Genomic DNA, 57,671 nt, shown 5'->3' on the forward strand with positions numbered 1-57,671 from the left:
GAACATCCAATTTAGATCTTCAACAGTGCGTTTAGCCGCTCGCCCTTTAACCAATTCTGACGATTCTGAACTTATAATTTTGGCCTTTGACCTTGAGTGACTTTTAGAGTCACTTCATAAGCACGTTGTTTTTCCTCACGTTCCGCTCATCCTGAGCGGAAAGGAATTCCGGCAACGTCCGAGAGTGCATAAGCACCACAGCTAATCAGCCAATCGTCACACTTCCACCGCCGATCATGACACCGCCACAGCTAACGGCGTCCCCCGTACGTGCAGCGGGTTTGCCGTCAATAAAGACGCTGGATGAACCACCGCTGATGATTCGGCTATGCCCGTGCGGGGCCAGAGGATCGCCTTGACGGGCCAGTGGAAGACCATCAACCTTAACGGTTGATGAACCCGCCACGACGGAGGTTGGCGGATGACTTCCGTGCCCGGTATCAATATTGCCTACTTTAACTGCGTTGCCCATGCGACAATCCTCATTGTAAACAGTGATCAAATAACAGGAATGAACTTTCCATCAACAAGGGAGAATATAGGAGAAAAATACCCTACGCTATTATCTCCATCATCATCTTTGAATGTATAAGAAAGAGGAGATATAGTCGGATCTGACTTATTAACAAATCGCACCATTCTTCCTTTATTCATTACTTCAATTTTATAATCATTCCAATTGATAGAGCGAATTTTAAATGAACTACTTTTGAAATCATTTTTGAAACTACGATCGTTATATATTTCGTCAGTAGAATTTCCGGTTGTAATTCCCCATGCTTGTAAAGATTCATTAAGGCATTTTTTTATTTCCGCATCATTTTTTTCAGCAAAAAGGTGCCAGAGATCGAGATAGGCAATTTTTAACGCTTGAATTTGCTCGGTTTTGCCAGTAAAAGGAGCGGCTTTTGTCCATTTCCACTCTGGGAGATTTTTAAGATGGACTTTTTTAGTAAATTGATAGAGCTCCATCTCTGCTGGGAAATAGTTATCGATCAAATAATTGGAAGGAAAATGTCCCATTTCAACCTGCTGTGCAGGAATTTTCCTTACTGATACTTCTTTAGTTTCAGCTTCGTTCGTTTTTTCGCTTGGTTGCGCATAGGGAACCCCGTCTTGACCGATAGCGATAGTAAGCTGACTCAATACCTTCGACTGCTCTCCTTTAAACGCGGTTAAAGCGACTTTACAACCCGCATCCGGTTTAAATGTCCTGCGGGCTTCATCACTGATATTCTCTTTTGAGAACCAGCCCAGTGCCCCGATTTCGGCAGTAATCTCATTCTCTCCATTTTCCAAAAATAACAACGCGTTAGTGCTGGAGGTGCCGAACCCTCTCCCGACAACTGCTGAATCCCGGTTATCCATCCCAAGCACGCCGTTGGTCTTGATAGCGCAAAACGCCGAGTTAATATCAAATACGCTGCGGATCCTTAACGGCTCATTAGCAGCATTCGCGGTAGACATCATCATCACTCCTGACAGTATTAGGCATTTCCATTGAAAAAACTTCCTCATCATGCGCTTTCCTTGTTTCTCTAACGTTTCGGATTGGATCCCATCGCCCAGGGCTCCTGACTCGGTTTTTTCACTGCATTATATCTGGGATTCGATCCCATGGCCCACGGCTGGGCGGGTATCACTTTGGGTTTTTCGATAACTCTCTCTTTACCAAAAAGATTCACTCTCATTGCCGATTTATCCGCGTCTAATGGCCCGGCCAGTTCCGTTGTTGATTTGTATGAATAACTTCTATTCGAGCTATTTTTATCTTTACGAGAACCATCTTCTTTAACATCCGCCAGTAATGCCACCTCAGCTTTAATCCCATCATGGTATCCCACCAAATCAATACCCTTATCATGCGGATCCAGCTTCATTCCCGCTTCTGTTTTGAGACGTCCTTCGGCCTTTAGGGCAATTTCAACAAACAACACTTTTGTTTCAAATGCCGTACTGACAACCCCTTCCAGCAAAAAGGCTAGCTTATTGTTGTCATCCTCGGGTGTGAAGGTCCATTGCGCCTGTTTATAGGCCGCTCCGACAGAAAAGTGCAGTTCCGCCGTCAATTTTATATAGCACTCAAGGAAACTGCCGCCCTTCGCGATATATTCCCGGCACTTCGCAGCAATACGCTCCACTTTGCAATAGGCGGCCAGAAGCTGTATCAGGTCTATTTTCATACTCATGCTAAGGAATGGCGCCGCGTACAGCCCCATAAAATGCGTGGCATCATCAACACGGTCTTTGCACTGATACGCGTAGGACACCCCCAGATTAATCGGTTCAACGGAGTAATCAAAGAGGCGATAGCCGTTAACCCCTCAATGTATTTCACTTCCGCACAGTGATTCAGTAAATCAAGCTGTGGCTGGCTAATTTTCAAAAACTTTATTCGACTCTTAGCCGTCGGCGGAAACTGGGCACGAACGGGCTGAAAATGCTCCTCCCGAATTGTTCCATTATGGACCGTCATCATTTTTTCAATCGGTCCCATAAAACAGTGCAATTCCCATTCACTCAGAACATGGCATAAATCCCAGATATTCCGCGGATCATAAAAGCGGAAAAACACGGGTTTATCTTCTGAGGGAAGAAGAACCTGTAAATATTTACGCAGATGGTGGCGTAAATCCTTCATGCTCATCGGCAGTGATATTGCCCTGGGTTTTCCCTTCGATGCTGATATAGCATGGAGTTGGCATGGTCTTGCTCCTTGTTGATTGAACATGTGTTTGACTTCACCGTTCGTATAACAAAGACCATGCCATTTTTATGTTATTGTTTTTAAAGAAAAATTACTTAACTCAAATTTTCCCTAAGTCAAATTTGAGCAAGAAATTGCGCAGACTTCCCGAATCGTTTGCAAACATTGCGCAAAAAGTGATTTATGCTGGAAAGTGAGCAAGAAGTTGCGCAGAATTGGTACTTACTCTGGAAGTTTGACTTAATGATGTGAGGCGACAGTCTTTTTGAAAGGTGCTACCGATGAATAACCATAATAAGCCATTCTGCATCAGCGCTTTCTGATACCACTCGATAACGCTCATGCATCTCTCGTTGCTTCGGGCAACCGCGCACGTGTCCATGCGCAGGTACTCCACCGGGGGCTAATAACTGGCTTCTTTTGATATTGCGGGTTTCAAGTTGTGTCTGAAATGAGCTAACCGGTTATCCAGTGCCTCGGTATACAACATTGTGTCGACGCCCACAGCGACAAAATTCGCGCCCCAGAGAATCGCTTTTTCCGCCATGGCCGTATCCACTGCCAGAAAACCGGCGGATTTACCGGCGCGACGAATGCACTTGATACTTTTTTCAATGACATGTTGTACCTCAGGATGCGCCGCATCGTCAGGATATCCTAACGACGCCGAGAGGTCTGCCGGACCGATAAAGATTCCATCAATGCCATCAACCTCCAGCAAGGCATCCAGATTATCTATTGCCGTTTTACTTTCGGCCTGAATCAGCAGGCAAAGCTCTTCATTTGCCCGAGCCATGTAGCTATCCACTCGTCCCCATCGGGCGGCGCGAGCCACGCCGGCACCTACGCCACGTGCGCCCTGCGGAGGATAGCGAGTCGCGGCCACCAGTTCACGAGCCTGATCAGCAGTATCAATCATCGGTACAAGCAGAGTACGCGCGCCAATATCCAGCACCTGTTTTATCAGTGCCCGCTGGCATTCCACCGGACGGATAACGGGATGGCTATCATAAGGGGCAATGGCCTGCAACTGGTGGTATAGATCCTGAATAGTATTCGGCGCGTGCTCGCCATCTATCAGCAGCCAGTCATAGCCACTCGTGGACGCAATCTCCGCCAGATAGGATGAAGTACTACTCAGCCATAAACCTATTTGAGTTTCGCCGCGCGCCAGACCAGCTTTGAATGGATTGTGTAACGGATCGTGCATAATGCTTTCCTATTAATTTTGGCCCAATAAAAACAGAGATGTCAGTCTGCTTCCCTTCAGGCTGAAGGGGCTCTGCGCAGCGATGACGGAATTAGCGCCTAACTGCCAATATATTCACCGGATCGTGCAGAAAACACGCTTCCATCTCCATACAAACCAGAAGAGTGGGAAAAACCAGCGATGCTTAGTGGGTATATGGTCGCGTCAATACACAGTCGGGATTGAGTTCTACGCCAAAACCCGGTTTGTCGAGTGCCGATTTGTGTAGACGACCATTCTGCGGTACAGGCTCGTTGAGCAGCAATGGATCAAACTGTGGCCGCAGTTCACTGCAATCCGGGCTGGTCATCAGAAATTCGCTAAACGGGCTGTTGGTAAAAGTGATCACCGCATGGTGGGAATAAACTGAGGAGCCGTGTGGCACAACCAGCTGACCGCGGGATTTTGCAATGGCGGCAATTTCCAGCAGCGTGGTCAATCCGCCGCACCAGCCGACGTCAGGTTGCATAATATCAATGCCGGTTTCGGAAAGTGTACGGAAGGATTGCAGCGTTCCGTGATGTTCGCCACTGGTCACCATCATGCCTGGAGGCGCATTCCGTTTTAGCTCACGATAACCTTCAAATTGCTGTGGCGGCAGACACTCTTCAATCCATTTAAGGTTATAGGGCGCGCAGGCATATGCAAGTTTGGTCGCGTAGTTGACGTCCTGGCTCATCCAGCAATCCAGCATCAGCCAGAAATCCGGACCGCATTTCTCACGGAAAGAGGCAACCATGGCGGCATCTTTACCAATACCCTCATCGCCATCGTGCGGACCCCAGTGCGCAGGCATTTTACCTCCGATAAAACCCATTTCTTTTGCCAGATCGGGGCGAGAACCTGTGGCATAAAAACAAACCTCATCGCGAACAGCCCCACCAAGCAGTTGGTATACGGGTAAATTTATTACCTTGCCAAAGAGATCCCATAGCGCCAGATCGATACAGGAAATAGTATTCATCACCAGGCCACCGGAACCGGCATAGTACATGGACGCGTTCAGCATCTGATCGTGAATGAGTTTAATATCGCTGACGCTTTTTCCTTCAACAAATCGATTCAGGTGCTTTTCAACAATAAAACAGCCCATTTCGCCACCGGTCGAGATGGCAAAACCGGTCTGCCCATTGTCAGCTTCCACTTCCACAATCAGCGTGCCAAGCACATTGATGCCAAACGACTGGCGGGACTGCTCATAGGCTTTGTACTTACTCATCGGCGTGGCAATGTGATCGTCAATCCAGTGATTGGCGCCCTGATCGTGATAGTCACCGCCGCCGCCGGCTTTATCTGCGGTCGCCCCACCGGTGAAATAGGCACGAATTTCTTTAATTTTCGGTAGTGTCATCGAATACTCCTTTCTTGTAATGCATGTTGGTCTACCGGGCTGCGCCAGCCAAGCAGACGGGAAATATCTCTGGCGCAGGCAATAGCCTGACTGGCAAGGTATTCACGATTTTCATCATTGATTTGAAAACTCGTCCCCACCAATGAGATCGCGGCGGTCAGTTCGTTGCTTGCGTTAAAAATAGGCGCGGCAACACAGCGTACATCGGGATAGTCTTCGCCATTATCAAAGCTCCATCCCTGACGACGTATACGTAGCAGTTCTACTTTAAGCGCATCAGCATCCTTAATCGTATTGGGGGTCACCGCGACAAATCGCAGGCCAGCAATAATTCGCGCCTGCTCTTCCTCCGGTTGCCAGGCAAGCAAACATTTACCAATGCCTGAACGGTGGAGGGATAGGCTTTTTCCTTCATGAGAGCGCACGCTGATAGTCGACGTTGATTCGACTTTGAGGATGTAATACGCATTACCGCTGTCAATAATACCCAGATGGCATAACAGGTTAGTTTCCTGCATCAGCGCGGTCAGACGCTTGCGGGCAATCTCACGAATATCCATTCGTTCCAATGCGTGTCCAGCCAGTTCCACCAGGCGTGTCCACAGACAATAATTGTCATATATATCAACCGCAACGAAACGCTGTTTCTTCAATTCGGCCAGTAGCAGATAAGTGCTGCTTTTCGGTAAGGCGAGCCCTTCAATAATCTCAGCCGCAGGACAAGGGCCATGCTGCGAAATGAAATGGAGAATGGCGATAGCGCGGGTAAGCGCTGGAACGGGCGTTGATTCCAACATGCTGTACTCCAGTCTGATAATATGGAGACAGTTTCAACATGATGCAGATCACAAAATGTGACTCACTTCAAAAGTGGGTCGCTTATTCCCAATTATCCCGGAGAAATAACTCAGAATGTGAGACTGTTCGTATTACGAGTACAGCATATTATACTCGTACTCTTGCCGAATATTGCTGCGTCGGTAATTTTTAGTGCAATATTTACAGACATACCGTTCATTAAGGCTATATCAACAGTAGTGAATATAAAAAACCAAACGAAAAACCAGTCTGATAATTTCAGAGTAAACCCACAAAAATAATAACCCTATAAATATGCAGCTTTTTTAGCCCGGCGATTATTTAGTCCAGCCCATTGTACTTTCCGTCTAAAAATCCGTGAGTATTATCACGTTTAATATACATAACTATCTTTTTTTTGTGTCTGATTTGGTTACTTTGATGAATATCACATAAATACTTCCTTAATTAATAGAATTTGTTTCCATGGATTAAGACTGTTGTCCAGTATTTTGGACAGAAAGCTGAATATTTAGGATTTCTCATGCCTGACACGATGAGGAAAATAACACAATGATGGCTATAGTTTTTGTTATGCGCGTGTTTTACTGATAACTTCACGCTCTATTAATTAATACCAATCGAGATCGTTTTAAGTTGGTGACGTTTGATTATGAACAAATAAAGAGGAATTGGCATGACCGTTTTCCCTGTAAAACACAATAAATTGTTATGTAAAAAAGAATTTCTGCTTCCCAAAGCCGAATTAAACCAAAAGATATTAAATGTTATTCATAACTTAATTAACATTCGTGATGAAACAGGGGAGTTTCTCATTCGTCTTGATGATGGTCGGGTTGTTGATTCCAAAAGCTGGAATAGCTGGGAATGGACGCAAGGCGTAGGTCTATACGGTCTTTATCAGTATTATAATCAAACGAATGATCCTGATATCAAAGAAATTATGGAAAAATGGTTCGCTGAACAGTTAGCGGAAGGAACGCCGATCAAAAATGTCAATACGGTTTGCCCATTGCTGACGCTCGCCTATCTGTATCAGCAAAACCCTTGTTCCAGCTGGCTCAGTTATCTGGAAAACTGGACGGAATGGGTACTCTATGAAATGCCACGTACGGATTACCAGGGGTTACAACACATTAATTCTAACCGGGAGAATCATCAACAATTATGGGATGACACGTTAATGATGTGCGCGTTACCCTTAATGAAGATAGGGAAATTACTTAATCGCCCTGAACTTGTTGAGGAGGCTGCCTACCAGTTTTTATTCCATACCCAACAATTGATGGATAAAAAAACCGGGCTATGGTTCCATGGCTGGACATTTGATGGAAATCATAACTTCGCTAATGCACTTTGGGCCAGAGGGAATTGCTGGATTACCGTTGCTATTCCCGATTTTATTGAGCTTCTTGATGTTCCCCCTGAAAATGCGACCCGCCGCTATTTGCTCCAGGTTCTTGAGCGCCAGATTAAAACATTAGCCGAATGTCAGGATGAAAGTGGTCTATGGCATACATTGCTTGACGATCCGTCATCTTATCTGGAAAGTTCAGCGACGGCAGGTTTCGCCTATGGGATCCTGAAAGCAGTACGCAAACGTTATATTAGTAAAGATTATGCAGTAATAGGTGAAAAGGCCATTAAAGGGCTATTGGATAATATTGATGAAAGTGGTCAGTTAAACCAGGTTTCCTTTGGTACCGCACTTGGAAAAGATTTGGATTTTTATAGAAATATCCCTTTAACCTCAATGCCATACGGTCAATCCATGGCAATACTGGCACTAACCGAATATCTTCGGACTTATATTTAATCCTGGAGATATCATTAACATGTTCTTGTGTTGAGGTTTTATCGGAATATCGACAAAGATTAAGATAATTTTATAAATTTCGCTTTTATCACCTTATTTTTGGAACAGAAATCCTGAGCCAACGATAAGGTGATGAGGTTCCCATTGCGACAAACAGGATAAATCCTGATGTTATAAATCGTAATAAGGATGGGTAATATGAATTCAATAACGCGCTCCACGGTATTTATTATGGCAACGCTATTCCTTCCCTTGACTTGCTTGTCGGAAACGATTGAACTTCGCATGTCCTGGTGGGGCGGGAATCAAAGGCACCAGGCCACACGCCAGGCGCTTGATGCCTTTGAGCAGGCGTACCCGAATATCAAGGTAAAATCTGAACCGGGAGGTTTTGACGGACAATTACAACGTTTAGCAACACAGGTTGCCGGTAATTCAGAGCCTGATGTAATGCAAATCAACTGGAACTGGTTACCGGTTTTTTCCAAAAATGGTGATGGATTTTATGATCTGAATAAGCTGGATAAGGAGATTGATTTATCCCAGTTCAATGAACAAGGGAAAAACATGGTGATGCTCAAGGATAAACTGAATGGTATCCCGGTTTCACTTACCGCCCGCCTTTTTTACTATAATGCCGAACCGTGGCGAAAGGCCGGACTCAATTATCCCACAACATGGGATGAACTCTTTTCGGCTGGAAAGGTTTTCAAAGAAAAACTGGGACAGGATTATTATCCGTTATCCATTTATCCTAATACAGAGATAGTTGCACTTCTGAATACTTATATGGTCCAAAAGTACAATATCCCGATGATAGATGAAGAGAATAAAAAGTTCAATTACACTAAAGATCAATGGATCGATTTCTTCGGTTTTTATAAAAAACTGCTAGATAATCATGTCATTCCTCCAGCGGTTTCTTACTATGCTTCTTTCGGAAAATCTAATCCCTGGGAAATCAAACCCTGGATGAATGGACAACTCGGCGGAAAATATCTTTGGACAACCGATAATATCTATGCGCCCAATCTGAAAGATCCGGAAGATTATGTCCTTGGTCCATTCATCAAGCAGCCCGAGGCCAAAGAAGCAGGATTATTCTTTAAACCTGGGTTGATTTTCTCTATCGGAAAAAACACACGCTACCCTAAAGAGTCAGCGCAATTAGTGAATTTTCTGCTAAACGATCCGCGTGGCATCACCATCATGGGTCTGCAACGAGGCGTGCCGTTGAGTGAAAAGGCGGTAAAAATTCTTCAAGAGCAAAAAATGATCGATGATAATAACTTACAGCTTAAATCACTTCGCCAGATGGAAGAGTTTATTGGTCATGTTAATGTATCAACGTTCCTGGAAGATGCCCAATTCCAGACGCTCATGGTAAAGTATATTGAACGGATAGAGCAAGGTAGAGGTTCTCTTGATGAAATCGCTACCGCGTTCCCGAAAGAGGCCGAGCGAGTTTTGAAAAGATTCTTTTAACTTTCCATATAATTAAGCAATATTATTTGTAAGCGGTAGCGCAGTGCCGACAGTGGTCTGAACCGCTAAAATCGATGAAATTCGGGACCTTGATTAGCAGCCAGTGTTTTCCAGCTATAACAAGCATCCCGAATTTTTCCGTTTGCCGCATTATTGGTGTTCTTCAGGCGATTCCCCTCCCCATATTTGTCGCGTTAGGTTAACGCGCGCTATATAAGGTTCTACGCATACCGCTTCCTCGCTGCAAAATCGCGCTATTGCCGAATGTGTATCGGCGATCCGGCAAGATCGATGACTCAAGCGTCTTTGATAAAAACCTTATCTGTTTTATTCTTTTCTATTGTTCTCATCCTAAGTATTTTTTATATGCTGATATTTATCATTTATCACAAAATTTTCTTTATATAGTAACATCATGATCTCGTTTTATTACAAATTGTCTTGTATGCTATTTATGCCTTTTCACTATCAGGACGAAAACAAATGACTGAAGCCCTCAAAATATTAAACAATATTCGCACATTGCGCGCTCAGGCTCGTGAAACCGATCTGGCAACATTGGAAGAGATGCTGGAGAAGCTTGCCGCCATCGTTGAAGATCGCCGCGAAGAAGAAGCCAAAGTCCAAAAAGAACAAGCTGAACGTCAAGCCAAACTTGAAGCCTTTCGTGCCAAACTGTTGGAGGATGGTATTGACCCAGCAGAACTTCTCGAAGGAATATCACCAAAATCTGCAAAATCTAAACGTGAACCCCGCCCTGCCAAATATAAATATATCGATGAGAACGGCGATGAGAAAACCTGGACAGGTCAGGGTCGTACCCCCAAGGCCATAACCGCCGCGCTTGATAACGGTAAAACACTGGAAGATTTTGAGATCTAATCCATCTGTTAGCTTCCAACCGCCATTGGAAGCTAACAAAGCTAAATTAGACTGAATTGATTTTTGTTCTGTTCCTTGTCTGAGTCTGTTTTTTCCCACCGTTCTTGACATCGCCTAGCTGGATAAAAGGTAATTACATCTAAAATTACCCTCACTATCATACCTTATGACAATTTATATCAATCGATGTACCCTGTTTATCAATGTCAATTTTAACGATATTGTTCATCCCAATTAATCGGGGCAGAAAATAAACGCTTCCGTTACCTTTTTCTGCACAATATTCATAAAAAATACACCTGCAATAGGATGCCTCCGTTTAGCCGGGAGGAACGATCAAATTAGTCAGACGAGGAAAAGTCCGTCATGAAAGCTCTAGTTCTGCAACAGGAAGACCATAAAACATTGGCAGAGGTAAAAGAGATTACACTGCCTGAGTTGGCCGAAGGCGATGTACTGGTGGATATCGACTGGTCCAGCCTCAATTACAAAGATGCGCTGGCTATTACGGGGAAAGGTAAAATTATCCGTCAATTCCCGATGGTGCCCGGCATCGATTTTTCCGGACGAGTCCACCAGAGTAACGATCCCCGCTTTTCGCCAGGCCAGTCCGTGATACTGACAGGATGGGGGGTTGGCGAAACCCATTGGGGGGGACTTGCCGAGCAAGCTTGCGTTAAAGGCGATTGGCTGGTGCCGATGCCCGAAAACATCAGCGCACGCCATGCGATGATCATCGGCACGGCAGGTTTTACCGCCATGTTATGCGTAATGGCCCTGGAAGAGGCAGGCGTCACGCCGCAGAGCGGGGAAATCGTGGTAACCGGCGCCAGCGGCGGCGTCGGAAGCACGGCGGTCGCGTTACTGAATACGCTGGGATATACCGTTGTCGCGGTAACCGGGCGTGAAACGACTCATGACTATCTAAAACAGATCGGCGCTGCCGAAATCCTGTCGCGTGACGATTTTTCGGATTCCCGTCCGCTAGAAAAACAACGGTGGGCTGGCGCCGTGGATACCGTGGGCAGCAACGTGCTGGCTAAAGTACTTGCGCAAATGAATTATGGCGGTTGCGTAACGGCCTGTGGTTTAGCGGGCGGTTTTGATCTACCCACGACGGTAATGCCTTTCATTCTGCGCAACGTGCGTCTACAGGGCGTTGACTCGGTATCGGTCCCGGCCTCCCGCCGGGCCGACATATGGCGCCGTTTAGCGAAAACCCTGCCAGAAAGTTTTTATCAGCAGGCGGCGGTGGAAATCGCACTGGAAGATGCAGCAAGTACCGCCGCTGATTTTTTGAATAATAAAATACGTGGCCGAACGTTGGTGAAAATCAGTCATTAACGACCCCGACCCGGTACCAATTCTTGTACCGGGTTGAGCGGCAATAAAGCTGAGAGAGAATTAAGACAAGGCGTAAAAGACAAGGATCAATAAGTCACGCAGGTAAACAGATAGGATACCGGGCCGCCAATTAAATAGGCCTGTTTGCCAAGTTGTATCACATCTAACTGTAAGGTCGTGCTATCCGCCGTGAACTCGGACAAAAGCTGATTAAATAGCGGTTCTGGGGTATTGTCCGTTGTCGATACCGAGATAGCTTTTATATGGTAACGGAACGTATCCTGAGCACGACGCTTCCTCCAACAAGCGTATAGGTTTTGACTCGCTTCAATTGATTCTCCAGTCATAATAATAAAAGTTGTCGCATGCGATGATTTCCCGATGATTACCTAATTGACAGAAAGATAACATCGTGCGGCCATAATTCTGTGCGGTATTGGAGGTATAGTTGTCAAAGATGACGCGCCGGTTAGCATCGCAGCGCAGCTTGTTTTCAGAAAGAATTTCATGAACCTGCTTATTGATGGCAAGACGATCGTCCTGGCCGATATCTTTGAGATACGTGATCTCGCGACCATTCTCTAATACGCCTTTAACCGGCGTAATTTCACGCTGCTCCGGATAGGATTTCAGGTAAGCCAGCGCGCCGAGCAGGATTGACGCGCTGACCACACCCGCCAGGGTGGTAAACCAGAAAAAACGCGAAGGCCTTTTTTTACCTTGCTGCGGCTGCGGGCCGGTTTCCGCTATCGGCGGCGCTGCCGGCAACGCTTCTGTCGTATCGGTATTCGATACGGTTTCTTGCCGGGCAATACCCGGTTCACACCGTATCTCGATATCCGTATTCAGCCGGAACCCCATCTTGGGAATAGTGATGATCAGGTTGTCATATCCGTATCCGGCCAAAGCACGGCGTAACAGGCTAATATATTGATTAAGATTGCTATTTGACCCCCGTAATCCATATTTATCCCACACCTCGGTTAACAGGTATTCCCGGGAAAGCACGTCTCCCGTTGGATGCCAATATTTGTTCAAACAAACGACCGGCAGGAATACTGGCCATCGCCAGTGCGGAAAAACCCACATCAGAGTAACGATGGGTTTATATCAGGCAACGTTGCCTGATACCGCGCCACGTTTCCCCTGCCCCGGCGGGTTGGCAAAAACAGCGAATAAGAACCAATGCGGTCGATCTCCCGTCAACAGCATTGAGATTCATTCTCACTATCAATTCATAACGATTAGATAGTTAATGGCTATCACAATATTCATCTAATTCTATTTTATCTATACCCATATGATGACTAATATTAACAGCGGATTTCAACCGAAGGGACTCACTATCATGGGTCGATCATTCGATAACTATCCAATAAATAAAAGTCCATGTATCACGCTAACCATTAGCACGCCCCCAAGACATATATTACGAGCGATTTCATGTCAACGGCCCAGCACTCGGACGTCAGACAGGCCGAGTAGATGGGACACACAAGCAGAGGTAGAGAACGCATGACAACTGAAAGCAAGTGCCCATTTTCGGGCGGTGGTAACAAAATAACCACCAACAGCGGCACCTCGAACCAGGACTGGTGGCCGAATCAACTGAATCTGAAAATCCTGCACCAGCACTCTTCCTTATCCGATCCGATGGACAAAGACTTCGACTACTCCGAAGCCTTCAAAAGCCTTGATTTAGCCGCCGTCAAAGAAGATCTCCATGCCCTGATGACCGATTCGCAAGACTGGTGGCCAGCGGATTTCGGCCACTACGGACCATTGTTAATCCGTATGGCCTGGCATAGCGCCGGCACCTATCGTACCGGCGATGGCCGTGGCGGCGCCGGCGCGGGTCAGCAACGTTTTGCTCCGCTCAATAGCTGGCCCGATAACGTCAACCTTGATAAGGCACGCCGGTTGCTGTGGCCGATCAAACAGAAATACGGCCGTAAAATCTCATGGGCCGATCTGATGATCCTCGCCGGTAATGTCGCACTGGAATCGATGGGATTCAAAACGTTCGGTTTTGCCGGCGGACGGGCGGACGTGTGGGAACCCGAAGAAGATGTCTATTGGGGTTCTGAAACCACCTGGTTAGGCGGCGACAAACGTTACTCCGGCGAACGGGATCTCGAAAACCCGCTGGCCGCCGTTCAGATGGGGCTGATCTACGTGAACCCGGAAGGCCCGAATGGAAACCCTGATCCGCTGGCCGCCGCTAAAGACATTCGCGAAACCTTCAGCCGCATGGCGATGAACGACGAAGAAACCGTCGCGCTGATTGCCGGTGGTCACACCTTCGGGAAGACCCACGGCGCGGGTGATGCGGCGCTGGTCGGCGCTGAACCGGAAGCGGCCGGTATTGAAGAGCAAGGGCTGGGTTGGAAGAGCAGTTTCGGCAGCGGCAAAGGTGGCGATACCATCACCAGCGGTCTGGAAGTCACCTGGTCCCAAACGCCGACCCGCTGGAGTAACTACTTTTTCGAGAACCTGTTCAGTTTCGAATGGGAACTGACCAAGAGCCCGGCCGGCGCCCATCAATGGCAGCCGAAAAATGGTGCGGGGGCGAGAGAAGTGCCGGATGCGCACGACCCGTCAAAACGCCATGCGCCAAACATGTTTACCACGGATCTTTCTTTGCGCGTTGACCCGATTTACGAGAAAATTTCCCGCCGCTTCTACGAGAATCCGAATGAATTCGCCGACGCCTTCGCCCGCGCATGGTTCAAGCTGACTCACCGCGACATGGGACCCCGCGCCCGTTATCTCGGCCCGGAAGTCCCGGCCGAAGAGCTGATTTGGCAGGATCCGATCCCGGCGGTGAATCATGAATTGATTAATGAACAGGATATCATCGACCTCAAAGGGAAAATTCTGGCTTCAGGTCTGTCCGTCTCGCAACTGGTCTCGACCGCCTGGGCGTCAGCATCGACCTTCCGTGGCTCAGACAAACGCGGCGGTGCAAACGGCGCCCGTATCCGGCTGGCTCCGCAGAAAGATTGGGAGGCAAATCAGCCCGAACAACTGGCGCACGCGCTGAAGGTACTGGAAGGTATTCAGAATACGTTCAACAGCACCCAGCCCGGCAACAAGAAAGTGTCGTTGGCCGACCTGATCGTGCTGGCCGGCTGTGCCGGTGTTGAACAGGCGGCGAAAAACGCCGGTCACCCGGTCACGGTTCCTTTCACACCGGGCCGGATGGATGCTTCGCAAGAACAAACCGATATCGAGTCGTTCGCGGTGATGGAGCCGGTTGCAGATGGTTTCCGCAACTATCTCAAGGGGCGCTACAGCGTTCCCGCTGAAGCGTTGCTGGTGGATAAGGCGCAGTTGCTCACGTTGAGCGCGCCAGAAATGACGGTGCTGTTAGGCGGCCTGCGCGTGCTGGACACCAATGTCGGTCAAACGCCGCATGGCGTGTTTACCCATCGTCCGCAGACGCTGACCAACGATTTCTTCGTCAACCTGCTTGATATGGGAACCACGTGGAAACCTACTGGCGACGACGGCGTATTTGAAGGGCGCGATCGCGTGACCGGGGAACTCAAGTGGACGGGCACCCGTGCCGATCTGATCTTCGGTTCGCACTCTCAGCTGCGCGCGCTGGCTGAAGTCTACGGCAGCGCGGATGCGCAGGCGAGCTTTGTACAGGATTTTGTCGCCGTCTGGAACAAAGTCATGAACCTCGATCGTTTTGATCTCGCGTAATCGCGGCTGAGTTGTTTTAAACACGTTGTCGCTAATGTATACCCCGTCTGGTGATTCGGCGGGGTATTATCTTTCCAAACGCCATGATTTTACCTGTTGCTGCGCCTCCCATAATGACCGATAACGCCCGCCTTCGCTCAGCAACGATTGATGTGTCCCCTGCTGAGCAACCCGTCCTTCTTCAATCACCAGAATACGGTCGGCCCCCACAATGGTCGACAAGCGATGGGCAATGACAATCACCGTTTTGTCCTGAATCAATCTGTCAATGGCACGCTGTACCGCCAGCTCGCTTTCCGTATCCAGCGCCGCCGTTGGTTCATCCAGAATCACGATAGGCGCATCCTTCAACAACGCCCGGGCAATCGAAATCCGCTGGCGTTCTCCCCCTGATAATCGGCCACCGAGCTCCCCCATACGTGTCTGCCAGCCTTGCGGCAGACGCTGAATAAAATCCAGACACTGAGCGGCCCGGGCGGCTTCCTCAACCTCGGCGTCGCTGGCTTCAGGGCGTGCCAGACGGATATTGGCCAGTATGGTGTCATCAAACAGATAAACGTCCTGAAACACCACGGAAATTAAGCGGTTCAATGTTGCCGGCGCGATCCGACGAAGATCCACTCCCCCTATACGGATATCCCCCTGCTGTGGATCGGCATGCCGCATCAATAAACGCGTGACGGTGGTTTTTCCTGAACCAGACGGCCCGACCAACGCGGTCATGCCTCTTGCTGGTAATGCCATGCTCACGTCGCACAGTGCGGCGTTGGCATCAGCGCGATAACGGTAGCTGACCCGCTCAAAGGTAATCTGAAAGGTCGCCGGCGTGGCCTCCGGCTGCTGTACAGGCAACGGTTCAATGGCTAACAGCGCATCAATACGTTTCAGCGCGGTTTCGATCATGTCCAGTACGGCGGTGTAGCTGACAAACGTGGCCAGCGGCTCCGAAAAACGCACAATAATCACCATCAGCGCAGCAACCACAGCCAGATCCCAGATCCCTGTCACCGCCCCGCTGACGCCAACTATCACCACACATTGCAGCCCAAGCTCAACGATGCTGGCGATCGCCGCGCTCGGCCGGGCGCCTTTACGATGCGCCCCGGTCTGTATCCGCTGCAAATTTAAAAAACGCTGCCGTAACGTGCCCGCACGCTCGGTTTCGCTACAGGTGGTGCGCAGCACTGATAGCCCTTGTACGTACTCCACCAGATCGGCGCTGGTTTGCTGATGGGCGTCGGCCAGCATCTGTACGGTGTGACTAAACACCGGCCGCCGCCAGCGATATAGCAGTGCAATCACCGGAAAAATCAGCAGCAAACTCAATCCAAGCCGCCAGTCCACCACCAGCATGCATAACGTCACAACGACGGGTGTGACGATCGCCAGCAGAATCTGATTCACAATGGCCAACGTATAATTCAGATTTTCATCCACGCTGCCCAATAGCAGTGAATTGATCTCGCCTGCACGGGTGGCCTGAAGTTTTACCAGCGGAATACGGCGCAGCTGTTCTCCCAATCGCATGCGCAGTTCATGCGTTGCCGCCGCCATCTGGCCCTGGTATTCAAACCCTTGACCATACCAGCGCAGCACCAGCGTCAACAGGCTTAACACCGCCATCACGCTCAGCCAGCGCACTCCGCCGGCCTCCGCCGGATGAAATACGGCAGACAGAAACGGAAATAAACAGGCAAGCGACAGCCCCTGTGTCACCGATGCGGCAAACAGGCCAAGACAACTCCAGCGAAATGCGCGGGCCTGCGATCCGGTTGCCCGCACCAGTTGGCGATAGGTGGCATACCACGACGTGAGTTCGCCGCGGCGCGGTGGCGGCGCCGTACTCATGACCGTGTCTCCGCGGATGTCGTCTGATTCGGGGCCGGACGACGCAACGCCCAATGCTGAGCCCGTTCGTAGCTGTCCCACAGGCGGTGATATACCCCCTGTTCAACCATTAATGCCTCGTGGCAGCCGCGCTCTTTCAGCACGCCCCGATCAAAAACCAGAATTTGATCGGCATCGCGAACGGTGGATAAACGGTGAGCGACCATGATGACGGTTTTATCGCGCATCAGGGCAGAAAGCGCGGCGACCAGCGCCGCTTCATTTTCTGGATCGGCGAACGCCGTGGCTTCATCCAATACCAGAATCGGCCGGTTGTGCAACAGCGCACGTGCGATAGCGATACGCTGACGTTGCCCGCCGGACAGAAACACTCCCCGCTCACCCGCCAACGTGTCGTATCCCTGAGGTAGCGTCATAATAAAATCGTGGGCTTGCGCAGCGGTTGCGGCAGTAATCACATCATCCATACTTTTGTCTGGCAAACCAATACGGATGTTGTTGGCGATCGTATCGGCAAAAAGAAACGGCTCCTGGAAAACAAAGGAAACCTGCTGCATCAGCGTGGCGGTTTTCATCCGGCGAATGTCCACGCCACCGATCAAAATCCGCCCACGGGTCACATCCCAAAACCGTGGAATCAGGCGAGCGACCGTAGTTTTACCCGCCCCGGATGGCCCTACCAACGCAGCGACCGACCCTGACGCCACCTGAAAACTGACATCATGCAAAACGTCGCCCCCTGCCGGCCCATCGTAGCTGAAGCTCACCCGCTCGAAGACCACGCTGGCATCCGCAGGCAATGTATCCTGTTCAGTTTCGGGCAACGCCGGCATCGCCATCACTTCCTGAATCCGGCTGATGCTTAACCGGGCTTTCGCCACCATATGGTTCAACGCCATCATCGGCATGACCGCTTCCGCCATGCCATTTCCCACGAGCAACGCCGCAATCCAGAGGCCGAAATCCAGACTGTCAGAGTGATATAAGCCATAGCCCACGCCGCACAGCAGCAGCAACGTCGGCAGTGGATTAAGAATCGCAAAGGAGAAACGCGCCGAAAAACCGGCCTGCTGATACCAGCGAGTCAGCACGTCCAGATAGTTTTCCAACGCCTGCTGATAGCGACCAAAGGTCGACGAGCCGGTATCAAACGTGCGAACCACCGGCATGGCCTGCACAAACTCAATGACAGCCGTACTGACCTGCTCGCGCGCCTGGTTATAACGCTGGTTCATATCTCCGGAATGGCGCATCGCCAGCCTCAGGACTATGCCCCCCGCCGCCAACACCAGCATCGCGGATAGCGCCAGACGCCAGTCCAGCCACAGCAGCAATAGCGCGGTACAGACCGGCGCAACAAACGCGCGCGCATAAAGCGGCGTACTGTCCGCCACAAACAGATGTAACGCATTAACATCATCCTGCACAATTTTGGTGAGCGCCCCGGCGCCATAACGCTGAACAACCCCCAAAGGAAGTACAGCCAGATGATCCGCTAACCCACTGCGAACGATGTTCTCCAACCGAAAAGCCGCATAGTGCGACTGATTAAACGACATCAGTCGCAGCAGATAGCTGCCGATTAAACAGCCCGCCGCACTGGCGATAGGCCAGCGCGGCCACACAAGCGGTTGCCGGGTGAGATGGCTTACACACCATGCGAGCGAGAGCAGAAAAGCGATGCCTAGCATGACCGATAGCGCCGAAAGGAACATGGCAAAACCGATTTGTCCCCTGACGGGGTACATGATGCGCCAGGCGCTTGCGGGCTTAGCGGGGCGGGATGCGGTATCAGATGAAGGCCCATCAACAAAAGATTGCGGCATGAAATCTCTCTTTTCCCTTCCCGCACAATCGTTTGCGGGAGGAGGTTTAAATCGGCTCGACGACGCCGGTAAAGTCAGGAATAATAACCATTCTCAACTGCATATCTACCCGATTCGAGCCGACTTCTACCCGATTCGGTATATACCCAATAGATTTCAAGATGACGTGTACACCATTCAGGAGACTGTCCATTGAAAGCATCCCCACTGACGTCCGCCACCGTACCTGAAGTCGCTATCTCGAATTTATTGGTGGATTTGCAGGTTGCGCATCCCGATCTGAACGTGGAGGGTAATCTTTTAAGGGTTACGCTTCAGGAGGGCCTGGATATTCTGGTGTGGAAAGGGGAATTTCAGCAGCCGACCACGATGCACCTGCGCGACGACTGGGGAAGAGTCCAGTTCTCCTGCTCATTACAGGGTAAATCGCAATTCTCCCTGAAAGGGACCCAACGCGGACATGAACATGTGTTGCAACAGGGAGCGGGCTGTATCAGCTATACCCCAGACTGTCAGGGCACCTCGTCGTATGCGGGGAAATTTGAAAGCGTCACCGTATCTCTTCGTCCGGACCTGCTGACCGATTGGGTGCCGGATCTTAATGGCAACCTGCAACAACAGTTGAATAGCGGCCAGTTGTGCACCCACTGTGACTGTAACGCTGAAATGCGGGCAACCGCGCAAATGTTGAGCCATACCCTTTCCACTATCGCGCTGCAAAATCAACATGATGGCTCACGTCATGCGCCGCTATGGCTGTTGGGACAAAGCATGATCATGGTCAGCCTCGCCATTGCCGGGTATGACGATTCGTTGATTCGACATGAAGCGATCGGCCTGGCCGATCGCCAGAAGCTGCTGCGAGCCAGGGATTTATTGCTGGCCGACCTTTCTCAGGCTCCCACCATCGCCATGCTGGCCAGAGAAACCGGGCTGAGCGCGCTGAAACTTAAGCGAGGATTCCGCCAGCTATTCAATAACAGCATCTACGGCCTGTTTCAGGCGGAGCGCATGCATGAAGCCCGGCGCCGTTTGTTCGTCGCCGGCACGCCCGTCATGGTTGTGGCGACCGATCTGGGTTATGCCAATGCCAGCCATTTCAGCGCAGCTTTCCAGAAACAGTTCGGCGTCAATCCATCGGAATTCAAGCGGCTTATCCTCTAATTTTAATCTTCCGGCTTTCATATACCGCTGACAGCGCGCGTTCTGGCGTGTCGCATTCCGCGGTTCATCATGACAATAACGCCACAACCGAACCGATTCGGGTGGAAATAGAATGGATGCGGGTAGCGCCACATTTGCAAATGATTATCATTTCTTTCATTGAGAACGGGAGGAACGGATATGGGCAATGTGCCGAGTACGCCACACGAGTTTATTGATACACAACACTGGCCGTTAGTATTTTTGCACATGCCCGAACAGGTTCCTGACGAACAGGCCGACGACTACCTTACTCAGATTGAAGCGCTCTATGCTCGTCATCAACCCTTCGTCCTGTGTATGACCGGAGCCGACCTGCCCCATCACTCTCCTGTTTTTATGGCCGACTACCTTCAATGGACCGCCGGTAACGTCAGCCAGCAACAGCAATATTGCGCAGCAGCCATCCGTATTGAAAGCGATGACGCCAAGCGGGAGCAATACCGGCAATGGGCCCGGAACTGGGCGAAAACGGGCAATGCGCCCTACCTTTACCTGGTCGTTGCCACCTTGTCCGAAGCGCGGGCGCTAGCGCCAGCCTTATTGGATCGCCAATAACCATGGCGCGCTACCTCCCATACTGGTGCTTTTATCTGCATCAGGGGATGATTACCGCCCTGATTTTACAAGGCGTCATGGGCTATTTTCGTCACGCCGGGCTGGATTTGTCTCAGCTGAGTTGGCTATCGCTCACGCTATTGCCCTGGGTTGCCAAATTTCTGTGGGCGCCCTGGAGCGAACGCCATGCGGTGGCGCTGCGCGGTAATCCTTATCTCGGTAGTCTGATACTGCTACAAGCGGCAATGGCAATCACGCTGGCGGTCATCGGTTTTCTGTCTCCGGCGCAATCCGTGGGGGTAATCCTGATCGCGCTGATGCTGCTGGCCTTTCTGTCAGCCAGTCACGATATCTACGCCGACGGCATCACTATCTGCACCACCTCGGCATACAGCCGACCGCCGGCTAACGCCGCTCAGGTCGGGGGCAGCTATCTCGGCATTCTATTTGGCTCCTATGCCTTTCTAACTATTGCCGAATCAGCCGGCTGGCGCAGCGGTTTCCTGGCGCTGGCTGCATTTTCTCTGCTGTTGCTCATTTTGCCCCTGCGCTATACCCGTAAGGCGACGCGGGTTCCCGGCCAGACGCGACCGACGCTGGATCGGCGTAATATTATCGCCCTGTGGCCGATACTCGCTTTCACCGCCATTTTTTATCTCGCCATGCGGGGCATGATGGCGTTGCAGACGGTCATTCTTATCGACCAGCAGTTAAGCCTGAGTCGTCTTGGCATCATCATCACCGTCTACAGCACCGCCGTCAGCGGCATCGGTATTGTGCTCGCCAATCTGTTGGTGCGGCGACTGGGCGCCATACGCTGCCTGTTGCCGGTGATGATCCTTCACGCACTGCTGGCCACCATACTGACCCTGGGTTACCCGCACTATCGCCTGACCAGTTGGATTGTGCTGTTTGGCGTCGTCAATCTGGCTGCCGCGATAGGTTTTGTCACGCTCTACAATGTGCTGATGGGGTTGGTCAGGCCGCATCAGCCTGCGTCTGACTATGCGCTGTTTCAATCTACCGATGCGGCCGTTGCCATGATCGTTTCCCTCTCAGCGCTACAGTTGGCTCATCACACGGGTTACTTATTCACCCTGGCTGCTCTGGCGCTTTTCGCCGTCGTCAGCCTGTGGCCGGCCTGGCGGCTATGCCAACGGTTGTCTCATACCTTTTCACCCGAATGCCCCTCGGCGGCCGGCGCCGAGCCGCTAAAACCGGGTGCACGACATTGATAAGGCGATCGCCCGTTGTCAGCCGGGGTAAGCCAAACGCTTTGGGGTTGAAATAAACCCGATGCGGGTAGTTCATTTTATGCAAATAATTATCATTTGCCTTTGAAGCATCACATTTGCTACCGCCAGACCGGCGTTCTCTGGCCTCTTTTTTTCGTCATTTCAGGGATTCCACAATGAAAATAATGCGTCTGTATCCATTGGCCTTCACCGGCCTGCTGCTGTCCTCCTGCGCCTATGCCGTAGCGGAAGACACCCTGACGGTCTCCGCCAGCAAACAATCGCCCTACTCCGCATCATCGAATAACGTCTCCTCTACCATCGTAACCGCGCCAGAGCTGAAAGATGCCGGCGTCACCAGCACCGATCGGCTGACACGGGTGTTACCCGGCTTGAACCTGGAGAACAACGGCAGCCTGTTGTTCCCGTCAATCTCACTGCGCGGCGTCTCTTCGGCGCAGGACTTCTACAGTCCGGCGGTAACCCTCTATGTTGATGGCGTACCGCAGCTGTCAACCTATACGGTACAGGCACTGACAGACATTGAGAGCATCGAAATGCTGCGAGGACCGCAGGGCACGTTGTACGGTAAGAGCGCTCAGGGAGGGATTATCAACATTGTGACTCAACAACCCGATAGCACGCCGCGGGGATATATCGAAGGGGGCGTTGCCAGCCGGGATGGCTATCATGGCAAAATCAACGTCAGCGGGCCGATACAGGATGGTCTGTTGTATGGCAGCGTCACGCTGCTGCGTCAGGTGGATTCCGGCGCCATGACTAACCCATCAACGGGCAACAACAACCTCGGCGGCACCAAGGCAAACGTGGGAAATGTGCGACTGAGACTGGCGCCGGACGGGCAACCATGGGAAACCAGCCTCGCTATTACGGAAGACTGCACGCGCGCCACGCAGGACACCTATCTGCCTTTCGGCGATGTGAAAAACCGTACGCTGGATATCGCGCCAGGCGCTCCCGATCCTTATCTGCGTCGTTGTACACACAGCCAGACGCTGACAGGCAAATACACCACCGCCAACTGGATATTCAGTTTGGTTAGCGCATGGCAGCAGCAAAATTATGAGCGTACATTTCCGAATAGCACGTTAATCGCCGATATGCCGGAACGCTGGAATCAAGACGTACAGGAACTGCGCGCCGCCACGCATGGGGGTGGACGTACGGTGGATATGGTCGTTGGTCTGTACCGCCAGCAAACGCGTGAAAAACTCGACCTGACTTACAACATGTCAGGTATGCCCTATATGCAGACCAACGCGAATACCGCTGCGGAAACGCTGGCCGCATACAGTGATTTAACCTGGCATCTGACCGACCGTATCGACCTCGGCGGCGGGCTGCGCGTGTCACATGATAAAGCCGATACCCGTTATCACGGTCAGATGGCGGGCGCGGGTTTTGGCGACCAAAACAGTACCAATGACGATCAGGTATTAGGGCAACTCTCCGCCAGCTATCTGCTGGATAGCAACTGGCGTATTTATACCCGCGTCGCGCAGGGATACAAACCGACAGGCTTCAACCTATCGCCAACCGCAGGCATGCCGGCGCGCCCTTATACCGCGGAAAAATCCATGAACTATGAAATTGGGTCGCGCTATCAGACTGGCGATCTGCAACTTCAGGGGGCGGTATTCCATACCCATACCCGCGATATGCAGTTGTATTCAGGGCCGGTCGGGATGCAGACCTTGAGTAATGCAGGCAGTGCCGATGCAACGGGTATGGAACTGATCGCGAAGTGGCAGTTTGTTCCCGGTTGGTCATGGGATATTAACGGCAACTACGTTCGTTCCGAATTCACCAGCGACAGCGAGCGCTATCAGGATAAACGCGTTCCCTTTGTTCCGCGCTACGGCGCCGGCACCAGCCTTAACGGCATGATTAATACACAATATGGCGCCGTCATGCCGCGTATTGCGTTAAATCTTGTGGGCCCCCATTACTTTGACGGCGACAACGATTTACGTCAGGGCGCGTATGCCACCACCGATCTGCGTTTGGGATGGCAAGCCACCGATCGGGTCAATATTGCGGGTTACGTCAATAACGTCTTTGATCGACGCTATCGTACCTTTGGTTTTCTGAGCGGAACCTCAGCCTATGCACAAATCAACGAAGGGAGAACCGTCGGGATTGATGTGCGGGTCGATTTGTTCTGAGGCTGATTATCCCTGTTCGAACCGCGTCGCCCGGTAAACTTCATCGGGGTGATGTCACCACTGACATCACCCCGACAGACGGTAAAGGCCTGGTTTCAGATACCAGAACAAAACGCCAGACCGCAGTCAGCGAACCTGCGCCAGTTCCGTCGTTCTTCTTACCGCCGCCAACACGCTACGTTGCAACCCTGCGGCAAAATCGCTGTTGTTCAACTCGTAGAGCCCATGCATTCCCACCCCTGCCGGCGAATTATTGATATCCAGCAGTTGGCGCGGGTGTTTCTTACTGAGTTTCAGCATCTCAACCGCCCCGACCAGATTCTCCAGCACCACCTGCGTGGCTTGCGCACGCGGCAATCCCGCCAGCACACCGGCATCCGTCAAGGACTCAATAAAATAGTAAATGTAGTTTGGCCCAGCCACGCCAAAGCCGGTAAAGACATCGATCAGGCGCTCTTCCAGATACAGAAACTTACCGAAGCCGGACAGAAATGTTTCAATATTCTCCGCACGGGCATGGTCGTTAAGCGTCACGCCGCTGTAGCCGTAGCCGGTGTCGGTCAGGGTATTCGGTATCACCCGTACAATAGCCCGTTCCGAACCCAGTAACGACGCCAGCTGTTCCAGCGTGACTCCGGCCACAATCGACACCACCGTGCTGTGGGGCGCCGCCGCCTGCCGAATGCGTTTCGTCACGGCGGCAAGATCGTCCTGAGGGCGAACGCCAATCACCACCAGATCGGCCAGTCTTAACGCATCCGTTGCGTTATGCTGGTCAGGCAGGTGATAGATTTGGCTGACGGCGTCAATACGGCCAGCGTCAATGTCTTCAATACTAATCTGTTCGGCGGTAAGTGTTTTTCGCGCCAAGGACGCACGAATAATGGCTTCCGCCATTTGCCCGGCCCCAATAAAGTGAACCTTTGCCATGTGAACCTCCCGGTTATATCCCCTGTCAGGATGACCGTTATTAATAGGATGGATTCTATATCTGATTTAATGATTCTATTAACGTCAAAGAAAAATTAAACAAACTGATACTCGCCGTCGCCGACAAATAGGCTGAGCGCCTTTAATTCAGGATTGTCAGCCTGCAACTGAATCGACGCCAGACGATTTGATTCGCCAGACTGGAAAATAAACTGCTGATCGCCAATCAGTAAATGGGCAGGGTTCTGTTCACTGCGTGGTAAATTAAACAGCTGTTGCCAATGTGCGGCAACCTGCTGCGGTTGTTTGACCTTGAACAGCGCGGATTGAATCGTCACCCGCCCCGCCGGATGAGGCCGATCAAGACCGCGCTGCCGGAGCAACTGCAAACGCCCGGCGTCCGTTTCGCCCCACTGGATAATAAAAGGATAGGCGAGGCCCTGATAATCGCCGGCAATGGTGAACATGCGCCATTCAATAAGATTGCCTTGCGCATCATGACGTTTGCCCGCAACGATCGGGGAAAGCGTCAGGTTGTACTGCCGGAGCGCGGCATAGCTGGCATCAATATCGTCACTGCGCAGGGCAATGCGATACAGGATCTGCTGTTCCGGTAAAAAGGTTTGCGCATCACGTGACAATAAGAACCGATCCCGAGCGGCCGCCAGTTCATCGGCATCGCGGATCCCCAGAAACTCAATATAGGTCAGGCCAAAATAACTTAGCGCATTATGGGTTCCCCACCCCGGATGGGAGCCGCCGGGAAACGCCACCAGTTGGCGATCGGTAAATGCCGCGACGGCATCGTCCAGATTATTCACATAATGAACGACGTGATCCCATAATAATTTTGCCATACTTCCCCCTGACACCTGTGTAATAAAGTCTATCCGGCTAACTATTTTAGAGTGTGTTTAATGAAACAAACGCGATGATCGTATTAGAAATTTTAATTTTTCATTTGGTTAGTGATTTTTTCGCATTAACTTTACCAAAAAATAGATATATGATTTTTTCACTTTATATATACCAATAACGCAATGCGATAGAATAAATCGTCATTTCACTAATAATTAGTCCCGCCCTTATTCTTTTTCCCTTATTGGCCTATTTCTTCTTACAGGGATTTTTATGAATATTTCACGCAGGCGGTTGTTGATTTCCTCCGCGGCCATCACGGCCACCTTACCATTCACCCCTTTTCTGTCGGCGGCGCAGAACAGTCTGGCTTCCGGCGTCCTCCCCGGCACGCCGGTCAAAGGCGGCACGCTTGGCGTACACATTGCCGCGGAACAGCGCATCCTTAATCCGGCGCTGCGCGCCTCCACCGGTGTTTACATCGTAACCAGTAAAATCATCGAATCACTGGTGGATCTGGACGCGCAAGGAAACATTATTCCGCAGCTGGCAACCGAATGGCACACCACGCCAGATGGCAAAACCATCACCTTTAAACTGCGCGAACAGGTCAAATGGCATGACGGTAAGCCGTTTACCGCCAGCGACGTGCAATACAATGCGCTGGAGCTATGGAAAAAACAGCTCAATTATGGCACAGCGCTTCAGCAATATCTGGAGGCGGTTGATACCCCCGACGATCGTACCGTCGTGTTCCACTACTCCCGTCCAATGCCGATTGAGCTCTTGCTGCGGGCGCTGGCGGATCTCGGCTATGTCGTTCCGCGCCATCTGTATGAAAACAGCAACGTGCTGGAAAACCCGGCCAACACGGCGCCGATTGGCACCGGGCCATTTAAGTTTGTTCAGTATGAACGCGGGCAATACATTATCGCCACCCGGAATCCGGATTACTGGCGTCAGGATCAACCCTACATCGAACGGATTGTCTGGCGCATCATTACGGATAAATCCGCCGCGACCGCCGCGCTGGAAACCGGGCAGATTCAGCTCAGCGCCTATTCTCAGCTTTCCCTTGCGGATTTGGATCGACTGCAAAAACATCCTGACTTTGAGGTGACGCCGAAAGGCTCTGAGGCAAACGTGTTTAATAACACGCTGGAATTCAATTTCCGCCGCAAAGAAATCGCCGATGTCCGCGTCAGACGCGCCATCGCTCACGCCATCGACGTGCCGTTCTTTATCGAAAACTTCCTGTACGGTCAGGGCAAACCGGCGACCGGCATCATTCCGTCCACCTCCACTCAGTTTTATCCGGCCAACAGCAACCCCCCTTATCCGTTCGATCGCAAAAAAGCGGAAGCGCTGCTGGATGAAGCCGGCTATCCCCGTGCAGCCAACGGCGAACGCTTTAAACTGAAGCTGGTGCCTATCACCAACGGCGAGGATGTGACCTTGTTCGCGACCTATATTCAGCAGGCCTTGTCGGAAATCGGCATCCCGGTGGATATCACCAACTTTGACTATGCCGGTTCGCTGTCCGCTGTTTATAAAGATCATAATTTCGACCTCGCCACCGGTTGGCACCAGTACCGGGGCGACCCGGCGGTATCGACCACCGTCTGGCTGCGTTCAGGCAGCCCGGCAGGCTCACCGTGGACCAACCAGTACGGCTGGCAATCCGACGTGGTGGATAAACTGATCGACGATGCCGCTTCGGAAATCGACCCGGCCAAACGGCGCGCGCTGTATGCGCAGCTGGTGGAGGAAGCGAACGAACAGTTCCCGGTCTGGTTTGTCACCGAACGCCAGTTCTACAGCGTCGTGAACAAAAAACTGAAAAATGCGCTCAATACGGCGCGTTGGCCATCCAGTAGCTGGCACGACGCCTGGCTGGAGGCCTGAGCGCAATGACATTATTACTGCTCGCCGGCCGTCGTCTGGCGGCGGCGATCCCCGCGCTGTTGATCATTCTGGCCGGATTGTTTCTACTGTTGCAATTCGCGCCGGGGGATACGGTCGATGCGCTGGTGGCGCAAATCGGCGGCGGCGACCCGACGATGATCGAGGAATTGCGGCGTTACTATGCCCTCGATCAGTCTACCGCCGTGCGATTGGGAGACTATCTGTGGCGGTTGATACACCTCGATTTGGGCCAGTCGGCGATTTACGGCAAACCTGTGGCGGAAGTGATTCTGGAACGTCTGCCCGTCACGCTGCTGCTGATGGCCACCTCGCTGGCGCTGGCCGTCGCGGCGGGCATGGCGCTGGGGATTATCGCCGCACGCCGGGTCAATCGCTGGCCGGATACCCTGATTTCACTGCTGGGTCTGATTTTTTACTCCACGCCCTCCTTCTGGTTTGGGTTGATGGGTATCTTTCTGTTCTCCATCTATCTCGACTGGCTCCCTTCCGGCGGATTTGAAACCATTGCCAGCGGGCTGACCGGCATCGACCGTATTCTGGATATCGCCAGGCATCTGGTGCTGCCGACGCTGACGCTGGCGCTGATCTTCCTCGCGGTGTATCTGCGCATCATGCGGGCATCGATGCTGGAAGTCGCCACGCTGGATTTCGTGCGCACGGCCCGCGCCAAAGGATTGCGTGAAAACCGCATCGTGGTGCGCCACATTCTGCGCAACGCCCTGCTGCCCCTGATCACGCTGATTGGCTTGCAGGCAGGCACCATGCTGGGCGGTTCGGTGGTGGTGGAAAGCGTATTCTCACTGCCCGGACTGGGTCGTCTGGCCTACGAATCGGTCATGCAGCGCGATCTCAATACGCTGCTGGGCGTCGTCTTCGTATCGGCGCTGCTGGTCATCAGTATCAATTTTTTGGTGGACCTGCTGTATGCCAGGCTCGATCCGCGTATCTCGGGTGAACAATGATGCGTCAATTTTTTAAACGCTACGCCCACAGTCCGGCGGCCCTGCTCGGCCTGATTTTACTGCTGCTGGTGGTTGGTATGGCGCTCACCGCCGATCTTTTCTTCCCGAATAACCCGCTGCGGCTGGCGGGCCGTCCGTTGCAGTGGCCGCTGCACAATCCGAACTTTCTACTCGGCACCGACCAGACCGGACGAGACATCGCCGCGCAGATTTTCCACGGCGCGCGGATCTCGCTGACCATCGGGCTGGTGGCGACGATCATCGCTATTATTATCGGTATTGTCGTCGGCGCGCTGTCAGGCTTCTACGGCGGGATCGTTGATGACCTGTTGATGCGCCTGACGGAAGCATTCCAGATTTTGCCCAACTTTCTGCTGCTACTGGTGCTGATCGCCGTATTTGGCTCCACGCTGGAGACCGTGATCTGGGCCATCGGCATTGTCTCCTGGCCGCCTGCCGCCCGGCTGACGCGCGCCGAATTCATGTCGCTGCGCAACCGGGAGTTCGTGCAGGCGGCGCGATCGCTCGGCATGCGCGATATGCCCATCGTGTTCCGTGAAATCCTGCCCAACGCCCTGCCGCCGATTGTGGTCTACGCCAGCGTTATCATGGCGGTCGCCATTCTGCTGGAGAGCGCGCTGGCCTTTCTGAATCTGTCCGATCCCAATGTGCCCTCCTGGGGAAACCTGATTGGCGCCGGGCGCAGCGTACTACGTCAGGAATGGTATGTGTCGGCGATCCCCGGCGTGGCTATTTTATTAACCGTACTCTCTGTTTCGCTGGTCGGACAGGGACTCAATGATGCGCTGAACCCAAGGCTGAAAAACCGATGAGCGTTTTGTTATCGATTAAAAATCTCAGCGTCGCGCTGCCGGCCGACGCCGATCGTCCGTGGGCATTACGCCAGGTGTCACTCGACCTGCATGCCAATGAAATCCTGTGCGTTGTGGGTGAAAGCGGTTCAGGAAAATCCATGACCGCCAGCGCCATTATGGGGCTATTGCCCGATCAGGTGCATCCAACCGAAGGCAGTATTGAGTTTGAAGGTCGTGACCTGCTGAATCTGACGGAAAACGATCTGCGTCAGCTGCGCGGCGCCCGCATCGGCATGATTTTTCAGGACCCGATGACGGCCTTAAATCCGCTGCACAACGTGGGCGACCAAATTGCGGAAATGTTTCTGACGCATCAGTCTATCCTGCCGCGGCGCGAGATCGCCGGGCGGGTACAGCAACTGCTGGCTGATGTCCATCTGCCGGAGCCCGCCGCCATCGCGCACGCTTATCCTCACCAGCTTTCAGGCGGCCAACGTCAGCGGGTGATGATCGCCATGGCGCTGGCGCTTGAACCGCGGGTGTTGATTGCCGATGAACCGACCACCGCGCTGGACGTCACCACGCAGGCGCAGATCCTCAAACTCATTCGCGAATTGCAACAGCGTCAGGGAACGTCGGTACTGTTTATTACCCACGATTTTGGCGTCGTTGCGGATATCGCCGATCGGATCGCGGTCATGCGGCAAGGCGAACTGGTCGAACAGGGTTCAGCTCAACAGCTGCTCTATGCGCCACAGCATGATTACACCCGCGCGCTGATCGCCGCCATTCCGTCACTGCATCCGACGGCACCGCGCCCCGTTGCGGAAAACGACCCCATACTGACGCTGAAGCATATCACCAAGACGTTCCGCCAGTCCGGCTGGTTCAATCGCCACAAACGCCAGTCAAAGGCGGTACAGGATGTCAGCCTGGAACTGCCGCAGGGCAGTACGCTGGGTATTGTGGGGGAAAGCGGTTCGGGAAAATCAACGCTGGCGCGCTGTATCGTCCGCTTGTACCAGCCAGACTCCGGGGAAATCCGCTTTGCCGATCGGGATCTGGCTCAGTTGCATCGTCACCAACTGCGGGAATACAGCCATCATATCCAGATGGTGTTTCAGGACCCCTATTCATCGCTGAATCCGCGGCAGCGCGTCGGCGACATCGTGGCGAGAGGGTTGTTAATTCAGGGCGTACCGCGCGCCGCAGCGCTGGAAAAGGTCAAAACGCTGTTTGCTCTGGTCGGGCTTGATACTTCCGCCATTCATCGCTATCCGCATGAGTTTTCCGGCGGCCAACGCCAGCGTATCGGGCTGGCGCGGGCGCTGGCAGTGGAGCCCCGGATTCTGGTGGCCGACGAACCGGTGTCCGCACTGGATGTCTCCGTGCAGGCCCAGGTGCTGGCCTTGCTGGCAGAGCTGCGGGAACGTCTGGGACTGTCGATGATTTTTATTACCCACGATCTGCGCGTCGCGGCACAGGTTTGCGATCGGATTATCGTCATGCAGTCGGGGCGGATTGTGGAGCAAGGATTAACCCAACAGGTGTTCCAGCACCCGCAACACGCTTACACGCAGCAGCTACTTGCCGCGATCCCCGGTCGTGAATGGCAGGCGCACGCCGCCTGATTAGGTCATCCTATGCATCTGGATTTGCGGCAGTTACGAAATTTCCTCGCGCTGGTGGAACACGGCAGTTTTGTTCAGGCCGCCGAAGCGGTGTGTTTATCTCAGTCGGCGTTTAGCCGCAGCATTCAAACGCTGGAACAGACGATGGGCTATCCTCTGATTGATCGTCAGAGTAAACGCCTTGCCCTGACGTGGCAGGGGCAAAAGCTGCTCCCTTTCGCCCGCAGAATGCAGGAGCTGTCCTGGGAGTTGATTGCCGACATGCAGCAAATCAGCGATGAGGAAGAAGGCGAGCTGACATTTGGCTGCGGCCCGGCGCCTTCCATAACATTGATTCCCAAAGCCGTGGCGCATTTCCAGCAATTACGTCCGCGCGCCAGAGTGACCTACAGCGTGGATAACTGGCAGTCGTTGCGGCAGCGTTTACTGGCGGATGAATGCCCGTTTTTCGTGGCTGATACCTGGCAGGCGGAACTGGAAACGGCCCTTCGCGTACAGCCATTAAGTCAGCAGCGCTGTTTTTTTATCTGTCACTGTTCGCATCCGCTGGCGCAGCAAGAGAAAATTTACCCCGAGGAACTGTTGCATTTTCCGCTGGCATCCCCCTATCTCCCTGTCGGCATGCGTAAAATACTGGCTACCCTGACCCGGCAGCCAGATTATCGTCCACAGATCCAGTGCGATCACATCTATTCGGTGTTTAGCGTGCTGCGTCATTCGCAGGCGATCAGCTTTGCCAGTGAAGATGGCTTTGCCCTGGGCAGGCTAAGCCATCAGTTAGTGGAAATTCCGTTGGCGGATACCCCGCCGGAATGGGGAAAAATGCAAACCCGGTTCGGCATTATCTCCAGCCTGCAAAAGACCCTGCCGCCACTCGCTCAGTTGATGATTGAGGTGATTATCGAACAGGACGCGCTGCGTTCGCAGGCGTCCTCTTTTCCCATAAGCGACGTTATTTGATAGGTTTAGTCAGCGGCCTGCCCGCTGGCATCGTACTCCGGCCAGTTTTTCTCCAGCTTCAGGCGCGTTAGCGATTGATCCACAAAACGGCTGTCAAACCAGTCGTCTGCCGAATAAGCCTGACGGATCAGGCCGGCTGCGTTTGCCCGCTGAATACTGTCTTGCAGGCTGCTGCGCAGAAAGGGATCCAGACGCGGGGAGCTTTGGAAGTTAAGATCGTCCGCATGCATCTCCTCCTGAAACAACGTTTCCGGGATCTGGCTTTGCGCCGCCATCAGTGCGATATAATCCGCCAGATGATCTGATTCGCTAATCCACTGCGCGTTTTCCACCAGCACATCGACCAGTTGCTGGGTGGCCTGCGGGTAGCGTTCGATAAAATCCGTCGTCGCCAACACCGCCGCCTGCGTGGTATTGGACCAGCCCAGCGCACGGCTGCTGGCGACAATATTGATCCCCTGTTTACGCAGGGACAGCAGGGAAACCCCGCCCCAGACAGCGTCGACCCGTTTGGCGGCCAGCGCCGCCTTTCCTGCCGTCCAGTCCAGATTAATGATCCGGATATCCCGCACATTCAATCCGACGCTGTTAATCGCTCGTTCGAAAGAGAGCTGATCGGCAGTGCCTTTATATACGGCGATCCGTTTACCGCGTAAATCCTCAATGCGCCGGATACCTGACTCAGGCGTTACGGCCAGATAGGAACTGGACCCGCGAGAGCCCACCAATACGCGGGTTGAAAGCCCTCCGGCGCGACCGATGATGGCCGCCAGATCGCCAAGATAAACCACGTCCAACTGCTTATTCGCCAGCGCTTCATTAACCGCCGGGCCTGCGCCTTTAAAAAACGACCATTTGATTTTAATCCCCTGCGGCTCAAATACCTGTTCCAGCTGCTGACGAATATGCGCCAGTCCCAAAGGACCGCGTATAAACGGCTTGCTGCCCGCGCTTTGATCCGGCAAACCGATACGGATTTCAGCCGGCTGGCTTGTGATTTCTTCAGCCGGTGCGGCGCTGGCGTTGAAGACCCCCGCCGCCAGCATCAGTCCGCCGACCATCTGCCTGACGCCATGCCATTTACGCCGTCGTTGAACCGCTGATTGCCGCTGCATTTTTTCAATGAACATCGTGTTTTCCATCAACAAACAAGTGAATTAATGCCACGAAGCTAACGAAAGGGTCAGGCCGTATTTAAATAATATTTATAGGTTTATTCAGTTGAAAAAAGCATAAGCCAGAGCAGACAAGGTCAATTTGCTTATATGCATTTTTTGCACGCGCCTTATCCCTTTATTGCATTGGCGTTTGGCGCTGAAAACTGTTTTTTATTACTTATTCATTCGTTCAAGCAGATTTCGTGAAATAAAATGAATAAGGCTATTGCGCTGAAAACACCATCATTGACCTGGCCTGTCCTGTCGGGGGGCGCGCTCTATCCGCTTATCGTTCCGCTGACGCTGCTGTTACTGTGGTATATCAGCACACAGCAAGGGTGGATGCCGTCGCAAATTCTTCCGGCCCCGTCGATCGTGATGCACACCGCCGCCGAACTCTGGCAGGGCGATCTGTTTTCACAGCTGCTGACCAGCCTGTATCGTTTGGCTGGCGGGCTATTGCTCGGATTAATCGCCGGAACGCTGCTCGGCGCATCGATGGGCGCCTCCGCACGGGTGGAAAGCCTGCTTTATCCCACCGTGTATACGCTGGCGCAGATCCCCACCCTGGGCTGGATCCCGCTGTTCATGGTGCTGTTTGGTATTGATGACGGTCTGAAACTGGCGGTGATTATCAAAGCCGTCATTGTTCCGGTCACGCTGCACACGCAAACCGGAGTGCGCAACGTGCCCTCTTCCCTGCTGGAAGTGGCGCGTACATTGAGATTGCCATGGCAACAGCGGCTGATACGCCTGACTATTCCGGCCGCATTGCCAGTCTGGCTGACCGGGCTACGGCTCGCGCTGTCCCAGGCGTGGGTATCGCTGATTGTGGTGGAACTACTGGCGTCTTCACAAGGCATTGGTTACCTGCTGGTCTGGGGGCGTCAGCTATTTCAACTGGACATCGTGCTGGTGTGCATCGCCGTCATTGGCCTCACCGGGCTGGCGATGGAATGGATAATCAACCAGTTGGAACGGCGTCTGGTTTACTGGCCGTCTCTCCCGGTCAGCCAGCTACAGCGCACGCCATCCCGCAGGCTGTCGGCAATCATCCTGCCCTTCGGCCTGCTGATGCTCTGGCATCAGGCCAGCGTTTCCGGCTGGGTTGACAGGATGTTGCTGCCGGAACCGTCCGCCGTGATCCATGCGCTGGTGCAGGGGATCGCTGAAGGAACCCTGTCTGATGCGATGCAACACAGTTTGCTGCGGGCACTGAGCGGAGCATGTCTGGGCGCCGCGGCAGGGGCGCTGTCCGGTGTACTGCTGGGCTTGAACTCGCGTGCCGATGCCCTGTTTACTCCAACCGTCGCAACCCTGCGCCAGATTGCGCTGTTCGCCTGGCTACCGTTGCTCACCGCCTGGGTGGGAAACGATGAAGCAGGCAAAATCACGTTTGTCGCGCTGGCCGCCTTCTTTCCGATGCTGGTTGCCAGCCATCGGGGCGTGCGGCAGCGCTCGCCGCAGTTGCAGGAAGTGGCGCAGGTACTGCAACTGTCGCTGCCCATGCGGCTGCGTACCCTTATTTTACCGGGCGCGGCGCCCGCCATGTTCACCGGTTTACGCTTATCACTCATTTACGCCTGGCTTGGCACCATCGGCGCAGAATATTTCATGTCTTCCGGTATCGGTATCGGCAGCCTGATGATTAACGCCCAGCAGTTGCTGGATATGCCCCTCATTCTCAGCGGCATGTTGCTGATCGGCTTAACCGGCGCGGCACTCGACCGACTGGGGATCAGTCTGGAAAAACGGATGACGCGCTGGCGCACAACAGGAGAATCCATATGACACATGTGTCGGCCCCCATTCCAGTGGTGCAGTTTGACCATCTGATGAAACAGTTTCACGTTAAAGGGCAATCACTCACGGTTATTGATGACTTCTCGCTGTCCATTCACCGCGGCGAACTGGTTGCTATCGTCGGCAGCAGCGGCTGTGGTAAATCCACGCTGCTGCGACTACTGGTCGGGCTGGATAACGATTATCAGGGCCGCATTCTGGTGGAAGGAAAAACCGTACAAGGGGTCAGTCGTGAACGCGGGATAGTATTTCAGGAACCTCGTCTGTTCCCCTGGCTGACCGTGCGGCAAAACATCGCGCTGGGGCTGGCGCAAGACAAACTTGACGCGAAAGAACGTGCCCGGCTCATCGACCATTTTATCCAGTTGGTTCACCTACAGGATTTTGCCGACGCGCTGCCCGCCCAGTTATCTGGCGGCATGGCGCAACGCGTCGCCATCGCCCGCGGGCTGGTGGCGAATCCGCGCATTCTGATGCTGGACGAACCCTTTGGCGCGCTGGATGCGCTAACCCGCCAGCAGATGCAACAGGAGCTGCGGCGTATCCATCAGTTGGAAGGCACCACCACGCTGCTGGTCACGCACGATGTGGAAGAAGCGGTTTATCTGGCCGACCGGATCGTCGTGCTGGCCCCTCGTCCGGGGCGTATCCGCCATATCGCCCAGCTTTCACTCCCGCATCCGCGCCAGCGTGATAGTCAGGAGTTTCACCGGCAGTGCAGCGAACTCCTGTCATTACTGACGCAGCCTGCAACGCCGGCAACCCCCTCTCATACATCAGCCACTTTATAAATGGAGCATAACAATGGGACACCCTTCCGTTTACCCGACCGGCACCACTCTCTATAACCCGGATAAAGCCTGGGGAGGCTATACCGTTTTTCAGGCGCTGGAGCGCGGCGCGGTGCTGATTGATATGAACGGGGCCGAACTGCGGCTATGGGAAGGTCTGCACGGTTTTCCCAACAAAATTTTGCCCGGCGGCTATATTCTGGGCCACAGCGGCGAGCGCGACTCACGCTACGGTATGCAGGATATGGTGGATCTGATTCAGGTGGACTGGGATGGCAATGTCGTCTGGAAATTCAACGGCTACGAACACATCAACGATCCCGATCTTCCCGCCGAATGGATGGCGCGGGCGCACCATGACTATCAGCGCAGCGGCAATCCGGTGGGCTATTACGCGCCGGGGTTGGAGCCACAATCGCTGGGCGGCAATACGCTGATTCTGGCGCACAAGAATCTGCACAATGAACGCATCAGCGATAAGCTGCTGCTGGATGACACCATTATCGAAGTGGACTGGCAGGGCAATATATTGTGGGAATGGCGTTGTAGCGATCACTTTGACGAACTGGGCTTTGACGACGACGCCAAAACCGCTCTCTACCACAATCCCAATATGCGCAAAAGCGGCGGCGGGATGGGCGACTGGATGCACATCAACTCCATGTCGGCGCTGGGCCCTAACCGCTGGTTCGATCAGGGAGACACTCGCTTCCACCCGGATAACATTATCTGGGATGCGCGTGAATCAAACATCATTGCCATTACCGATAAGCAGAGCGGTAAGATCGTCTGGAAACTGGGTCCCGACTACGGCACGCCGGAACTTCGGCATATCGGCTGGATTATCGGCCAGCATCACGCCCATATGATCCCGGCAGGGTTGCCCGGCGCCGGAAATATTCTGGTATTCGATAACGGCGGCTGGGCCGGTTACGGCGCCCCCAATCCGGCCTCGGCCGATGGGGTAAAAAACGCCTGGCGCGATCACTCGCGGGTGCTGGAAATCAATCCGGTAACGCTGGATATTGTCTGGCGCTATTCACCCTACGAAGCGGGCATTCCCCATCCTACCGACGCGTTCCGTTTTTACAGCCCGTACATCAGTAACATCCAGCGGCTGCCCAATGGCAACACGCTGATCAATGAAGGGGCGAACGGTCGGTTGTTTGAAGTCACGGCAGATCACGAAATCGTCTGGGAATATGTCTCACCCTACTGGGGCAAAACGGTCAATACCAATATGATTTACCGTGCCTATCGCGTTCCTTATGACTGGGTGCCGCAGTTGCCGACACCGCAGGAAACCCCGGTCGTGGCGCCGGACAATACCCGTTTTCGCCAGCCTGGTGCGGCACAGCCCGGATTTGCCAGCGTCATTCGCATTGACGGCACTCGGCCTTACAAGAAAAGCGGCGATGCCCTCTGTGTCGCCACCGACAGCGAAGAGCTAAAGCGCAACCCCAAACTCTTCGCCGTCGATCGCGAGCGCTTTACGCCCCTGACGGCAAATGACGCGCTGGCGTTAACGGCACAATCCGGCCCTCAGTTGCTATTGGTCGGCGCAGAGCGTTGCGTTCATTGCAAAAACCTTTACCGCCAGTTGGAAAATCTGGTACGGCAGGCGCCCTATCAGGATCTGGTCTGCCATTATCTGGATGCCGACCAGCACACCGCGCTGGCGCAACAGTTTTCGGTGAAAACGTTGCCGACGCTATTGTGGCTCCGCAACGGCGAAGAACAAGCGCGGATTAACGGCGCGCAACAGGTCGAACATTTGCGCCAGTGGCTGGCGGAGCAGAACCGACCTTCCCGCTAAACATCCGATACCGATACGCAGCCTGAGCCGACAAGCCCAGCCATACGATAAAATCCGTAGCTGGGCAAAACGTCATGTTCTGTAGCCTCTCCCGGGAAGAAATACCGCGTGGTACTGCGGTATTTCTCCCGTTTTAACCAATATCAGAAGCCATAACGAATGGCATCTTTGCTTTGCTGCATCAAACCATCAATTTTTTGCGCATAGCGTTCGGCACCGTCGCTATCGCCAGCCTGAGCGCATTCACGACGCCGGATATTATACGCCTTCATCAGCTGCGCCTGAGCAAATCCAGGCTTGCCATAGCATTCCACGCTTTTTTCCCAACAGCGAATGGCATTTTCGACATCCTGTTGTTCAAAAAACGTTTTACCCAACGCATTCAACGCGTTGGAACACGCCTGCGCAGACAGTCCTTGTTGCAGGATGTCGTCTATTGCCGTGCTCATACGGCCTCCGTCATGCATTAGTGAAAGAAATTGAGAATATAGCCAAACACCAACCCGACGCTGATCACATCTGAATCACTAAAGGTGACATTCTCCAAACCGAACTGTCCCAGCAGCGGCAACAATAACGCGGGCAGCAACGTAATGAACAATCCGTGGAAAACCCCGCCAATAATGGCTCCGCGCCGCCCTCCTACCGCATTGGCGAAGATACCCGCCGTACCGCCGGCAAAGAAATTGGTCAGCATACCCGGCAATATCATTGCCAGCCCGACCGTCGGGAACAGGAACATCCCAATCACCGCGCCCACGGTGGTGGAAATAAACCCGATAATCACGGCATTCGGCGCATAGGGAAACAGCACCGGACAGTCAAGCGCCGGCACCGCATTCGGTACAATACGCAGCGCAATGCCGCGGAACGCCGGAACGATTTCCGCCAACAGCAAACGCACCCCGGCCAGGAGCACATAAACCCCGACGACAAACTGGATCGACTGAATAAAGGCATACACCAGATAGTTAACGCCATTCGAATAGGCCGCCACCACGTCCGGCCCGGCGGCTACCGCAGGGATGATGTAGATCGGGATCATCACCACCATCATCGACAGGTAGGTATCTTGCAGAAAGGAGAAGGCCTGCGGCAGTTCCAGATCTTCCGTGCTTTTACCGGCATCGCCGGTCACTTTAGCCACGCCGGCCTGTACGATATAACCGATGGTGCAAAAGTGCCCAAGCGCTATATCATCGCTGCCGGTAATTTTGCGGACGATGGGTTGCGCTATCGCTGGCATCAGCACGGCCATCAGGCCGGCAATCCCTCCGCCGAGCAGGATCAGTTCCACCCCGCGCAGACCGCCCATATACCCGATCACCGAACACACCGTCGCCATCCACAGCGACGCCTGGCCGGTTAAAAAGATATATTTAAAAGGGGTGAAACGGGCAATAACGATATTCACCACAAAGGCGATAACCATAATTAATGCGGTTTCCCGGCCCAGCGTTTTTTGCGCGATACCGGCAATCGCGCCCACGTCGGTTACGACGCCGCGCATATTAAACCCTTGCTGGAAAATTTCACCCAGGAACGTCAACGTCACGACAATAATATTGGCTCCGGCGAGTAAAACCAAAAATCCCAGTAATGTTTTCAAGGTACCGGTAATAACCTGCCCCGGGCTTTTCTTCAGTGCAATCAGACCAATCATTGCGATTAATGAGACTAATATAGAGGCCTGACCGAGTACATCATAGACAATAAAATTAAGGAAAGACATAATGTTCCCCCTGTTCTATCTCACAGTAATCGGATAAATTAAATAAGATAACCTTTTTCTTTCAGTACCGGCTCAAGCTTTATTTTTATTTCGTTTTTATCCACTAACCGCTTCAGATAAATAACGGTGGCGCTAATCGTATAATGTTGGAACTGCGATCTGAAATTTTCGCCGGTGACAATAATATCGGCCCGGGAAGAGGTCGCGCTGGAGATATCACAATGCGACAACTCCGCATCAACACCCAGATCTTTCAGGGCTGACTCAATACTCATCTCACAGGCAAAGCTGCTGCCCAGCCCGGCCCCGCATACCGCAAGAATCGATAATTTTTTCATCAGTATTTCCTTAGTTGATCATATTTAGGTTTCGTGCCGCGACGACCAGCTGCGGATCTAATTCCCGTTTACTCATGGCAACCTGCCGTAAATCGATTGCCAGCGCCGTCGCCGCCTGCTGGCAATCATGGCTATTCTTTTCATTACGGCTCACTCTCTAAAATTGGCGAATAATTTCAATAACCTCATGCTTATCTCTGGCATTTTTTAGCTGATTGACGGCGTTATCCTCGCAAAATAGTTTTGCCAGACTGGCGATCATTTCAATATGGGAATGGCTGTCAATGGCGGCCAGAGCGAAAACGATATAGACGGGATCATTATCAGGGCTGCCAAAATGTACCCCTTCTGAAATAATCATTAATGAAAGTGCGGTTTTAATTACGCCATCTTCCGGTCGAGAGTGAGGCATGGCGATACCTTCGCCCAACACGTAATAAGGGCCGATCTCTTCATGCATCGCATAAATCGCGTCAAGATAGCGTGACTCCACCGAGCCATTCTCAATCATGGGCTGAACAGCTAATGCAACCGCCTGTTTCCAGTCATCAACATGGGTAAATAGCTGAAGATTATTTTCATTAATCCAGTCAGTTAACATAATCGTCCTTATGCAGAATAAACGTGTTAATTGAATATACCCGTCATCTGTCAAGTTACCGGTCGCTGATTATTAAAATTAACCGGCTGGTTTTCTCCATTATGGATATTTAGGATAATTCCGTTATTGCCTGGCTAAATGTTAATTAGCCGTTTTTTCAAATAATGCCGCCTGGGTCCAGGCCGTTATTTTTTCCATTTCAACAGGCTGCGTCTGGTTAACAATAAGAAGCGGGCCCAGTTTCATCGGTTCCGCCACCTTCGCCAGCTCAATCAGTTCAGGAAGATATTCGGCGCCAGGATGTCCGGGTAAGCGATGCGCCAGACGCCCTTCATAACGCTGTGCCGCCAGTTCGCCGGAGATCTGGCACCATACTTCGGCAAGCTGCGTCACGCCGGATTCCGCCAGATAAGCCTTAAGACAGTCTTTCGGCTGGAAACCGAACCATGCATCAATGATGAAGGTATTCCCCGGCGGCGCACTGGCCACAACAGACCAGATAGCCTGATAACTTGCTATCCCGAGCCTACGGTTAAATTGGCGATCCACACCGTCCAGATGCTGTAAAAAAGGATTTTTAATGTCATCCAGTGACAGGACAGGCCAGCCCGTTGCGGCTGCCAGCGCAGTAGCGACGCGGCTTTTCCCTGACGCCGGAATGCCGTTGACCAGCACGACGCGTTTCCCGACCGGTGCGACATGTTCAGACATGGTTTATCTGCTCCCTGGTTTTATGATCATCCTGCTGAATGCCTTGAAAATATTGACCGATTACCGTCTGGATTTCCTTCAACCGCGGCACCGCCAGCGTCTCCAGCTTTTCACGGGTTACGGCACGGTCGAGTGAAATACAGTCTTTCCACAACGCACGGCCCGCGATAACGCCCGACGCGCCGTTTTGCATGGCATCCGCCACCTGCTTTAAGAATGTATGGTGATCGACGCCGGCCGAGAGTACCGCCCATGGTACCTCCCCCACCAGTTCGGTGATAGCCGCACAGGCCTGAGCCGATCCCGGATAAGGGATTTTTAGTACCTTCGCCCCGCATTCCAGCGCGATTTTGGTTCCTTCGTAAATCAATGACGGGATTTTACTTTTGTATTCGGCCTCCGTTTCACCTTCAAGCTGATAAGTCAGAAACTCGACCACCAGCAGCAGATCTTCACGGGCAAAGTCGTCAATGCACTGACGCAAGAGCGCAATATTGTGCGTATCGGCCTGCGGACGATCGGCGCGTAAATACACCATGATTTTGCCGCCGTTGCCGCCAAGCTCACGCACGCGCCGCGCGTTAATGCCGGTTACCAGCCTCGAGTGGCGATAGCCCGCCTCGGTGGTATCCCATCCGGAAGCATCCAGACCAATCAATAACGCGGTATCACGCGCAATAATGCCGTCGTCCACCAGTTCCGGCACCGCGCAAACCGGATCAACTAATACGCAGGAAGCCTGGCTGGCGAGATAACGGGTGATGTCCGCTTTGATTTCGCCCAGTTGGTGTTCGGAGATATTGGCTTGTTGATCGGGGTCTGAAGAGAGCAAACTACGCATTGCGCCACGTTGATCGCAGGCAATGACCAGCATGGCGCCATTACTGCCACAGATTTGCTGATAACCACGACGTTCGGATGTGGACATAGATGACATTGAATTCTCCTTGGTATGAATTTTCGTCGATGGGAAAGCGTATTAATACCGGGCGGAATCACCCTCAACGTCCTGTCCTGTCTGGGTTTTCCACCGTGGGTACCGATTGCAATTTGATGGTTGTTGCGCAATAATTCTCCAATTGACGAACTGAGTGTAATACATTGCAGAAAGGAATTTCAAGCTGAAAGAGAATCTTTTACCCGATATTGCGACGACGCGCGCAATGATGCATATGGTGGCAAAGTTGCATTACCAGTCAGATATGGCTCAGGTTGATATCGCTAAAAAGCTGGGTGTCTCTACCGCCACCATTTCACGTCTGTTAAACAAGGCCCGAGCGGCAGGTATTGTACGTATCGAAGTCATTGAGTTAACCTCCCCCGAGGAGATCACCGCCGATCTGATCCAGCATCTGGGATTAAAAACCGCCGCGGTGATCGAACCGCCGCCAACGAACGTATTGGGGGCGCTGGCATCCCCTCTTGCCGGTTTATTACAGCAGGCCAACCTGCCCGCCGGCGCGATCGTTGGCATTGGCTGGGGCCGTGCGGTCAGAGAAGTCACGCTGGCGGGCATGCCGCGTTTGCCCGGCGTACTCACCGTGGCGCTGAACGGGGGAATGCAGCAGGCCGCTGCGCATTTTCAGATTAATGAGTTTGTTCGTCAGGCTGCGGAACAGATGGGCGGAACGCCATATTTTCTGCACGCGCCCTATATCTCATCTACCGAGTTGCGCGATGCGTTCCTTTGCGATCCCAGCGTCCAGCATATCGCTTCCCTGTGGGACAGACTGGACGTGGCCATCGTAGGGGTTGGGTTGACTCACGCGCCCAGCCCATCAGAAACCACGACCGCGACGCCCGATGAGCGTGCGCTCAGTCAGGCGGCGGGTGATGTCATACGTCATTATTTTACCGAGTCGGGCGAAATACTGCATTGGGAAGGCGAAGACCGCATGATTGCCGCTACCCCCGCACAGCTTCGCCGGACGCTGCTGAGCATCGGCGTTGCCGCCACCCCGGAAAAAGCGGCCGGGATTATTGGTGCAGCCAAATCCGGCATGATCAATGCGCTGGTGACCGATGTCAAAACGGCGCAGGCCATCCTTGACCGTTTGCTGGGTTCATAAACTCACGACGCCATGATCCCCGATAGCACAAGGGGAGCATGGCCATCGACAGAGGATAATGATGTAGCGGCAAAACATTTCCTTTGCATCATCTTGTCTTATTTTGTTATGTTATTACATATCAAACAACAGCTGTAGCGCGGATAAGAATGACCAGCAGGGACAGACAAAGGGATGCGATACTGCACATAGACAACCTGAGTTTGTCTATCGGCGGTGACATCAAAGTCAATAATGTCAGTTTCAGTTTGCATGCCGGAGAGCGCGTGTGCCTGCTTGGCGCCTCCGGTTCCGGCAAATCGCTGACTGCCCGCGCCGTCATCGGCACGCCGCCGTCCCATTGCCAGTTGGAAGGACAGATTTGGGTCAACGGCGAAAACGTCACGCATCGGCAAGCGTTGTCGCGTCCGGCCTCATGCCGTGTTTCCGCGATTTTCCAGGACTCCGCCACCGCACTCAATCCCCTGATGCCGCTGGGAAAACAACTTGCTCTGGCGCTGGGTACGTCATCCGCCAATGAACTCACGACACTGTTGGACTCAATGGGACTGGCCGATATTCCTCAACTGCTGCGGCGTTTCCCTGCCGAACTTTCCGGTGGGCAGCGTCAACGGATTTGCATTACGCTGGCGCTGTTGGGCAAACCGCGTTTGCTGGTTGCGGATGAGCCAACCACCGCGCTTGATGTGATTACCCAGCAACAGGTTCTACAGGTGTTACGGGAAAAATGCGCCGAGCCGACTGCGCCAGCCTTACTGTTTATCACCCATGATATCGCGGTTGCCGCCCAACTGTGCCAGCGCGGTCTGGTGATGGAAAACGGTCAGGTGATCGAATCCGGCAGCATGTTGCAGTTGCTGAACGCGCCGCAACAGCCTTACACCCGGAGTCTGGTTAACGCCGCCCGACGCGCCAGTGCGCTGTTGCCAATGCCTATGTTGCCGAAACCAATGTTGCCAAAACCAATGTCACCCAAACCAACGCAGGGAGCGCTCGCCGGATGAATTCCCCGCTGTATGCCGTGTCGTCACCTTTTTTAAGCATGAGTCACGTGAGCCGTTATCAGCATCGGTCGCGTTTGCCGTGGCAAAAAGCCGACTCGGCCACGGCGATTTTCCTCAATCTCTCCCTGCATTTGCAACGCCACGAGCGCGTCGGTCTGGTCGGCGCTTCGGGCTGCGGCAAGTCCACTCTGTTGCGAACCCTGCTGGCGCTGGAGGCGGCGGATAGCGGCACCATACACTGCGATGGTCAGCCGGTACGTCCCGGATCGGTGCATTCGCTGCTCTGGTATCGCCGCCGAGTGCAGTTTATTCCACAGGATCCGGCCGGCTCGCTGGCGCCACGTCAACGTGTGGAAACCTTGATTGCCGAACCGCTGAAGCGTTTGCGCCCCGGCGAATACAGCCCGGTGCGCGTGCGTGAGGTGATGGATCAGGTGGGGCTGAGCACTCGTCTGCTGGAAAGACCCGCGGGACGGCTTTCCGGCGGGCAGGCGCAGCGAGTGGCGATGGCACGGGCGCTGGTCACACGCCCCGACTTTCTGCTGGCCGACGAACCGGTCAGCGGGCTGGATTTACCGCTGCGCGAACAGATAAAAACATTGCTGATGCAGGTCACTTTGCAAAATAATATGGGTCTGTTGATGGTGTCACACGATATCTCAATGGTTGCGGGTCTGTGTGACCGCATGCTGGTCATGGATGGCGGCCGCATTATTGAAGATCGCCCCACGTCGGAGGTGTTGACCTCTCCCCAGCAGCGACACACCACCCAGCTATTACAAGCCATCCCGACTTTATACCCCACAGATTTCGCGAGGCAGGGCCAAAACGTTGTCGCTTTGAACAACGCCCCGGCAACGTGATGCAGGGTATAGCCACTCGTTTTAACGGATAACTTTTTATGTCAGACCAGATCGTCGAGCATCCTCCGCGGCTTTATCCGCCGTTATTACTGGGAAGCCAGTTAGTCTTCAATATCGGCTTTTATGCCGTAGTCCCTTTTCTGGCGATCTTCCTGCGTGATGATATGCTGCTGTCCGGCTGGGCGATCGGGTTGGTCATCGGGCTGAGAACCTTTTCACAGCAGGGCATGTTTTTGGTCGGGGGAGCGCTCGCCGATCGCTTTGGCGCGCGCGGCGTGATTTTGTGTGGCTGCGTGGTGCGGATCGGCGGCTATCTGCTGCTGGCGCTGGGCGATTCCCTCTGGCCGATTATTCTCGGCGCCTGCCTGACCGGCGTTGGCGGCGCGCTGTTCTCGCCCGCCATTGAAGCGCTGATGGCGCAGGCCGGCACACAGAGTGAAAAAGAAGGCAAACGCAGCCGATCAGAATGGTTTGCCCTGTTCGCCATTTGTGGCGAGTTGGGTGCGGTGCTCGGGCCGTTGCTGGGGTCGCTGCTGGCAGGATATGGTTTTCAGCGAGTCGCGCTGGCGGGAGCCGGCGTGTTTTTGCTGGCGCTGTTCATCCTGTTCTTCAACCTGCCGGCAACGCCGCGGCAACAGGCTTCGTTGCATATCGCCCCCTGGTGGCAGACATTCCGTCAGCGTCGCTTTGTGGCGTTTATCATTGCCTATAGCGCCTATTTATTCAGCTATAACCAGCTCTATCTGGCCTTGCCCGTCGAACTGCACCGCGCCGGCGGCAATGAAAAAGACCTCGGGCCGTTGTTTGTGCTGGCTTCCATTATGGTGATCGGTCTGCAACTGCCGCTGGCGCGCTTTGCCCGTCGTCACGGCGCTGCCCGTATGCTGCCGCTGGGGTTTACGCTGCTGGCGTCCTCTTTCGTCAGCGTGGCCCTGTTTGCCCACCTTAGCCCGCCAGAAGGCTGGCAGCGACTGCTGCCGGCGGTGTCGCTCATTACGCTGCTGACGCTGGGTCAGATGTTGATTGTTCCTGTCGGTATGGATCTCATTCCCCGTTTTGCCAACAACCACAATCTGGGCGCCCATTACGGCGCGCTGGCATCCATGGGCGGCGTGGCGGTTCTGGTCGGCAATTTTCTGCTCGGTGGACAGCTTGACCGGGCGCTCGTGCCGTCACCGCAGGCGGCGATCCCCTGGCTGTTGCTGGCGGCGGTGCCATTGTGCAGTGCGATAGCCATGACGCTGATTTGTCGTCCGTTTACTTCATCTTCCACGCCAAACTGATAAGGATAGTCCGATGAACATACGCGCTTCCCTCTGGTCCGTTTCCAGCCTGCTTTCCGCCACGCTGCTGCTGTCAGGCTGTTTTAATGAACCGGATGATACGCCCCCTGCGGCGAATGACAGCCGGCTGAAACTCGCCATGTTGCAACCGCCGCGCTCCGGTCTGACTCCGCTCAGCGACGATGCGTTCAAACTGTCCCGCTGGAGTATGGCGGAAACGCTGGTGGTGCTCGATCCGCTCGGCGAAACCCAGCCTGCGCTGGCGACCCGGTGGCAGCCCATCGACGATCGTTCCTGGCGTTTTGAACTGCGTCCCAACGTCCATTTTCACGATAACACCTCGCTGACCGCCGCCACCGTGGTCAATGCGTTGACCGTCGCCGCCAACGCCGCGCCGAAACCCCGTATTCTTGACGGCGTGCAAATGACCGTGGTCGCCGATGGCGATAATGCGGTGATCGTATCAACGGCCACCGCAGATCCCCTGCTTCCACAGCGCCTGTCCAGCCCACAGCTGGCCATTTTATCCGCCGGCGCCTATGGAAAGAACGGCGTCGTCAACCCGATCAATACCGGTAGCGGTCCTTTTGTGCTGCGGAGCGTGAATGGCACCAGCAGCGCTACGCTGGACAGATTCGATGGCTATTGGGGCGAGAAAGCCCAGGCCGGCGGGATTGATGTCAGCTTTGTGCCAGATGGCGCCGCTCGTGCCGCTGCGTTACGTACCGGCGCGGCGGATATCGTAGAAGCGATTCCGGTTTCCCAGGCGCCGCTGCTGGATCAAACGCTTATCCATGAAGTGCCGATGCCCCGAACCAACACGCTGTATCTCAATACCCGCGACGGCGTCATGGCCGACCCGGCCATGCGCGCAGCCGTTCGTGATGCCGTGAATCGTCAGCAGTTGGTGGACAACGTGTATGAGAAGCGCGCCGACGTGGCGCAAGGTTTACTTGGCCCCGCGCTACCGTGGGCCGCCTCGCTGCGCCAACCGGTGAGCAACCCGGTGCAAGCGGCCGCACCCAATGGCGCCGCGATCACGCTGGCGACGTTCAGCGATCGTGCCGAGCTGCCGGAAGTCGCCGTCTATCTGGCGCAGCAGCTCACTGCTGCGGGATTTTCCGTGAAGCAGGTGGTCCGTGAATACTCACAGATTGAAGCCGATGCGCTGGCCGGTAAGTTTGACGCTTTTATTTTATCCCGTGCGACAGTGCTGGATTCCGGCGACCCCGTTGCCTATCTCTACAGTGATTTCTCCTGTGAGGGATCGTTCAACATCGCCCAGCTATGCCGTCCGGAAATCGATCAAGCGTTACAACAGGCGGCGACGATCCCGGCCGGAGATGAGCGACGTAAGGCCATCATGCAAGCGGAGAACCTGATTCTTGCCAGCGACGCGGCGATCCCGATGTTGCATGAACGCGTTATTCAGGGCGAAAGCGCACAGGTACAAGATGCACTGCGCGACCCGCGTGAACGCGCGCTGATCGACACCTCAACGAAACGGGCTACGCAGGCAGACGCGCATCAATGAGTGAATCGTTATATTGCCGCACCTGTACCACGATCAGCCGCCAGCGTTACGATCGCTATGGCATTCTGATCCCGCTGTTTTCGCGCCTGCTGACGCTGGCAGGGATCGTTGCGTTGATTGGCATGCTGCCGTGGCTGTCAGGGCAGGACCCCGCACTGGCCCTGCTGCGCGCCCGTTCCGGCGATCAGGAAGCCACTGAGGAAACGTTGAATGCAATCCGTCAGTCGCTGGGATTGGATCAGGGACCGGTGCATTTGCTGCTTAACTGGCTTGGCGGGTTGCTGCACGGCGATGCGGGAAATTCATGGGTGTCCGGGCGTCCGGTTCTGCCGGGAATGTTGCAGGCCACCGGCGTCTCGCTGACGTTGATGCTCTCTTCCGCGCTGGTGGCATTCTCACTGGCAAGCGCCCTGTGCGCCACGACCTTTATGCAGGGTTTGCGCGGCCAGTCGCATCGATCTAACGGTTTGTTTGCCGCATTGTTCACCGCCCTGCCGGAATTTTTGTTGGCGTCATTTTTATTGATTACCGGCGCGGTCTGGCTACGCTGGTTTCCCCCTTATGGCTGGCAGGGGCTGCACTCTGCCGTGCTGCCTTCACTGGCGCTGGGTATTCCGGCTGGCGGCTATTTGGGCCGCATTTTCGCCGATGCGCTGGCGGCAACATTCAGTGAAAACTGGCTGACCACCTGGAGCGTGGCGGGCATTGGTCGCCGGCATATTGCGCTGGCGGTACTAAAACGAACATTAGCCAGCGTCATGCCGCTGGTTGGGCTGGTGCTGGTTTCCCTGACCGGAGGCGCGATTGCCGTAGAAAAAGTCTTCGCGATCCCCGGCTTGGGCCGCGCAACGCTGGGGGCGGCGGCGGCGCAGGATTTGCCGGCATTGCAGGCCGGCGTGCTTATTTTACTGTTGATTGCCGCCTTCGCCGGGATGGCGGCAGGCGGTATCCGTCTGCTGATCCTGAGACATGCGCTGCACAGCGGCGCCATGCCGATACCGGAAGAGAATCGGCTGACGGTATCCCGCTACGCCATCTGGCTTCCGCTGGTCTGTTTGCTGCTGTTGGCGCTCCTGGTAATCAGCGGACTCCCACGCGATCCCTATACGTCGGCGTTTCTGCGCTTGCAACCACCATCGCTTGAACTGCCGTTCGGGGCCGACGCCATGGGGCGCGACCTGCTGGCGCGGGTGGCGCATGGTACGCTCAACACCTGCCTCCTCGCGCTGTTGGTATCGTTGGCCTGTCTGGCGATGGGTTTGCTGATAGGGCTTTTTCCCCGCGGATTTACCGGTCCGATAGAGGTGACCAACGCCCTGCCGCCGGTAATTGCGGGCTTACTGGTTGCCGCGGTTAATGGCCCGACGGCAACGGGGGCAGCGATAGCGGTTATCGCCGTCAGTTGGGCGCCCCTGGCCGCCCACACCGCCGCGCTGGTCACCGAAATCAATGCCCGTCCCTACATTCGTCAACTGCCAATGCTCGGTGTCGGGCCGATCCGGCGCAGTCTGTTTTACGTCTTGCCTGCGCTGCTTGGACCGCTGTTTCGTCATGCCATGCTGCGTTTACCCGGTATTGCACTGGCGCTGGCGTCGCTGGGATTTTTAGGATTAGGCGCATCGCCACCCACGCCGGAATGGGGCCGCGTACTGGCAGAAGGCATGCCTTATATCGAACGGGCATTCTGGGGCGTACTGGCTCCCGCCGCCGCGCTCGGCATCCTGTCGATCCTGGCGGTTAGTGCGGCGAATCTTTCTGGTCGTCAGAAACAGTAAGCCGTTTATACTTCTCTTTAATTGAGCATTTCATCGCATCTTCGGTTAGCCTGTCGTGTAATAAAATCAATCGGGTTCACGGCAACACAGCGAGATAATAAATGTACGAAGGAGAAGATATGCGTAACAGCGGGTCCGGCGAAAATCTTACCGTAGCGCAGGCACTTGATAAACTGGAAGCGTTGTACGACGAGGCGGTCTCTTCCCTGCGCGATGCTATCGGGGAATTCATCAGTAACGGTAAACTACCCGATGCAAAAGCCCGTGCGGCAGGATTGTTTTCTTACCCCGAACTATGTGTGAAATGGAACGGTGAATCCACCGCCCATCCCCGGCATCGAGCCTATGGTCGTTTCACTCACGCCGGCTGCTTTGCCACGACCATTACTCGTCCGCAGTTCTTCCGTCAGTATCTGAGCGAACAGTTGACCCTGTTGGCCAATGACTATGCCGCCCATATTGAAGTGCGGCCGTCGCAGCAGGAAATTCCGTTTCCTTACGTGCTGGATGGTTCCGATCTGATTCTCGATCGGTCGATGAGCGCGGGCATCGCCAAACATTTTCCAACGACAGAGCTCTCGAAAATCGGGGATGAAACCGCCGATGGGCTGTTTCACTCCACAACAACCTCGCCGCTGTCGCACTTCGACGCTCTGAGGACCGATTTCTCACTGGCGCGCCTGCGCCACTATACCGGCACGCCGGTAGAACATGTGCAACCGTTCATCCTCTTCACCAACTACACCCGCTACGTGGATGAGTTTGTACGCTGGGCCTGCGGCCAGATTGCCGACCCGGAGAGCCCGTATGAAGCGCTATCCTGCGCTGGCGGTATCTACATCACCCCGGAGACGCTCAGTCCCGAACAGACGGTGTCCGATTTGGCCTGGAAGAATCACCAGATGCCGGCCTACCATCTGATATCCCGTCACGGCAAGGGGATAACGCTGGTGAATATCGGTGTCGGCCCTTCCAACGCCAAAACCATTTGCGATCACCTCGCGGTACTGCGCCCTCATGCCTGGCTGATGATTGGGCACTGCGGCGGTTTGCGGGAAAGTCAGGCGATTGGCGATTATGTGCTGGCGCACGCTTATCTGCGTGACGACCACGTACTGGATGCCGTACTGCCGCCCGATATTCCGATCCCCAGCATCGCCGAAGTTCAACGCGCGCTTTATGACGCCACCAAAACGGTGAGCGGTATGCCGGGCGAGGAAGTCAAACAGCGTCTGCGTACCGGTACGGTCGTAACAACAGACGATCGCAACTGGGAGCTGCGCTATTCCGCTTCCGCGCTGCGCTTTAACCTCAGCCGCGCGGTCGCGGTCGATATGGAAAGCGCCACCATCGCGGCACAGGGTTATCGTTTCCGGGTACCGTATGGCACGTTGCTGTGCGTTTCCGACAAACCACTGCATGGCGAAATTAAATTGCCCGGTCAGGCAAACCGTTTCTATGAGGGCGCCATTTCAGAACATCTGCAAATTGGCATTTGCACCATCGGTTTACTACGAGCGGAAGTCGATCAGCTGCACTCCCGCAAATTACGCACCTTCAATGAGCCGCCGTTCCGGTAAACATCATGGGCAGTAAACCCACAGGTTTACTGCCTCAGACGGCTACATGTCCGGTTAGCGCCGATGCAATGACTCTTTAATTTCCTGCGTTTCTTTAGCATCAATGCTCAAATCCGCCGTGGGCCTTAATAACAGGCGCGGTAATCCGATAGGCTCACCCGTTTCACGACAATACCCATACTCTCCCTTACTGATGCGCTGTAGGGCCGCATCAATCTTGGGGAGTAGCCGGCTTTCACGATCGATCTGCCGGAACAGCATTCTCAACTCTTCTTCCCGCATGGACTTATCACCTTCGTCGCCGCGCTGTTCACCCAGTTGAATACTGTCTTTCAGTTCATCAATATGATTCAGGAGCGTAATCCGTTCATCCACCAAACGTTGTTTAAAAAAAGCCAACTGAGTCTGGTTCATGTAATCTTCTTTTGGCATGGCCAAAATCTGTAATTCTTCTTTTTGTGTCGTTTTTGGCATCGCGATCTCCCAAGATAGAATCCATTAGACTGTTATGTTATAACATTTAAAGCGTGAATTGACAGGTCATCGCCATACAAAAACACACTTCGTTTCTATAACGCAAAAGCCACTCCCTACGAAGTGGCTTCTTTCTGATTAAGGCACTCGTTTGTCATTACCCTAATTGATTTTAGGATGCTGATCGATGAGCGCGGTCCTTTTTTGCTCCAGCGCCGCAATCTGCCCGTCAATTTCTTCTATTTTCTGTTCAATATTATCGAACTGTTCCTGTAACAGCTCTTTGGCCTCAGCCCGATCGGACGCCGCGGGCGTGGCCCCTTTCAATGGCCGGTTCGCGGTTTCCCTCATCGACATTCCCGTGATCAGTCCAATAATGCCGATAACCATCAAATAATAAGCGGGCATATAGAGATTACCGGTTGATTCAACCAGCCATGCCGCCGCCGTTGGCGTAAAACCGGCGACCAGCACGGATATATTGAAGGATATCGCCAACGCACTATAACGAATATGTGTCGGAAACATCGCTGGCAGCGTCGATGCCATCACGCCGGTAAACGAGTTCAGCAACACCGCCAGAATTAACAAACCGCAGAAAATAAGCCCGATGACATCGCTGTTAATCAAAATGAAACCAGGCACCGACAACAGTAAAAGGCCAATACTGCCGCAGATGACAAACGGCTTACGCCCATATTTGTCGCTCATTAATCCCATCACCGGCTGTACAAACAGCATACCAATCATGACCGCAATAATAATCATGACGCCGTGGTCTTCGGGATAATGCAGACTATGCGAGAGATAGCTCGGCATATACGTCAATAACATGTAGTAAGTCACGTTGGTGGTGATCACCAACCCCACACAAACCAGCAAACTGCGCCACTGTTTGGTGGCGATTTCCCGGAAAGAAATCTTCGGCGGCGACTGAAGGCTGTCTTTTGAGTCTTTATCAATTTTGTCCACATGTTGTTGAAAGGTCGGCGTTTCTTCCAGCGCATGACGCAGATAAATACCAATCAGCCCTAATGGCGCGGCGATAAAGAAAGGAATACGCCATCCCCAATCCAGAAAATCCCTTTCTCCGACAATCGAGGAAATTAATACAACAACCCCTGCCCCCATGACAAAGCCGGCAATCGAACCAAAATCCAGCCAGCTGCCTAAAAAACCGCGTTTTCTGTCCGGCGAATATTCCGCTACAAAGACAGCGGCTCCGGTATACTCCCCACCGACGGAAAAACCCTGCGCCAGTTTTGCCAACAGCAATAATATCGGCGCCCAGATGCCAATGGATGCGTAAGACGGGATCAGCCCGATACAAAAGGTACTCACCGCCATAATAATAATGGTTATCGATAGCACTTTCTGGCGACCGAATTTATCTCCCATGGCGCCAAAAAATATCCCGCCTAGCGGTCTGACGAGAAAAGGAACAGAAAACGTTGCCAGTGCCGCAATCATTTGCACACCGGGATCGGCGCCGGGAAAAAATACCTGACCAAGCGCATAAGCCACAAATCCATAAACGCCAAAATCGAACCATTCCATCGCATTTCCAAGCGCAGCCGCTGTGATGGCTTTTTTCAGCTTGGTATCATCAATGATCGTAATATCCTGTATTTTCATTGGCTCATTGCGTTTCTTTTTTAATCTCATTCATCATTTCCTTTTGTTTAAAGGATGACTATTTTGGTCAATACTCTATAGATTTCAATGCACAGGCGGCAGCGACCAGGAACCCGTCCAGATAATCAGATTACGCAGGGACGAAGAGACGCTAAAAAACCCACACACCTGGAATTTGAAAAATAGAGAGATAAGACGAAATATACCCGTCGTCATAATAGTCATTTTCAAAAGCTATCTGATTATATAGGATTTTAAAAATTCGAGGAAAATAAACACCCAATAGTTGAAAATAACGTCAGATAATACGAGAAGAAATAAATAATAAGGAAATAGTTTATTATAGAAATAATAAGGGTAAATAACAGATAACAATATATCCATAGATTGCGGGATGCAGAAGTCAGACCTTAACGCGCCCGGTCAAAGGCGCGTTGAGAAGGTCTGGCTGATGACTTCATTTCGGGATCTATCGTGCCCGACAGCGTGGACCCGACCCTATCCCTTCCGCCGGCAAAGAAACGGCTAGCGGGAACTTCTTGCCGCAATAATTTCGTCCATCACGTTGCGCGGTGCCTCCACGTAGTGTTTGAATTCCATTGAGTAGGTTGCACGCCCCTGCGACATTGATCGCAACGATGTCGAATAACCGAACATCTCCGACAGCGGCACTTCGGCACGGATAATCCGTCCGGCGATCATTTCCTCCATGCCTTGCACCAACCCCCGGCGGGAAGAGAGATCGCCCATCACGCTACCGGCATACTCTTCCGGCGTTTCGACTTCCACTTTCATCACCGGTTCAAGTATCACCGGGTTAGCGCGTTTAACCGCATCGCGGAAGCCAAAAATAGCCGCCATTTTGAACGCCATTTCCGAGGAATCCACCTCATGGTAGGAACCAAACGTCAACGTGACTTTGACATCCACGATCGGATATCCCGCCAGCACGCCGGTCATCATCGCCTCACGCACGCCCTTTTCAACCGACGGAATAAACTCACGCGGAACCACGCCGCCCTTGGTTGCATCTTCGAACGTAAAACCTGTACCGGCCGCCTGCGGCTCAACCGTCAGAACAACATGTCCGTACTGGCCTTTACCCCCCGACTGGCGCACAAATTTCCCTTCGACGTCCACGACCTTGCTGCGTATGGTTTCCCGATAGGTCACCTGGGGTCTGCCGATATTGGCCTCCACGCCGAACTCGCGTTTCATACGGTCAACAATAATCTCCAGATGCAGTTCCCCCATACCGGAAATAATCGTCTGGCCGGATTCCTCATCGGTTCTGAGCCGGAACGACGGATCTTCTGACGCCAGCCGTTGCAGCGCGATCCCCATCTTTTCCTGATCGGCCTTGGTTTTCGGCTCGATAGCCAGCGAAATCACGGGTTCGGGGAACTCCATACGCTCCAGCGTCAACACCGAATCGGGATCGCACAGGGTTTCGCCGGTGGTAACCTCTTTCAGCCCCACGCAGGCGGCAATGTCGCCGGCCCGAATTTCATCCACTTCATGGCGGGCATTAGCATGCATCTGGACAATACGGCCAATACGCTCCTTCCTGCCTTTCACCGGATTGTAAACGCTGTCCCCTTTTTTCAGCACGCCGGAGTAGACCCGGACAAAGGTCAACTGTCCGACATAGGGGTCCGTCATCAGCTTGAATGCCAGCGCCGAGAATTTTTCATTATCGTCCGCATGACGAACCGCTTCATTCCCTGCCTCATCGACGCCACTGACCGGCGGAATATCCAGCGGCGACGGCATCAGCTCGATGATGGCGTCCAGCATGCGTTGTACGCCCTTATTCTTGAAGGCCGAGCCGCAAAGCATGGGCTGAATTTCACCCGCGATGGTACGCGTGCGCAGACCAGCGGTGATTTCCTCTTCGCTTAGCGCCACCCCGTCCAGGTATTTCGTCATCAGGTCATCGCTTGCCTCTGCCGCTGCCGTCACCATTTTTTCACGCCATTGCTGCGCGGTTGCCAGCAACTCATCGGGGATCGCCTCATAGCTAAAGGTCATCCCCTGTGAGGCTTCATCCCAAATGATGGCGCGCATCTTGAGTAAATCGACCACCCCGGTGAAGTGTTCTTCACCGCCAATCGGGATCACAATCGGCACTGGATTGGCCTTCAGCCGATCGATCATCATCTGGCAGACACGGAAATAATCGGCGCCGGGACGGTCCATTTTGTTAACGAATGCCAGTCGCGGAACATGGTATTTATTCGCCTGACGCCACACGGTTTCAGACTGCGGCTGAACCCCGCCGACGGCGTCGTACACCATGACCGCGCCATCCAGCACGCGCATTGAGCGTTCCACCTCAATGGTGAAATCCACGTGTCCGGGGGTATCGATAATATTGATATGGTGTTTGGGATAGCGATGATCCATCCCCTGCCAGAAGCAGGTTACCGCCGCCGACGTGATGGTAATACCGCGTTCCTGTTCCTGCGCCATCCAGTCAGTTGTTGCCGCGCCATCATGAACTTCCCCCAGCTTATGGCTCACCCCGGTATAAAACAGGATGCGCTCTGTTGTGGTGGTTTTACCTGCATCGATATGGGCAGAAATACCAATATTACGATAGCGTTCAATGGGGGTTGTGCGAGCCATATAAAAATCCTTAATTAGTGACACTAATTCTGGGCTGGCAGCTAACTGTCTGCGGCAGAACTCGATTTGATACCGGTCATTATTATAGTACAATTGTACGAGTATATACGAACAGTATATTTAATAGGTTTTCTCTTACAGCATGGCACATTGATAGGGTATTCGGTATATTACCGCTCCGCCGGAAAAATCCCGCTTTCATTCCGGTTGGTTATTTACCACGTTGATTCTTCCACAACCAGACAGGACCGCTATGATCGCCAACCACCCCGAACGTGAGCAGATTCGTCTGGAAAACGTGCTATTTGCGCTGGGTAACCCCCTGCGGCTGGAGGTGGTAAGAGTGCTGTCCCAGGGGGGAGAACAAGCCTGCGGCACCCTGCTTCAGGGGCTGGCTAAATCCACCATGACGCATCACTGGCGAGTGCTCCGAGACAGCGGCGTGATCTGGCAGCGCCCGAACGGACGCGAAAACCTGCTTTCCCTGCGACGTGAAGACCTTGATGCCCGCTTCCCCGGGCTGCTGGATACCCTGCTGGCGGCGATGGCCCGCGATGACCCCACCAGATGAAACCGGTTTTGATTGTTATCACATTTATCTTCCCGGAAGGTTGCCATATCAAATTAAACACCTTATAAGCAGGCATACAGGGCGTGACTGATCGATAAAAGGCGAACCTGCCATGCATGGTATTACTACCGTGCATGGCAGGTTTTTTTTATGGTGGACTTCGTGCCCGCCACCCTACGGGCCGTCGCAGGCGACGTTGAAAATCGCTCCCGACGATTTTTTATGGCATCAAAGGAATAATCACATGAATAAAACGCTAACCGCCAGCCTGTTATTATTAATGGCTGCCGCCAGCCAATCCGCATTGGCGAACGTACCTCAGGTTACACTGGACAGCGGTCGTATTGCGGGAACATCAGCACAAGGCGTGGATGCCTTCAAAGGCATTCCCTTTGCGGCGCCACCGATCGGCGATCTGCGCTGGCAGCCGCCACAGCCGGTAAAAAGCTGGACGGATATCCGCCCGGCCGTGGCATACGGCAAAGATTGCATGCAGGAGCCGTTCCCCGGTGATGCCGCGCCACTTGGGGTTGGCTTCAGCGAAGACTGTCTGAGCATCAACGTATGGCGGCCGGCGAACGTTAAAGGACCTCTACCCGTGATGGTGTGGATCTACGGCGGCGGTTTCGTCAACGGCGGTTCATCACCCGATGTTTACTCAGGCCAGGAATTTGCCCGTCAGGATATCGTATTTGTCAGCTTCAACTATCGCGTCGGCCGTTTTGGTTTTTTTGCCCACCCGGCGCTGGCTAACCAACCGCTACGCGGCAACTATGCATTAATGGACCAAATCGCCGCCCTGAAATGGGTACAGAAAAACATCCCGGCGTTTAATGGCGATCCACAGAACGTCACACTATTTGGCGAATCCGCGGGCGGTTTCGCGGTCGGCTCCCTGCTTACGACCGATCTAGCCAAAGGGTTATTCCAAAAGGCCATTATTGAGTCGGGCTCCGGCAGACACAACATGGTGCCGCAACAGCACTGGCAAAAAGCCGAACAGG

The 57,671-nt window shown here is 53.4% G+C and carries 50 protein-coding genes (1 of these 50 running past the window's edge); 26 read left to right on the top strand and 24 right to left on the bottom strand.

Going from position 1 to position 57,671, the window contains the following annotated elements; all coding sequences use genetic code 11:
- Positions 1-205: 205 nt before the first annotated feature.
- The 7 genes from DDT52_RS13885 to DDT52_RS13915 form a co-directional block, all read right to left on the bottom strand.
- Complete coding sequence (locus tag DDT52_RS13885; RefSeq protein WP_136156877.1) at positions 206-472, bottom strand: type VI secretion system PAAR protein; 267 nt, start codon at positions 470-472, stop codon at positions 206-208.
- A 26-nt stretch (positions 473-498) separates the two neighbouring features.
- Positions 499-1,521, bottom strand: a complete 1,023-nt coding sequence (locus DDT52_RS13890) for a hypothetical protein (protein ID WP_136156878.1) — start codon at positions 1,519-1,521, stop codon at positions 499-501.
- A gap of 17 nt (positions 1,522-1,538) precedes the next feature.
- Entirely contained in the window at positions 1,539-2,189 is a 651-nt protein-coding gene (locus DDT52_RS13895; RefSeq protein WP_247595533.1) for a hypothetical protein, read from the bottom strand.
- Entirely contained in the window at positions 2,186-2,647 is a 462-nt protein-coding gene (locus DDT52_RS13900) for a DUF4123 domain-containing protein (protein ID WP_425591555.1), read from the bottom strand. Before DDT52_RS13900 ends, DDT52_RS13895 begins: the two co-directional genes overlap by 4 nt.
- Positions 2,648-3,110: 463 nt before the next feature.
- Positions 3,111-3,917 carry a 2-keto-3-deoxy-L-rhamnonate aldolase gene (gene yfaU, locus DDT52_RS13905; RefSeq protein WP_136156879.1) on the bottom strand — a complete coding sequence of 269 codons (807 nt, stop codon included), beginning with the start codon at positions 3,915-3,917 and terminating at the stop codon, positions 3,111-3,113.
- Between the two features lie 184 nt (positions 3,918-4,101).
- On the bottom strand, positions 4,102-5,307 hold the full coding sequence (gene rhmD, locus DDT52_RS13910) for an L-rhamnonate dehydratase (RefSeq protein ID WP_136156880.1): 1,206 nt from the start codon (positions 5,305-5,307) through the stop codon (positions 4,102-4,104).
- Complete coding sequence (locus DDT52_RS13915) at positions 5,304-6,104, bottom strand: IclR family transcriptional regulator (RefSeq protein ID WP_136156881.1); 801 nt, start codon at positions 6,102-6,104, stop codon at positions 5,304-5,306. Before DDT52_RS13915 ends, rhmD begins: the two co-directional genes overlap by 4 nt.
- Positions 6,105-6,802: 698 nt before the next feature.
- Here DDT52_RS13915 and bglB point away from each other — a divergent pair.
- The 4 genes from bglB to acuI all read left to right on the top strand — a co-directional run bounded on the left by bglB (position 6,803) and on the right by acuI (position 11,653).
- Positions 6,803-7,942, top strand: coding sequence for a beta-galactosidase BglB (bglB, locus tag DDT52_RS13920; RefSeq protein WP_136156882.1), 1,140 nt, complete (start codon positions 6,803-6,805; stop codon positions 7,940-7,942).
- Positions 7,943-8,140: 198 nt separating this feature from the next.
- A complete protein-coding gene (locus DDT52_RS13925; RefSeq protein WP_168709782.1) occupies positions 8,141-9,427 on the top strand; it encodes an ABC transporter substrate-binding protein in 1,287 nt (428 codons plus the stop codon).
- A 483-nt stretch (positions 9,428-9,910) separates the two neighbouring features.
- Positions 9,911-10,309, top strand: a complete 399-nt coding sequence (locus DDT52_RS13930; RefSeq protein WP_136156884.1) for an H-NS family histone-like protein — start codon at positions 9,911-9,913, stop codon at positions 10,307-10,309.
- A gap of 366 nt (positions 10,310-10,675) precedes the next feature.
- Positions 10,676-11,653, top strand: coding sequence for an acrylyl-CoA reductase (NADPH) (gene acuI / locus DDT52_RS13935; protein WP_136156885.1), 978 nt, complete (start codon positions 10,676-10,678; stop codon positions 11,651-11,653).
- Positions 11,654-11,739: 86 nt separating this feature from the next.
- Here acuI and DDT52_RS21505 read toward each other — a convergent pair whose 3' ends face one another.
- Together DDT52_RS21505 and DDT52_RS13945 are read right to left on the bottom strand one after the other, a co-directional pair.
- On the bottom strand, positions 11,740-12,000 hold the full coding sequence (locus DDT52_RS21505; protein ID WP_136156886.1) for a FidL-like protein: 261 nt from the start codon (positions 11,998-12,000) through the stop codon (positions 11,740-11,742).
- A complete protein-coding gene (locus DDT52_RS13945) occupies positions 11,981-12,691 on the bottom strand; it encodes a winged helix-turn-helix domain-containing protein (protein ID WP_168709783.1) in 711 nt (236 codons plus the stop codon). The genes DDT52_RS21505 and DDT52_RS13945 overlap by 20 nt, the downstream gene beginning before the upstream one ends.
- 477 nt (positions 12,692-13,168) lie before the next feature.
- On the opposite strand from DDT52_RS13945, the gene katG reads away from it, so the two are divergent.
- Positions 13,169-15,364, top strand: coding sequence for a catalase/peroxidase HPI (gene katG / locus DDT52_RS13950; RefSeq protein ID WP_136156888.1), 2,196 nt, complete (start codon positions 13,169-13,171; stop codon positions 15,362-15,364).
- A 66-nt stretch (positions 15,365-15,430) separates the two neighbouring features.
- Here katG and DDT52_RS13955 read toward each other — a convergent pair whose 3' ends face one another.
- Genes DDT52_RS13955 through DDT52_RS20955 form a run of 3 tightly spaced genes read right to left on the bottom strand, consistent with a single transcriptional unit; the run spans position 15,431 to position 19,231 of the window.
- The gene (locus tag DDT52_RS13955; RefSeq protein ID WP_136156889.1) at positions 15,431-17,212 is read right to left on the bottom strand and encodes an ABC transporter ATP-binding protein; all 1,782 of its coding nucleotides are present in this window, start codon (positions 17,210-17,212) and stop codon (positions 15,431-15,433) included.
- On the bottom strand, positions 17,209-19,038 hold the full coding sequence (locus DDT52_RS13960) for an ABC transporter ATP-binding protein (RefSeq protein WP_136156890.1): 1,830 nt from the start codon (positions 19,036-19,038) through the stop codon (positions 17,209-17,211). Before DDT52_RS13960 ends, DDT52_RS13955 begins: the two co-directional genes overlap by 4 nt.
- A gap of 46 nt (positions 19,039-19,084) precedes the next feature.
- On the bottom strand, positions 19,085-19,231 hold the full coding sequence (locus tag DDT52_RS20955) for a hypothetical protein (protein WP_168709784.1): 147 nt from the start codon (positions 19,229-19,231) through the stop codon (positions 19,085-19,087).
- Between DDT52_RS20955 and DDT52_RS13965 the strand changes: the two genes are divergently transcribed.
- The 4 genes from DDT52_RS13965 to DDT52_RS13980 all read left to right on the top strand — a co-directional run bounded on the left by DDT52_RS13965 (position 19,231) and on the right by DDT52_RS13980 (position 24,220).
- A complete protein-coding gene (locus DDT52_RS13965) occupies positions 19,231-20,202 on the top strand; it encodes a helix-turn-helix transcriptional regulator (protein WP_136156891.1) in 972 nt (323 codons plus the stop codon). The genes DDT52_RS20955 and DDT52_RS13965 overlap by 1 nt on opposite strands.
- 180 nt (positions 20,203-20,382) lie before the next feature.
- Positions 20,383-20,799 (top strand): hypothetical protein, encoded by a 417-nt coding sequence (locus tag DDT52_RS13970; RefSeq protein WP_136156892.1) that lies wholly within the window; start codon positions 20,383-20,385, stop codon positions 20,797-20,799.
- 2 nt (positions 20,800-20,801) lie between these two features.
- A complete protein-coding gene (locus tag DDT52_RS13975) occupies positions 20,802-22,034 on the top strand; it encodes an MFS transporter (protein ID WP_136156893.1) in 1,233 nt (410 codons plus the stop codon).
- A gap of 176 nt (positions 22,035-22,210) precedes the next feature.
- Positions 22,211-24,220 carry a TonB-dependent siderophore receptor gene (locus DDT52_RS13980; RefSeq protein WP_136156894.1) on the top strand — a complete coding sequence of 670 codons (2,010 nt, stop codon included), beginning with the start codon at positions 22,211-22,213 and terminating at the stop codon, positions 24,218-24,220.
- A gap of 126 nt (positions 24,221-24,346) precedes the next feature.
- Here the strand turns inward: DDT52_RS13980 and DDT52_RS13985 are convergent, their stop codons facing one another.
- Together DDT52_RS13985 and DDT52_RS13990 are read right to left on the bottom strand one after the other, a co-directional pair.
- Positions 24,347-25,150: a pyrroline-5-carboxylate reductase family protein gene (locus DDT52_RS13985; RefSeq protein WP_136156895.1), complete on the bottom strand. Its 804-nt coding sequence runs from the start codon at positions 25,148-25,150 to the stop codon at positions 24,347-24,349.
- A 95-nt stretch (positions 25,151-25,245) separates the two neighbouring features.
- Positions 25,246-26,007 (bottom strand): VOC family protein, encoded by a 762-nt coding sequence (locus DDT52_RS13990; RefSeq protein ID WP_136156896.1) that lies wholly within the window; start codon positions 26,005-26,007, stop codon positions 25,246-25,248.
- A 274-nt stretch (positions 26,008-26,281) separates the two neighbouring features.
- Between DDT52_RS13990 and DDT52_RS13995 the strand changes: the two genes are divergently transcribed.
- From DDT52_RS13995 to DDT52_RS14015, 5 genes are read left to right on the top strand one after another with little or no spacing between them, the layout of a single operon-like run.
- Positions 26,282-27,913, top strand: a complete 1,632-nt coding sequence (locus DDT52_RS13995) for an ABC transporter substrate-binding protein (protein ID WP_136156897.1) — start codon at positions 26,282-26,284, stop codon at positions 27,911-27,913.
- A gap of 5 nt (positions 27,914-27,918) precedes the next feature.
- Complete coding sequence (locus tag DDT52_RS14000) at positions 27,919-28,896, top strand: ABC transporter permease (protein ID WP_136156898.1); 978 nt, start codon at positions 27,919-27,921, stop codon at positions 28,894-28,896.
- On the top strand, positions 28,893-29,729 hold the full coding sequence (locus tag DDT52_RS14005) for an ABC transporter permease (protein WP_247595537.1): 837 nt from the start codon (positions 28,893-28,895) through the stop codon (positions 29,727-29,729). Before DDT52_RS14000 ends, DDT52_RS14005 begins: the two co-directional genes overlap by 4 nt.
- Entirely contained in the window at positions 29,726-31,342 is a 1,617-nt protein-coding gene (locus DDT52_RS14010) for an ABC transporter ATP-binding protein (RefSeq protein ID WP_136156899.1), read from the top strand. The genes DDT52_RS14005 and DDT52_RS14010 overlap by 4 nt, the downstream gene beginning before the upstream one ends.
- A gap of 12 nt (positions 31,343-31,354) precedes the next feature.
- Complete coding sequence (locus DDT52_RS14015; RefSeq protein WP_136156900.1) at positions 31,355-32,302, top strand: LysR family transcriptional regulator; 948 nt, start codon at positions 31,355-31,357, stop codon at positions 32,300-32,302.
- Between the two features lie 5 nt (positions 32,303-32,307).
- Here the strand turns inward: DDT52_RS14015 and DDT52_RS14020 are convergent, their stop codons facing one another.
- Entirely contained in the window at positions 32,308-33,348 is a 1,041-nt protein-coding gene (locus tag DDT52_RS14020; protein WP_247595543.1) for an ABC transporter substrate-binding protein, read from the bottom strand.
- A 324-nt stretch (positions 33,349-33,672) separates the two neighbouring features.
- Here DDT52_RS14020 and DDT52_RS14025 point away from each other — a divergent pair, with 324 nt between their 5' ends.
- From DDT52_RS14025 to DDT52_RS14035, 3 genes are read left to right on the top strand one after another with little or no spacing between them, the layout of a single operon-like run.
- The gene (locus DDT52_RS14025; protein WP_136156902.1) at positions 33,673-35,250 is read left to right on the top strand and encodes an ABC transporter permease; all 1,578 of its coding nucleotides are present in this window, start codon (positions 33,673-33,675) and stop codon (positions 35,248-35,250) included.
- Positions 35,247-36,053: an ABC transporter ATP-binding protein gene (locus DDT52_RS14030; protein WP_136156903.1), complete on the top strand. Its 807-nt coding sequence runs from the start codon at positions 35,247-35,249 to the stop codon at positions 36,051-36,053. The genes DDT52_RS14025 and DDT52_RS14030 overlap by 4 nt, the downstream gene beginning before the upstream one ends.
- 13 nt (positions 36,054-36,066) lie before the next feature.
- Positions 36,067-37,869 (top strand): aryl-sulfate sulfotransferase, encoded by a 1,803-nt coding sequence (locus DDT52_RS14035; protein WP_136156904.1) that lies wholly within the window; start codon positions 36,067-36,069, stop codon positions 37,867-37,869.
- A 143-nt stretch (positions 37,870-38,012) separates the two neighbouring features.
- Here the strand turns inward: DDT52_RS14035 and DDT52_RS14040 are convergent, their stop codons facing one another.
- The 6 genes from DDT52_RS14040 to DDT52_RS14065 form a co-directional block, all read right to left on the bottom strand.
- Positions 38,013-38,318, bottom strand: a complete 306-nt coding sequence (locus DDT52_RS14040; RefSeq protein ID WP_136156905.1) for a hypothetical protein — start codon at positions 38,316-38,318, stop codon at positions 38,013-38,015.
- A gap of 17 nt (positions 38,319-38,335) precedes the next feature.
- A complete protein-coding gene (locus DDT52_RS14045; protein WP_136156906.1) occupies positions 38,336-39,601 on the bottom strand; it encodes a PTS sugar transporter subunit IIC in 1,266 nt (421 codons plus the stop codon).
- 38 nt (positions 39,602-39,639) lie between these two features.
- On the bottom strand, positions 39,640-39,939 hold the full coding sequence (locus tag DDT52_RS14050; RefSeq protein ID WP_136156907.1) for a PTS sugar transporter subunit IIB: 300 nt from the start codon (positions 39,937-39,939) through the stop codon (positions 39,640-39,642).
- Between the two features lie 157 nt (positions 39,940-40,096).
- Positions 40,097-40,540: a PTS sugar transporter subunit IIA gene (locus DDT52_RS14055; protein ID WP_136156908.1), complete on the bottom strand. Its 444-nt coding sequence runs from the start codon at positions 40,538-40,540 to the stop codon at positions 40,097-40,099.
- Between the two features lie 141 nt (positions 40,541-40,681).
- On the bottom strand, positions 40,682-41,251 hold the full coding sequence (locus DDT52_RS14060) for a P-loop nucleotide/nucleoside kinase family protein (protein ID WP_136156909.1): 570 nt from the start codon (positions 41,249-41,251) through the stop codon (positions 40,682-40,684).
- Positions 41,244-42,188, bottom strand: a complete 945-nt coding sequence (locus DDT52_RS14065; protein WP_136156910.1) for a tagatose-bisphosphate aldolase — start codon at positions 42,186-42,188, stop codon at positions 41,244-41,246. Before DDT52_RS14065 ends, DDT52_RS14060 begins: the two co-directional genes overlap by 8 nt.
- Positions 42,189-42,414: 226 nt before the next feature.
- Between DDT52_RS14065 and DDT52_RS14070 the strand changes: the two genes are divergently transcribed.
- From DDT52_RS14070 to DDT52_RS14100, 7 genes are all read left to right on the top strand, one after another.
- Positions 42,415-43,320 carry a sugar-binding transcriptional regulator gene (locus DDT52_RS14070; protein WP_247595539.1) on the top strand — a complete coding sequence of 302 codons (906 nt, stop codon included), beginning with the start codon at positions 42,415-42,417 and terminating at the stop codon, positions 43,318-43,320.
- 149 nt (positions 43,321-43,469) lie between these two features.
- Positions 43,470-44,324: an ATP-binding cassette domain-containing protein gene (locus DDT52_RS14075; RefSeq protein ID WP_210732714.1), complete on the top strand. Its 855-nt coding sequence runs from the start codon at positions 43,470-43,472 to the stop codon at positions 44,322-44,324.
- Positions 44,321-45,187, top strand: coding sequence for an ABC transporter ATP-binding protein (locus tag DDT52_RS14080; RefSeq protein WP_136156911.1), 867 nt, complete (start codon positions 44,321-44,323; stop codon positions 45,185-45,187). Before DDT52_RS14075 ends, DDT52_RS14080 begins: the two co-directional genes overlap by 4 nt.
- Positions 45,188-45,225: 38 nt before the next feature.
- Positions 45,226-46,470: an MDR family MFS transporter gene (locus DDT52_RS14085; RefSeq protein WP_136156912.1), complete on the top strand. Its 1,245-nt coding sequence runs from the start codon at positions 45,226-45,228 to the stop codon at positions 46,468-46,470.
- 13 nt (positions 46,471-46,483) lie between these two features.
- Positions 46,484-48,004, top strand: coding sequence for an ABC transporter substrate-binding protein (locus DDT52_RS14090; RefSeq protein ID WP_136156913.1), 1,521 nt, complete (start codon positions 46,484-46,486; stop codon positions 48,002-48,004).
- Positions 48,001-49,779 (top strand): ABC transporter permease subunit, encoded by a 1,779-nt coding sequence (locus DDT52_RS14095; RefSeq protein ID WP_136156914.1) that lies wholly within the window; start codon positions 48,001-48,003, stop codon positions 49,777-49,779. Before DDT52_RS14090 ends, DDT52_RS14095 begins: the two co-directional genes overlap by 4 nt.
- Before the next feature lie 119 nt (positions 49,780-49,898).
- Positions 49,899-51,359 (top strand): AMP nucleosidase, encoded by a 1,461-nt coding sequence (locus tag DDT52_RS14100; RefSeq protein ID WP_136156915.1) that lies wholly within the window; start codon positions 49,899-49,901, stop codon positions 51,357-51,359.
- 54 nt (positions 51,360-51,413) lie between these two features.
- On the opposite strand, the gene DDT52_RS14105 is transcribed toward DDT52_RS14100, so the two are convergent.
- The 3 genes from DDT52_RS14105 to fusA form a co-directional block, all read right to left on the bottom strand.
- Complete coding sequence (locus tag DDT52_RS14105) at positions 51,414-51,833, bottom strand: TraR/DksA C4-type zinc finger protein (RefSeq protein ID WP_136156916.1); 420 nt, start codon at positions 51,831-51,833, stop codon at positions 51,414-51,416.
- A gap of 162 nt (positions 51,834-51,995) precedes the next feature.
- The gene (gene proP / locus DDT52_RS14110) at positions 51,996-53,498 is read right to left on the bottom strand and encodes a glycine betaine/L-proline transporter ProP (RefSeq protein WP_136156917.1); all 1,503 of its coding nucleotides are present in this window, start codon (positions 53,496-53,498) and stop codon (positions 51,996-51,998) included.
- Between the two features lie 495 nt (positions 53,499-53,993).
- Positions 53,994-56,096 carry an elongation factor G gene (fusA, locus tag DDT52_RS14115; RefSeq protein ID WP_136156918.1) on the bottom strand — a complete coding sequence of 701 codons (2,103 nt, stop codon included), beginning with the start codon at positions 56,094-56,096 and terminating at the stop codon, positions 53,994-53,996.
- A 253-nt stretch (positions 56,097-56,349) separates the two neighbouring features.
- Here fusA and DDT52_RS14120 point away from each other — a divergent pair, with 253 nt between their 5' ends.
- Positions 56,350-56,667 carry an ArsR/SmtB family transcription factor gene (locus DDT52_RS14120; protein WP_136156919.1) on the top strand — a complete coding sequence of 106 codons (318 nt, stop codon included), beginning with the start codon at positions 56,350-56,352 and terminating at the stop codon, positions 56,665-56,667.
- 244 nt (positions 56,668-56,911) lie between these two features.
- Positions 56,912-57,671 carry the start of a carboxylesterase/lipase family protein gene (locus tag DDT52_RS14125; RefSeq protein WP_136156920.1) on the top strand. Its footprint extends 785 nt past the window's final position, so 760 of the gene's 1,545 nt are visible here — the first part of the coding sequence; its start codon is at positions 56,912-56,914; the stop codon falls past the right edge of the window.

This window comes from Brenneria roseae subsp. roseae (assembly GCF_003115845.1).
Taxonomy (GTDB): Bacteria; Pseudomonadota; Gammaproteobacteria; order Enterobacterales; family Enterobacteriaceae; genus Brenneria; species Brenneria roseae.

Coding starts and splice junctions, on each gene's coding strand:
- DDT52_RS13885 (WP_136156877.1), bottom strand. CDS start 472: ATGGGCAACGCAGTTAAAGTAGGCAATATTGATACCGGGCACGGAAGT.
- DDT52_RS13890 (WP_136156878.1), bottom strand. CDS start 1,521: ATGATGAGGAAGTTTTTTCAATGGAAATGCCTAATACTGTCAGGAGTG.
- DDT52_RS13895 (WP_247595533.1), bottom strand. CDS start 2,189: ATGAGTATGAAAATAGACCTGATACAGCTTCTGGCCGCCTATTGCAAA.
- DDT52_RS13900 (WP_425591555.1), bottom strand. CDS start 2,647: ATGAGCATGAAGGATTTACGCCACCATCTGCGTAAATATTTACAGGTT.
- yfaU (WP_136156879.1), bottom strand. CDS start 3,917: ATGCACGATCCGTTACACAATCCATTCAAAGCTGGTCTGGCGCGCGGC.
- rhmD (WP_136156880.1), bottom strand. CDS start 5,307: ATGACACTACCGAAAATTAAAGAAATTCGTGCCTATTTCACCGGTGGG.
- DDT52_RS13915 (WP_136156881.1), bottom strand. CDS start 6,104: ATGTTGGAATCAACGCCCGTTCCAGCGCTTACCCGCGCTATCGCCATT.
- bglB (WP_136156882.1), top strand. CDS start 6,803: ATGACCGTTTTCCCTGTAAAACACAATAAATTGTTATGTAAAAAAGAA.
- DDT52_RS13925 (WP_168709782.1), top strand. CDS start 8,141: ATGAATTCAATAACGCGCTCCACGGTATTTATTATGGCAACGCTATTC.
- DDT52_RS13930 (WP_136156884.1), top strand. CDS start 9,911: ATGACTGAAGCCCTCAAAATATTAAACAATATTCGCACATTGCGCGCT.
- acuI (WP_136156885.1), top strand. CDS start 10,676: ATGAAAGCTCTAGTTCTGCAACAGGAAGACCATAAAACATTGGCAGAG.
- DDT52_RS21505 (WP_136156886.1), bottom strand. CDS start 12,000: ATGACTGGAGAATCAATTGAAGCGAGTCAAAACCTATACGCTTGTTGG.
- katG (WP_136156888.1), top strand. CDS start 13,169: ATGACAACTGAAAGCAAGTGCCCATTTTCGGGCGGTGGTAACAAAATA.
- DDT52_RS13955 (WP_136156889.1), bottom strand. CDS start 17,212: ATGAGTACGGCGCCGCCACCGCGCCGCGGCGAACTCACGTCGTGGTAT.
- DDT52_RS13960 (WP_136156890.1), bottom strand. CDS start 19,038: ATGCCGCAATCTTTTGTTGATGGGCCTTCATCTGATACCGCATCCCGC.
- DDT52_RS20955 (WP_168709784.1), bottom strand. CDS start 19,231: ATGGACAGTCTCCTGAATGGTGTACACGTCATCTTGAAATCTATTGGG.
- DDT52_RS13970 (WP_136156892.1), top strand. CDS start 20,383: ATGGGCAATGTGCCGAGTACGCCACACGAGTTTATTGATACACAACAC.
- DDT52_RS13975 (WP_136156893.1), top strand. CDS start 20,802: ATGGCGCGCTACCTCCCATACTGGTGCTTTTATCTGCATCAGGGGATG.
- DDT52_RS13980 (WP_136156894.1), top strand. CDS start 22,211: ATGAAAATAATGCGTCTGTATCCATTGGCCTTCACCGGCCTGCTGCTG.
- DDT52_RS13985 (WP_136156895.1), bottom strand. CDS start 25,150: ATGGCAAAGGTTCACTTTATTGGGGCCGGGCAAATGGCGGAAGCCATT.
- DDT52_RS13990 (WP_136156896.1), bottom strand. CDS start 26,007: ATGGCAAAATTATTATGGGATCACGTCGTTCATTATGTGAATAATCTG.
- DDT52_RS13995 (WP_136156897.1), top strand. CDS start 26,282: ATGAATATTTCACGCAGGCGGTTGTTGATTTCCTCCGCGGCCATCACG.
- DDT52_RS14000 (WP_136156898.1), top strand. CDS start 27,919: ATGACATTATTACTGCTCGCCGGCCGTCGTCTGGCGGCGGCGATCCCC.
- DDT52_RS14005 (WP_247595537.1), top strand. CDS start 28,893: ATGATGCGTCAATTTTTTAAACGCTACGCCCACAGTCCGGCGGCCCTG.
- DDT52_RS14010 (WP_136156899.1), top strand. CDS start 29,726: ATGAGCGTTTTGTTATCGATTAAAAATCTCAGCGTCGCGCTGCCGGCC.
- DDT52_RS14015 (WP_136156900.1), top strand. CDS start 31,355: ATGCATCTGGATTTGCGGCAGTTACGAAATTTCCTCGCGCTGGTGGAA.
- DDT52_RS14020 (WP_247595543.1), bottom strand. CDS start 33,348: ATGCTGGCGGCGGGGGTCTTCAACGCCAGCGCCGCACCGGCTGAAGAA.
- DDT52_RS14025 (WP_136156902.1), top strand. CDS start 33,673: ATGAATAAGGCTATTGCGCTGAAAACACCATCATTGACCTGGCCTGTC.
- DDT52_RS14030 (WP_136156903.1), top strand. CDS start 35,247: ATGACACATGTGTCGGCCCCCATTCCAGTGGTGCAGTTTGACCATCTG.
- DDT52_RS14035 (WP_136156904.1), top strand. CDS start 36,067: ATGGGACACCCTTCCGTTTACCCGACCGGCACCACTCTCTATAACCCG.
- DDT52_RS14040 (WP_136156905.1), bottom strand. CDS start 38,318: ATGAGCACGGCAATAGACGACATCCTGCAACAAGGACTGTCTGCGCAG.
- DDT52_RS14045 (WP_136156906.1), bottom strand. CDS start 39,601: ATGTCTTTCCTTAATTTTATTGTCTATGATGTACTCGGTCAGGCCTCT.
- DDT52_RS14050 (WP_136156907.1), bottom strand. CDS start 39,939: ATGAAAAAATTATCGATTCTTGCGGTATGCGGGGCCGGGCTGGGCAGC.
- DDT52_RS14055 (WP_136156908.1), bottom strand. CDS start 40,540: ATGTTAACTGACTGGATTAATGAAAATAATCTTCAGCTATTTACCCAT.
- DDT52_RS14060 (WP_136156909.1), bottom strand. CDS start 41,251: ATGTCTGAACATGTCGCACCGGTCGGGAAACGCGTCGTGCTGGTCAAC.
- DDT52_RS14065 (WP_136156910.1), bottom strand. CDS start 42,188: ATGTCATCTATGTCCACATCCGAACGTCGTGGTTATCAGCAAATCTGT.
- DDT52_RS14070 (WP_247595539.1), top strand. CDS start 42,415: ATGATGCATATGGTGGCAAAGTTGCATTACCAGTCAGATATGGCTCAG.
- DDT52_RS14075 (WP_210732714.1), top strand. CDS start 43,470: ATGACCAGCAGGGACAGACAAAGGGATGCGATACTGCACATAGACAAC.
- DDT52_RS14080 (WP_136156911.1), top strand. CDS start 44,321: ATGAATTCCCCGCTGTATGCCGTGTCGTCACCTTTTTTAAGCATGAGT.
- DDT52_RS14085 (WP_136156912.1), top strand. CDS start 45,226: ATGTCAGACCAGATCGTCGAGCATCCTCCGCGGCTTTATCCGCCGTTA.
- DDT52_RS14090 (WP_136156913.1), top strand. CDS start 46,484: ATGAACATACGCGCTTCCCTCTGGTCCGTTTCCAGCCTGCTTTCCGCC.
- DDT52_RS14095 (WP_136156914.1), top strand. CDS start 48,001: ATGAGTGAATCGTTATATTGCCGCACCTGTACCACGATCAGCCGCCAG.
- DDT52_RS14100 (WP_136156915.1), top strand. CDS start 49,899: ATGCGTAACAGCGGGTCCGGCGAAAATCTTACCGTAGCGCAGGCACTT.
- DDT52_RS14105 (WP_136156916.1), bottom strand. CDS start 51,833: ATGCCAAAAACGACACAAAAAGAAGAATTACAGATTTTGGCCATGCCA.
- proP (WP_136156917.1), bottom strand. CDS start 53,498: ATGAGATTAAAAAAGAAACGCAATGAGCCAATGAAAATACAGGATATT.
- fusA (WP_136156918.1), bottom strand. CDS start 56,096: ATGGCTCGCACAACCCCCATTGAACGCTATCGTAATATTGGTATTTCT.
- DDT52_RS14120 (WP_136156919.1), top strand. CDS start 56,350: ATGATCGCCAACCACCCCGAACGTGAGCAGATTCGTCTGGAAAACGTG.